The following is a 57671-nucleotide window of genomic DNA, read 5'->3' as shown; positions in this document are numbered from 1 at the left end:
GATACTGGATGAGCCTACTGCCTCAATGGACAACGAGTTAGAGGCTTACGTGATGCAAAACTTATTTGCAAAGCTGGCACCAACCACCACAATCGTCCTGGCGACTCACAAAGGGAGTTTGTTGAAGTTAGTTAATCGGGTCATCGTGATGGCGCAGGGCAAGGTAATCGCTGATGGCAGACCTGATGACGTGATGAAAAAAATGACAGAAACCATCAAAGCCCGCTCTCAGAGTGTTGCCAAACAAAAAACTGATCTAGAAAGTGGAGTGTCATAAAGATGTGGTGGAATAAAAAAAAACTTTCCTCAGCAATGAGTGATCAGGAGGGTGCTAGGCCAAGTTTAATCTTATGGACAACGATCTTTGCGGTATTCATCGCTATTTTTTGGGCAAGTCAGGCGGAGATTGATCAAATCACAAGAGCACAGGGCCAGGTGATTGCAAGTTCAAGAACCCAGGTGATTCAATCTGGTGATGGGGGCACTGTTGAAGATATGCTAGTCAAGGAGGGGGATCGGGTAGAGCGTGGTCAAGTGCTGGTAAGATTGGATAAGACCAAGATAGAGAGCCTTTATCTTGAAGCGAGGGCGAAGGTGGCGGCACTTCGGGCCGCGCAATCTAGATTGCGGGCTGAAATATTTGGGGGTGAGCCAATATTTAGTGAAGACGTTTTGGGTTACCCTCAGTTTAAACAGAGTCAACTGCTGTTGCTTACGAAAAAAAGAAACGCTATACGTGAACAGGTGCAGGCCATCAAGGGAATGCTTACTCTTGCTAAAAGCGAGCTGGCCATGACGGAGCCTCTGCTGAAGACTGGGGACGTCAGCATGTCTGATATCTTAAAGCTGCAAAGAACGATTGCTGAGCTCCAAGGCCAGTTGACCAACGTTAATAATAAGTATTTGCAAGATACGCAAGCTGAAATTACAAAAGTTGAGGAGGACTTGGCGGGTGCCGAGCAAACTCTAGCCCAGAGGAGAGATCAGTTAGCGCACATTGAACTTAAGTCCCCAGTTAATGGCATCGTCAAGAATGTAAGAATCACAACACTTGGCGGTGTTGTTAAGCCCAGTGAAGAGGTCATGGAGATTGTGCCTGAAGACGATGACCTCCTGATTGAGGCCAAGGTTAAACCAACCGACATTGCATTTATTCGACCAGGCCTTAATGCGAATGTAAAAATTGATGCTTATGACTACAGTATTTACGGCAGCCTTAATGGCAAGCTGACCTACATCAGCGCGGATACCCTCACCGAAGATTTAAAGCAGGGTGAACAAGCCTATTACCGCGTCCAAGTAAAGGCGTTAAATAAAAAGTTTAGTGCCAGACCTAAGGAACTGTTGGAGATTCAGCCAGGGATGACTGCAACCGTTGAGATTATTACAGGCCAGAGCACGGTGCTGAAATACATCATTAAACCTGTCATCAAAACGATGTCTGAGTCATTAAGTGAGAGATAATTGTTTCCTAAGGACTTTGCAGAGAACTATGCCTTGTTCGCGCCAAGCCTCATCGAACGCTTCATAGCCTATTACTTTTAAAATGAGAGTGGCATCTAGTTTTATGAAAAGCGCCCCAATAAAATCAAAACTATCTGCACGTACCCTATCTCTAATTTGATATTCTTCGCAGCTTAATCATATCCGTTTTAAGCGACTAAAAAGATTAAGCCACTGAATTGTCATGACAGCCTCATCCATGATTACGCTACCTGCCTTGGGCCTCTATCTTCAATAGTTTGCTTGGAGTAGGGACAATGATGCCACGCATAAAATCCATTTAAGCTAATAGCAAATCATTTACAAAACATAATGGCTTGCCGCTTTTCTTCGAGCACATAATAACAAGGCATACCTTACTCGAGCGGCCTGTTAATGTAAGCGGCGGCCATTCTTTTGCCCCAATCTTCTTCCGCGAGGCTAGATCTTCTTGCAAATTTAGATTCCTTGATCTTGCTGCATGCAACCCCGCCATAAATTTATAGATAAGCTGGCTTCAGGCCCCGATCCAATTGAGGACTCTAGGGGAATTATCATTAATCACCCTAGAGCTTCTGCAACCGTCTTAAACGCTGTAAGCGCTTTAAAATGCTTGACTGAAGTCTTTTGATTTGACTACCCTCAAATCTTACCTATGCCTTTATGAATCACGCGGGTAATCAATAAAAATATAAGGGCGTCCATTCATCGCATAGACATTTCATACCTAATTAAACTTTTAATAATAAATGTTTGACAATTAATTATTAATATAGATAATGTGCAATAAGACTAATAAAAGGTTTTTTAATTTTATTATTGTTTCATGAGCAAAAATATACAATTAAGTAATAAACTAAATAAAATTATTTTTTTAAAGGGTAGTTAAATGGCCACTAAGAAACCACAAGATGATGTAACCAAAGTTCCAGTTCAGCAAGGTGTTGACGCTGAGTCAACTTATGTTGCTGCGCAAACAGCAAATCCTGACAAGCAGTGGATGGATGATACAGCCAAGGCTTGGGATGCCCGTAAATCGGCCGAAAAAGAAAACGATGTCGTTAAAGTCGAAGGTCAGGCTGTTATTAATTTGGCCGATGCTACTGGTGCGGTTGGTGAAAAAACTGGGGCAGCATTAATTGTGGCCGATACCGCCAATTCTAAAGATGCTGCTGTCGTCGTCAAAAAGAAAGACGATGATTCGCATGATAAAGGCGGTTATATTTGGGGTGGCCTTGGTGTCTTAGGTTTAATTGGTATTGCAGCTGCTGGTGGCGGTGGCGGTGGCGATTCAGCCCCAGCCCCAGCCCCAGCCCCATTGCGGCTTGATGGGCTAGTAATTGATGATCCTGTGGCTAATGCGATCGTTTTCCGTGACACCTACGGTGACGGTTACCTTCACGTTATTGATGCGGGTGAAGGCCGCTACATTGTAGATCCTGATCAGTCAGTGGTTGTAACCAATGCGCTTGGTGAGTTTTCTAGCTTGGGTGGTTCAGGTCGGATCATCAGTGTCGGTATTAACCGCTTACCTATCTTGGTTCATGAGGACGCAGAAGATCTAACACCGCAAGAAATGGTTGCCAATGAAGGCGATCTTCTTTTTGCATCTGCTGCCAAAGAAGTTGCAAACGTGGCCATTAATAATGGTGATTATGCATTTATTGTTGGCGAGAATCAGATTTTTGATTCACTCGTTATCTCATCTGGTATTACACTTTCCGTCGGTGGCGCAAATGTCACCCTGGTCACGGGCGTGACAGCGCTTGTTGATGCTTACATTCATCGCTATGAAGATGATGAATTTGTTCCAACTAACGCTGAAGTTAAGGCGGCGATTATTGAGGTTGCTAATCTCTTTGGCTATCCATTGAACGCAGGTTCGTCACAGCAGGCTCTGATGAGTTTCTTGTTGGGCGGTTATGACGTTGCTGGTGTTAATAGTCCTGATAACCTTAACCAAGAAATTTACAGCATTGTCAACAGTTTATATGCCACTAATGAGGCCCTAAACGATGATCAATACGACGCAGCTGATTATTCAATGGTGTTTAATAATGCACTTAACGCAATCATCTTAGTTCAAGAAGAGCGCGTCAGAAACGATGAAGAAGACTTGGCATCCTTGGCAACGCCAGAGGTATTTGCTAATGTGACTGAAGAGTTTATTCAGTTATTCAATCAAATTTCTGACAACGACATATCAACTAATGAGGCGCAGCTATTTATTGATGTTGCAAGCAATCACGCAAACTTTGGCGGTGGTGCAGCAGATATCTATGAAACTTTTGATGAGAGTTATTCTACTGATGATGACAACCTAGTTAATATGGTCGTAGGTGGTGATCAGTTAAGAGAGCAAGATGTTGAGGTGGTTGGTAACATTACTGTCTTAGCCGCAGGAACGAATGACAGTGTCGACCTTATTCTATTTGGCGGCGAGGACTCACCAGTAGAGCTAATGGGTTCTAACATTTTAGTGAGCGCTTACGGAACAAGTTCTTCAGCAGATTTAGTCCTTGCCGCAGTCAATGCGCCTGGCACTGAGATGTCTAATGGCACCTACACCTATGATGCGCGTTCAGATGAGACTGTTGCCGTTGGTGACATCACAGTCCAGGCAACGGGTGAGGATTCGGAGTCAGGTTTATATATGAGTGCTGATTTAGATATCGCTGGTGATGTGTCTATCACATCGTCCGGTGAGGATTCTAGCGCTGTCGCCCAGATGATTTCAATTGCTGGCATGGCTCAATCAGCAATCTTTGAGGTTGATCTGGCAGCAATTATTGAGGATGCGCTTACAACAGATCGATCTGTCATTCAGTTGGTTGTCGACGGCAAGGTCCTAAGAGCAAATGTGACTGAAGGTGACACCGATGAAGTGGTCGCAAATATCATTGAACAGTGGAAGCTTGATAGTGATTATTCAACGTTAAGTGAAAATCAAATGGAGTACTGGGGCGATTACGCTCGCATTCGATTCGATAACACGGAGTCTCATGAAGTCAGCGTAAGTCGATATAATGGCCCAATTGAAACAGACTTTGATGTCGTTGGTACCGTTCAGGACAATTATGAACGCGAAGCTGCAATTAATTTTGAGGGTTCGCACATTGAAGTTCAGGCATTGGGTAATAATTTTTTCAATAACAATGGCAGTTATGATACGGACGCGGCGCTAGTAGTCTTCGGGGCTACTGGAAGCATTAATGGAATCGATGTGATTGCTGGGGGTAATGATTACTTTGGTAATTATAGTTTTGACCTTCCAAATGCTTTGGCGATCATTAATATCGATGGCTCAGTCTCGGGCGAAATTAATGTTACGACCCTCGAAGAGGGGGCTAGTAAGTCTGCCTATATGCTTCTGCAGGCAACAGCTGGCGAGTTGAGCCTTGACGACGTAACCATTAATGTTACGGCAGCTGGAAATAATTCATCGGCCGATTTAGAAATTGGCGGTGATCTAAATAATTTACCAATACCAGGTTTTTGGAGTACGGATTCTGTCAACACACTAGTCACAGGTTCAATTAACGGCATTACGGTATCGGCGTCAGGTGATAATTCAGATGCGAGTTTAGATATCAGTGGTGACATTACGATTCGCGGAACGATCTTAGTTGAAACCTCAGCAGAAGATGCTAACGCAGAACTTAGTATAGACAGCAATTTTGATTCAAGCGATACGCTTTCATCATCAGTCATCACATTTGATAACGTGGATATCATTGCCAGGGCCTACGGTGAAAGTTCTGATGTAGACATCTCAATAGACGGAAATGCCTATGGCAGTATTAATAGTATTCTGTTGGTTGCTCATGCAGATGGCGCATTAGATGGGTCACGTAATGCAGAAAGCGCCGATCTAAATGTTGATATAAACTTTAATGGTACAGTGGGCGATATCACGCTTCAGGCAATGGGTAATTCTGATGATGTTGACCTGGATATGGATGCCAGCTCAAATCGCTCTAATGGGGATGAAGTGCAGTTCTATGACCTAGGTCAGATGATGAGTTATGACTCTAGTTGGCAGGATCTGCAGACTGGCGACCTTATCAGCCTCACGATTGGTGATGTCGTCTTAACTGCGACAGTTGGTCAGGACGTTAATGACGACTATGGTACAGCGGTTGAAGTGCTTGCTGATGTCGTCTCACAATTACAGGATGCAGTTGATGCGCGTAATGTAGACCCAGATTTATCTGACCTTAATGTCGTCATTAAGCAAACAGGTAATACCAATTACTTTGATAATTATTATGGCGCTGACGGCATTTGGGTTCGATGGTTGGATGCAGGCGAACAAGAGGCCACAAGTCTGAATGTGGACGGGGATATTGTTAGTCCAACCGATAGGGAATATGGTAATGACATGCCAACATCGATTGAGTTTTTAGATTCAAATATCCTGATAGAGGCACATGGTGAATCTTCGGACGCCAGTCTTGATGTCAATGATGCAACTGGTAGGATTAATAGTTTAACCCTGATTGCTACTGACGAAAACGGTGGAAGTGCAGATGTTGATGCTGACATTGAATTGGGTGGCCGCTTAGGTGATGTGACTATTACAGCGGATGGTTATAATACCGAGGCTCAGGTAGAGATGAATTCTGCCCCTGAGGGATTAACTTATGACAATTCAATTATCACGCTCAATGCACTTGGTGACAGTGCGGATGTTGAGTATCATCAAGAGGATTATGGCCAAGGTACTATTGACTCATTAAACATCAATGTGATCGGTAATAACTACGCAGATGCTGATGTGATCATTGGTGGGGATATTACGTTCGACTCTGAAATCAATCTTTATGCGCGTAATACCGAAAGTTCGGACGGTGTTAACATTTACATGCACCTAGCGAATGAAGATCGAGATGATGGTATGAATAGTACCTTCCACATGAATGACGTCACAATCAATGTTGAGTCTGTCGGTTACAATGCTCGTGCGGAAATTACCACCCAAAACTACGCACACACTGATGGTGATTTTAGTTCGGACTCCTCAATTGATTCCACAATCACCGGCACGATTAATGCATTGAATGTTTCTGCAGGTGTTTACGATGATAGCAATGAATCAATTAATCCAACGATGGTGGCCAATGCTGAGTCATCTGTGGACCTGAACGTGCACGGTATTATCGAGTCAATTACGCTTGTGGCTGATAATGTATCAGAGGTTAGTGTCGACTTGTTTGGTGCAATTAATGCGAACGGTGTAATGGACATCACCATAACAAACTCAAACTCAAGCTCTATTTCGCTTGATTTGTACGATGTATATGGGGACATTGAGACGATCACATCGAATAGCGGATCTGAGGGTGCTGAGACTAATATCTATGTTTCAACGGAAGGTTCGATTCAAACTGTCAATCTAACAACCACTCAAGATGCAGAAACAGTCGCGTCTTTTGATATTAATGGTAGCCAACACTATATTAATAACATGACGATTACGACTGTGGGCACATCGTTCTTTGGTGATTACACCTCGGTAAGTGATGTCATCGTAGATCAAGAAGCGCACGGTGGTGTCGTCAATATCGTGAATGGTACATCTAACGGTGATTTACTAGCAGATACGCGTCTAAGTTATTATGGTAACTACCAAGCGGATAGCATCGTTATTGCTGCAAATAATAACGATGGTGCAGGTGATGAGTTTGCCCTACACATTAGTATGGATGACGTGGATGTTTACAGCACTCAACATCAGACAGCACTTGTCAATAACATGACTTCCATTACCGGTTTAGTTAATGGGTATGACAACCCAACCAATAACTTTATCCAGTTTGCCGATCTGGAAGATGATGATTATACTTATGAGCCTGGTGCTAATGGTAGACAGGGTCCAATCGACCTAAACATTAGTCACTACAGTAACGGCCTTGATGGTTGGGTGGGTGGAGATACTTATTTTGATGACTACGAGGGCTCGCAAAACATAGGTAATGGCTTCTACGGTTCCTTTAATGAGTTCTTCGATGCGGCGCAGTTTGGCATCGCCTCTGAGTATGCATTCGTAGAATTATCTCAGTATGGTGCGGCTGGCCATGATGGGTATGATTTTGGTTTCGATACAGATGTATACCTAAATGTTAGCTGGGTAGATAAGAACGGCAATAGTCAAACTATTTACTTAAATGCTGACCTTGGTGGTAGCTCACTAGGCGGATCGCTTGCAGGTGATGCTACTGCTGTGGTTAATGGTCTAAACGCTGATACCGATTGGGATGGTACGCCAACAGGTAGCCTTGATGGCTCTGATGGCCGCTGGGATAGCTGGGATAACAATTTAACTGTTTTCGCAAATGACAGTAATACCCTTGGTATCCGGATCGGTGAGGGTTACATTACTAATGTTAGTTTTCACTCAGATTGGGTGGAGGTAGATGATCTGGTGAATGATTACACGAACATTGGTTCTTCTGACGCATCTCAATCGAAAGGTTATACTTCACTCAACGACTACGCTAACTTTGAGGAAAGCAGTATCCAATTTGTTGAGGGTGGTGGTTACTTCTTCGGCATGGTCCTCAATGAAGACCAAAATAGCTACCGCGGCGTTCTCGCCATGGACGAAGATGGTGAGGGTGTGACTAAACTGATCGAACTTGTGGATGTGTATGCCAGCTATAATGATGTAGACTACTACCTAAACGAAGGTGACGCAGATCATGGCTATAATGACTTTAGTTCTGCTTACATCGGCATGGGTTATGGTAATGAAGGTGGAGGGTTTGCAGGATATGCTGGATCGACAGGTTTCGATTACGAGACTAATGCTGATAACTACGCCTTCGTGGTGTAATACCAACGCACCAATATTTATCGTTAATATCAATAGTTTTTGATTTGGTTTGAAAAAAAGCGTACGAAAGTACGCTTTTTTTTATCATATTTCCTAACATGAGAAAACTTATGCGAGATTCAAAAGAAATAACAACCCCTACCACATCGCCAGAAGTAGAAAGCTTTATTAAGGAAGCACTTGGGCTCATTAATAGTGGTAAAAAAGAGGATGCCTATCAATATTTACAACAAAAAATTACCGCTGCCAGTAAGAAAGATAAGATCTCCATTTTTTATGCCACTCACGCCCTATATAAAAAAATCAATCCCGACTATGCGCTAACTGCATTAGACTCCATCAGGGAAATCGACCCTAGATTAACCATGCCATTGTTACTTCAAGCAAATCACTTCGAGGAGCAAAGGCAAAAGGATAAAGCAATAGTCTCTCTCAAGGAAATGATGGGGCTTAATCCAACGAATCAGGAGCTTGTTGAGGCCGCAAGGATACTATCAAGATACGGTGAGCAGGCGCTTGCAATTGAAACCGCCAAAAAAGCCTATTTTGCATCTGAAGAAGATCTATCGATTTCAACCTATCCGCTAAGGATTGCACTACAAAATGCTGATTGGGATTTTGCAGAGAAAATTACTAATAAAATGTCGGCTGTTTATCAAGATAAAAAGTATACATCGGTCAATGAAACGCCAAGAACCCATCTTTTGTGGTGTGATGACGAAGCGATTAATTTTGAAGTCATCAAAAACTTTGCTCGGAACAAGTTTAAGAAGGTTACAAAGGAGCCATTAGCCATTGTCCCTGAGGGTGATTTTAAGCAGCGTAAAGTCAAAATTGGCTACGTCTCGAATGATTTTAGAGATCACCCCACCTCCTATTTAGCCATGGGGATGTTGAGGCACCATAACAAGTACCGATTTGACATCGTCATCTACGATACGAGTTATGATGATGGTCACGCAATGAGGAGACAAGTTTTTTCAAAGGCAAATATCGTTAAGGATATCTCTAAGCTCAGTGATGCTGCAGCTGCATCGGTTATTCACAAAGACAAGATTGATGTGTTGGTGGACTTGAACGGCCTAACTGAGGGGACACGCCTTGGAGTTTTTGGATTCAGGCCTGCCCCAGTTCAAATATCCTATCTAGGTTTTCCAGGAACGACCGGTACTCCTTTTATCGATTATATTATTGCCGATGACTATACATTGCCCGTCACCAGTGAAAAATTTAATACTGAATCAATTATACGTATTCCAAATACCTATCAAATTAATGATTACATCGCCCAGTATCTGTCACCTAAACCACCTTTTAGACAGCTAGGCATTCCTGAAGGTAAGCCCATTATCGGCATGTTCAATAATGTCAATAAAGTCGGTAGGGAGGTTTGGCACACCTGGATGCGCATTATGCAAGCAAGTCCAGAAGCGGTCCTTTGGATGCTGGATCCGGGTGATTTAGCCAAAACTAATTTAATGGATGCCGCGAAATTAGTAGGCGTAGATGCCAATCGTTTTTTTTGGGCAAAAAAAATTCGTGTGGATGATCATCTCGCAAGAATTGCACACTGCGCTATCGCTTTGGATCCGTGGCCTTACGGGGGGCACACAACTACCAGTGATGCCTTATTTGCCGGCGTCCCAGTCATTGCTCTTGAGGGTACAAACTTCCCGTCAAGAGTTAGTGGTGGATTACTTAAAGCGACAGGGTTAAAATCCTTAGTCGCTAAAGATAAGGATGAATACGTCAATATTGCTGCAAGACTGCTTAACGATACTAAACTACTGTTTAATATTAAAAGCCACCTTGATAAGCATAGAAAAAACCATCCAGTCTTTGATGCTGTCGGCAGAACAATTCAAATTGAGGGTGCCTACTTGCATGCTTGTGATGTAGCATCAAAAAAAATAAAACCAGTAAGTTTTAATATTACCAACCGAGTTGCTAAGAATAAGGGTTCATCGAATGACAAAATTACCTAAACTAATTATCGCTTTTTCTTTACTGCTTGGGGCATGCGCGACATCCGGCCCCATTAATATGCAAATTTTACAAAAAGATAACAGTAAAATTCATTACGCGCTTTGGACTGGAAGAACCTACAGCAAGGCTGGTTTTATTGAAATGGATCTAGGTGGAAAAATTTATCGGGGTGAGCCTGGCCGCGTCAATGAGGCAAATCTCTTTGGTCTGAAATCAAAGACTGGCACTTTCTCCCGTTCTTCAAGCACTTCGTCTCTTCTAACTTCATACTATCGGGCGCTGCTTGCAAATGATGAGGGAATTGGTATGCGTTGTGATTTCTCTCTTGATTTATCAAGTGGCTCTGGCTTGTGTGTCGATGAGAATGGTAAGCAATTTGAAATAACCTTACTCTTCTAATATAAAGAATCTCAAAAATTTTACTTGAATTCCGAGTAACGCTCGTTAAAAATTTAATTATTAACAAGCTTTACTCGGATTAGCTAGATCAAACCATCACGAAATGTTCCTAGTATTCAAGTTTTATAGTCGTCGTCCAAAAGAGTTTTAATGAAAAAAAATCTACTTTTTCTTCAATCTAGGATTAAGCCTAACCTAGGTTATAAGTTGGTTACCCCAGCGGATATCATTGAAGGGGAATTTAAGGCAATTGGTGTAAAAGATACCCAGGGATTTAACCTTATTCCTTATTGTATCGATTTTAAAAGTAATGTATTAATTCATTCTGTTGGCGTAGATCCTGTTGAAGCTTCAAAAGCGACATTTCAATACGATTATATTAGAAAGAATGCACAATATTTTTTGTATACGCCCTTAGAGTCTTTGGCCAAGAGCCCTCCTAATATCAATATTTCAGCAGTGTTGCTATTTTCTCCAGGTCGTTGCGGATCCACGTTGTTGTCAAAATTAATAGCGGAGATTGGGGTTCCTTCAATCTCTGAGCCAGATATATATTCACAAGCGGCGCTTTATTTTGCACCTAAAGATAAAAGTCATGCTAAAGCAGATCAAGTGAGACATCTGCTTAGATGGGCCAACTTTTTTCAACTGTCGCCATTTTTAAAAATGGGTGCACCCAACGTACTCATTAAGTTGCGTAGCCATGTCAATAATGGGCCAGGGATTGTTCTCTCTAGCTTTACTGGCCCTCATAAAACTATCTTTTTAAAGCGAGATTTTCATAGCTGGTGTATGTCACGAATGCGAGCATTCGGAAATACGATTGAATCTAACTTAGATATTTATACTCGATCACTTCATTGTTTACGTTTTTTGTTAAAAAACTCCGACTGTTTGGTTCTTGATTATGAAGATTTGAACAAAAAACCCGAGGCGGTACTTCATAAACTATCCGTATTTTTTGGGACCCCAATTAACATGGATCAAGTAAAGGAAGTTCTTGGTCGAGACTCTCAGGCGGATACAAATCTGGCGAGAGATAAAGTAAAGAAGGCGCTGTCAGCTGCTGAGATGGAGGCTATCGATAAGATCTGGCGTCAACACGCGCCACATGACCTCCTTAAGGAACTTGATCTAGCCTAATCAAACAAAGATCCCCTATTCATGATTATTCAACAATTACAATTTTTAGCAAACACTAACCCTCATAAATTAGCCCTTCAAGATGATTTATGGCATTTAACCTATCAGGAACTTTATAAAAAAGTGATAGGTGTTGCCGAGACATATGCGCAAAATATTGATCGTGAGACGGGAATAGTCATCATTAATGTAAAGTCTATGGCCTTGAAGTGGGTCCTAATACTAGCCTTTCGTTCAAAAGGTTATTCGACAGTAACGGTCTCGGATTTAAATTTACTTGTAGATTTAAAATTGTCTGACGTTGTGGCTTTATTTCATGAAGGGTTGACGGATGATTTAATCTTGTTGTTAGATAAAATCGTTCCTGATGCTTTGATAATTAAATTTTCAAGCAGCGATTTAAACAACTTTGAAGTTCCAGATGATTTGGTTCTCGACTCTAGATGGGGTGGTCATATCGAGTACACATCGGGTTCAACAGGAAACTATAAGACTGTTCTTAGGCCAGGTATTGAGACTAAACTCTTGATTGACAGGGCAATAAGTGAATTTCATATAACCCCAGAAAGTATCTTTTATTTTGGATCATTTCACCCTGGCACCGCTGTTGGAAACAAAGTTCCGCTTGCATGCTTTTATTTGGGCGTCACTTGTATATTTAGTCAGAGGCCGTCTTTTATTGATGGCTTAGGGCATTCAAATGCAGATCGCACCTTCATTACGCCGGTGTTGGTAAGAGATTTTTTGACGATTACTGACGCACAAAAAACCTTAAGGAAGGATTTAAAGATATTTTGTGGGGGGGGGTTTTTAGATTCAGCTTTGGCAATGAGTATTAAATCAAAACTTAGCTGCTCTATCTTTATTAATTATGCGGCAACTGAATGCGGAGTAGCCCTCCAAAATGAGATTCATACGGAAGAGGATACTGTTTGGATTAGTCCAATCCCAAGCAAAACAATTAAAATTTTTGATGAACAGTTAAATGAGGTTGAGATTAATCGAGAAGGATTTCTTTCAATACAATTGGAACAGTGCGATCCAAAAAGTTATATGAATGATGAATTGACGTCTCATGATAGCTTTCATCAGGGTTTTTTTCATACTGGCGATATCGCAATTAAGCGAGCTGATGGAAAAATTAGAGTGATTGGAAGAGAGAAAAATGTAATCAATTTGGGAGGTGATAAGAAAGCGGTAGAACCGATAGAGGCTATGTTAAATCGTTCATTGGGTGTCAATAATGTCTGTGTATTCTCTCTTCAAGATGAGTCTGGCCTGCCATCTATGACGATTGTGGTTGAAGCTAGCACTTCCCCTAGTGATGAATTGTTAACTGGGATAGCGAGGCAATTTGGGGATTTCTTTTCTAAGGTTAACTTTCATATTTTGCCCCTATTCCCAGTTCAGTTATCAGGTTTGATGAAGGTTGATCGTAAGGAAATTCTAAAAAAAATTAATCAAGAAAACCTACTCAGAACTTTTAACATCAAGTTTAAAGCCAAAAATGACTGATATGCCTTATTCAATTATAGGTGGCGGCCTAATGGGCGCAGCATTAGCCTATCATTTAGCAAGTGCTGGCAAAAAAGTCCTGCTTATTGACGATGAACGAGTTGGCCGAGCATCAGGCTGGAATCCCGGTGGAGTTAATCCTCTCCACGGCCCTGGTTTCCCTGGCGTCATGCAAGATTTTTATATGGATGCCTTTAACCAACATCTTATGCATCATGGAATAATCAAAGACTTGTCTGGTATCGATTTTCATCATAAGGTGGTAGAGCGAATTTTTCTTGCTAACAATAAAGTTGAGTTGATTGCGCTAGAAAAAAGTCTTGATTTTTATAATCAATTGCCAAATTTTTCTGCTTCGATAATGGACATGAACGAGTTATCAAACTTTGATGATCGAATTAGTCCCAACTTCGAGGGGGCACTCTTCACCAAAGGTAATATGCGCCTAGACTCTGAGAGGTTTAGACTTGCGCTTTTATCCTCATCAAGAAAGTTGGGGGCAGAAATTCTTACTGGTACCTTACAAGAGGTGTTTACTAGGAATAAAATTGTCACTGCTATTCTTGTTAATGGTCTTAAGGTCTCGGTTTCAGGACTATGCATGGCTAAAGGTGCATGGGAAAACCACCCAGTTGATGGTTGGCATCCAGGCTATGATTTATCGATTAGGCCTGTCATTGGCGATTTACTTTTAGTGCAATCATTAGGCGATCCCTTGAAGGCAGATATAAGTCATGGAATAAAAGCTGTCTACCAGCACGACGACCATCACTATTGGATTGGGGGAACAAGAAGAGAGTCTGGAATTTTAGGGCCTTGCACCTTAAGCACTAAACAGGAATTACTCAGGAGTGTGCGTGATTTTTTACCGGGATGGAAATCTTTTCGGGTCATTGGACATTCCTCTGCTGCAAGGCCTGTTTCTGAAAATGAGCTGCCTGTAATGGGAAGAGCCCCCTCATACGATAATGGCTGGGTAATTAACGGTGGCGGCAGCAAGGGCGTATTGTTATGTCTCACTATGGGTAGGATACTGACAGATTTGATGATGAATAAAGATGTTCCAACTAATCTCGAAAAGTTTTCCCCTCGGACGCTATTAAGGGCATGATGGAACTCTCAAAGTTTTTAATTCAATGTCTTGGATGTGGCTTCCAAATGAAAAATGGACATCACACCTCATGCCCCGCTTGTCGTGGAATGATTGATGTTTCTTATCCCATCAATCAAGTGCGTATTCGAAAGAGTTCAAACCCTTATGAACGCTATTCAGATTTATTGCCGATTTTTGATGAAAGCCTGCTTCCTAACGCCGAGATGACACCCTTAGTTAAGGCTTTTAACCTAGGCCAAAGATTTGGCTTAGATAATTTATACTTAAAAGATGAGACCGTTAATCAATCTAAGAGCACCAAAGATAGGATGGCTTATGTCTCTTTACCTTATCTTTTTGAGTCTGGGGTCACTCACTTTTGTACATCATCTACTGGCAATAGCTCGACTGCTTATGCACAAGCAATCAGTCGCTTTCCAACCTTGAAAATGTCCCTATTGACTGCTGAAGATTTTGCTCCAAGAGTAAACTATTCATTCACCAAGCAAATAACGCATTATGGCTTACGTGACGCAAATTTTGTCGAGGCCAGCGAGTATGTCAATGTCTTTGCAGAAAAGTCAGGGTTAACCAGTGAAGGTGGTTTTTTTAATCTTGGCCGCCGTGAGGGATTGAAAACAATTTTTTTTGAAATTATTGATCAATTACCCAAGAAAGTAGATTGGTATGTTCAGGCGGTATCAAGTGCTATGGGTGTTTATGGCGTTCATAAAGCTGCTAAGGAGGCCCTATCAATTGGTTTGATTAACACTATGCCTAAATTGTTATGCGCCCAGCAATTAAGTTGTAGTCCTATGGTGAAGGCTTGGGAAGAAGACGCTGAAAATATCCAACCTTCTCATATAGAGAAGAACCCTGTGGGGATAGCTGAAGCAATTTTGAGAGGTAACCCAACTCGAGCCTATCCTCACGTGAGAAAGATTGTAAAAGAGAGTGGTGGTTTGATGCTTTCAGTATCCAATCAAGAAATTATTTTTGCAAAAAGAATGGTCCTTGAGGATGAGGGGATTACCATATGTCATGCTGCTGCCACTGCGGTGGCTGCAATATATAAGCTTGCCCTAAAAGACCCTAGTATTAAGTCGCAAAACATAGTCATCAATCTGTCAGGTGGCGTGAGGGATATTCAAGAGCCATCTACAATAGATCGATGGTTACAAAGGTCTGGCGATACTTGGGAGTGACCCTGACATAAACTGTCATTAAAAAAATGGACTCACAAGTTGGATTTGAGAAGTAACAGGGGACATTTGCGCAATTAATTCCCTTTAATTTTTTGATAAATCTGATATTGCAGCAAAAATATTTCAGCTGAAATTTCTGCGAATCTTTCTGTCGCTATCCCTGGATAAAGAGGCTTTGAGGAAACTTCGGGCTCATAAAATAACAAACCATTCTCTCTTCCCAGGTAGTTTTTAGCTACCTGATAATTTCCTTCCCTGTGAAAGTCTAATATTTCTTTTCTTAATCTCGGTGATAAGATTGTATATAGAGTCTTGTCAAAATCAATTGAGGACGTCTTTATAAATTTGTAAAACCTTTGACGTTGTGAATGGTTGTCAAAGTTATTATTAAATAGACGAATGACTTCAGACATTTCTGTAGGGATGGATTTATTGATATCGTCTTGGATATTACCATCTATGTTCAGATGTAAAATTTTAAAGAAGTCATGAACAACATTTTGCATGTGTAATTGAGACTTTTCAAATGGCCTAATGATGATGTTAGCTTTTCCAAATACATTTGATAGCATTTCAATGTAGTCATTGTAATTATAATTGCCCAAAAAATCTTTCAATACCTCTTCAAAAGTAGCTGTAATCAGGCCCGCTTTTACTTGCTGATTATATCTAGACTCAAAAAAATGATCCTGCCTACGAAGATAGATAATTATTTTGATATTTTCAAAATAATTGGTAAAAATATCCTTGATCTCTACCAAGGAATCCTGGGTTTTAATACTGCTAAAGTGTTCAGATGAAATGATTGTGTTTGGACTTTTGGAATTTTCTAGATCTCTTTTAAGGTCGGAGATGCAGGATGCTTTATCCCAACTAACGTTTTTACTAATATACTTTGGACGCGCGTCAATAAGAGAGTGTGCAAATAAAGATTGAGATGATTCACCACTATAAAAATAGGATCCTTCGGTAGGATAATAAAAACCTATTTTTTGGAGTTCTTCTCTACATCCATACAAAAAGTTTTGTATGGATGTAGATCCAGTTTTGTGGGTGCCGAAATGGAGGTATAGTGTTTTCATTCTTATGCATCATTAACTAAATTTTTGTTATAGATTTTACTTGGTTTCATTTAAAAGCTATTTGAAAAATCATCAAAACAGTTTGAAAATTGCTCAATATTTATGGGTTCTTGTCAATTTAAAGAATAAGCCGGGCAAAGTTTTTTCTTTCCCACGAGGAGACAGATCACAAACGCTTACTTTAGAAAGAGTGAAATGCTGACCAAAAGTATTTCGAATATGGCTAATCCAATATTTAGATTTGTCATTAGGGGTCATTTTCAAGTCTCCTCTAAATGCTTTTATAAAAAGAAAATAAACTGCTGTTGGTGTTGAAGACCCCGCAATATTTTCTGCATAGTTCTTTTGAAGGTTTTGGGGAATACAATGAAAACAACCACGATCGATTAAACAGTCAAATTTTTGTTGGAGTGGTTGTGAAGTAACATCATGCACAAAAAAGTTAACTTTTGAATCTGATGGTAAATTATCCAGTGCTTTTATAATGGCTGATGGCGATATATCAAATCCATAAGAGTTGTAACCCATCTTTTCTACCCACAAGGCTATTTCACCAAGACCGCAGCCAATATCTACGGAATTTTTAACTTCATTCTGTAGTGGTTTTTCTAAATGTTGTGTTAGTTCATTCGGTATGTCTCTATTTGCCCAAGGTGCTTTTATTTCATCTTGGCTCCATAATTTATCCCAAAAAATCCTTATATATTCAAGATCATTCATCTTAGATTTTAGCTTTACACTAAAAAGTTCTATTACCTTTTGGTAACTATTAATGTTTCTGGAATTCTAAATAAAGTATTATTTCTCCATGTTGGCTTAGCACTTTTTAGTTTTACATTAATTAAATAAGGGGTTAATGCTGGGAATGCTAACGCACCCTCCAGTCTTGCTAATGCTTTTCCAATACAGTTATGAATCCCGTGGCCGAAAGTAAGATTTGGAGTTTTTTTCTTTGAAATAATAAACTCATCAGGACTTTCAAAATGACGAGGATCTCTATTGGCAGCGCCAAGAAATAACATGACTTTGGTATCGGAAGGTATTTTAAAGTAGTCTAGGTTGATCTCACTCTTCGTCACTCGATAAGTCGCTCTTTGTAAGGGACTTTCAAATCTTAAAATTTCTTCTGTAGCATCATCAGCCAATTCAGGGTTCAATGCTAGTTTATGAAGTTCTTTAGGGTGACTTAGCAACAAAAAAAGCCCGTTTGCTATCATGTTGACACTCGTGTCGTGACTTGCAATCATCATGAAAATGACATTTTCAAGTATTTTCTTTTCATCGATTTTTTGTTTTGAACATTCATCCACGATAAAGCTTACTAAATCATCAGATGTGTTATTTGATTTTTGTAGAATTAAACTTTTACAGAAGTCCGACATTGATTTTGCCGCTTGGTTTTTTTCTGCCTGAATTGCAAAGTCTGATTGGTTGGTAAACTCGTCCGCTAGCGACATGAGTTCCAACGTCCAGACTCTAAGATTTCGAAGGTCAGCCATGTTATCAATTCCCATTAAATGCCCCATGACGGCCAATGGTATACTTTCTGCAACATGCTTATTCAAATCAATTTCATCGTGTATTTCAAGAGATTGGATCAATGAGGGCAAATATTTGTTAAGGAATATCCGGACATTTTCTAACCTGCTCTTGCAAAAAAAACTTACAAAAATTTTCCTTAAGGTGGCGTGCTCTACTCCGTCAGTGTTGAGGATAAATGAGTCACCATAATTTCTTGGTTTTTCAGGCGTTAAATAATTTTTATCATTTGAAATTTCTTTGGCCAGGCTCAACACTTTCAACACATCATCATAGCGAGTAAGTAGTAGTGTTTTTTGGTCAGGATTTTTTTCATCAATTGCATAAATTGGTCCATCATGGCATAACAACTCATCATAAAATGGATAAGGGTCGGCAATTAATTTTTTATTCAATTCATCAAAACTATAAAGTAGCTCTTGAGTTAAACTAACCATACTCGACCCTTGGATTGAAAATGTCCACCAAGTGAATCGCTAATTTTGCAATCCACATCACACACCAAACTAGAGGCTTTTTTTTGAAGTTTTATTTGAACCATGTCGATCAGAATGTTGTCCATGGCACGAATAGGTTTCTTGAAATCAGAGTTGATACTTGACACCCAAATCTCACGACATTTGGTTGTTAGCCCCGCTTTTTTGTGCAAGTAAATTACCATCATTTGTGCCAGCATTTCCATTGCAGTTAAGAATGATAAATGAAACCCATTGGGGTCTGAGTCTGAGATTGAGGCCTTATTAATCATCAATTCTAAATGGGCGCCCTCATTGGAAATACACATATTTTTAATTGACCAGCGCTCAATTTTTATTCCCTCTGAAATATAATCGGAGGAGAGATTGTTAATTTCCTCAGCGGTTAAATGTGTGATTGACATAGTTATCTAGTAGCTCTTCTATAAAAGTGTTTAGCTTTTCTGTTGTAATTTCTTCGATTTTACATTTTGATTGATTTAGAACAGTAGCAATTTGAAAAGCTTCTTCTTTTAGGCTTAAAATACGATTAGAAAACAATGTTAAATTTTCAAACCATCTAATATTTTTTCTAATTTTTGACTCATCTTCAAATTTATCGACAATCACTATAGCATCAAATTTGTCAACAGGAAAAGATAGGTTGAATTGATCGTTTGAATTCATATGCATAAAGATAGCATCTACCGTAGGGTCGCTGACTAGGCGGTTGCTTGACTGAAGAAGACTCTCAGTTGTTGTAATTTTTTTGCTGTTAAACCTTACCTCATTTGAAGTTGCTGTTCCAATGTTTAGCTTCTTTGAAGTTGCAAGGCTAACTAGTGATTGGTATCGCGGGGTATCAATAAAATTACCTATGAATAGTATGGTGGGTATACGGCCATTTTCCGGCATTGTTTTTTTTAAGATATATTGATGATGACCAGCAGAAATTTGTGGCATTGCATTGACTTCACAAATCGCAGCCTTTTGTTCTTTCCAAGATATTGAAATGTCTGGAATAATCAGATCAATGCCCGCTATATCAAGACGAAGACATTTTGCCGCATCGATGGCTAGGTTTAAGTTATCCTGATGAGCAATATTTAGGACGGGAAACATCGTGCCACCGCCACTAATATTATTTGCAGCTCGTAATTTGACTTCCTTTCCTTTTGATGGAATATCTTCGAGTTTGTAGTCATTAATGCGCAAATAATCTTTAATATCCTGATTAAGCGAAATAAGAGGCCATTCAATTTCTGATGTTTTATTCTCAAAGGAACGTAAATCATTAAAAATAGCAATTAATTCTTGAATACTCTTTTTGCCATCACCAATTACTGCTGGCCCTTTCCGTTCAATCGCCCAATAAACCACGTCCTCACATACTTGTAGTCTATAGTCCTTCCCGCCAATATGTTCTTCAATCATGATTTGAGAGGATATTTTACTAACTTTTTTGAAGGCATCTTCAATCTCGCTTACTGTTTTCAAATCACAATAGACGCCTATGCCCTGATCAAGATTGGTTGGTTTGATTACGACAGGATATGAAAATAAATTGGCGATTCTTGTAGCATCTTTGAGTGATTTAATCATGCTGCTTCTTGGCACTGGGAAGCCCAAGTTTCTTAAAAAAAGATTACAGGCTATTTTATTTTTAACTAAATTAGCGGAGACGGTGGGCGTTTTATCTGTGAAAGAACTATCAAACCATTTTGATTTTCTTCCCCATCCAAACTGGTAAGTGTTATTGGCAAGCTTTCTGCAGGGAATGTTTAAGTCTCTCGCGGACTGGATAAATCTAATTGTGTTGACACCCTGTGGCGCAATTGATTTGATTCCTTTTAGTAAGTTTCGAAATACAGATAAATCAACCAAGCTTTGATAGTCAACTTGTATACATCGATTAAAAACATTCACTAGTTCTTGAATGAGTAGAAAGATGTAAGAACGATTTTGATCAGGCTCTTCACAAAATAACTGGAAAAGAATTTTATCGTCATTTTCTTTTTGCTGAGTAAATCTTGAGTTAACTTTTGGCATTCCGCATGCTTCTGCAGATAACTCTAAGATAAGGCAAATCATTTTGAATACTTTCATATCGTCGGGATTGAAAGTTTTGTAAACACCTTGAATCTTTGATAGTGATTTTACTTTTTTCTCTTTTTCGAATAACTCAAAAAAGTTGGTAATAAAAAATTCTATTTTTTCAGGATTTATTGAACTAGGCGAATAACATAATAGGATCTTTGTGGTGGGCAGAAAACTTTGGGGAAGATAGTCCCTTATAAATTGATGACTTATAATTTTAAGCATTTAAAGTATTCTCTAATTGATAATGCTTCTATTAAAATATATTTTTTGAATTTAATTTGATTGACGACTTGCTTTGTTTCCACGAGGCATAATAAAACAATCAAAAATCATTAAAAAAGGTTAATCACGAAGCCCAAGATTCCAATAGGAATTTTCTGTCGCCAAGCAAGTCAATGAACATAACCTCTTTGCTTTTAGTCGAGGCATAAATCCGATCGCCATTTCTAATGTTAAATAGGATTGCTAGAGAGTATTATAAGTGTTTTGGAATAGATTTGATTTGTTTGCCAATTTCTTAGTTGATTTTATCAAACTTGGATGAATAAGAGGATCTTGCAGTTATTTATTGGTCATTGACTTAAGCATCTTTATTCTTAATTGAACGGTTTGAATTTAATCTTTGGATTTTCACGTACAGGTAAATTAAATCCAGTATATTTTATAATGCGACTAAGTAGCCTAAATAGATGATTAAAATACCTAAAATTATCCACCAAACTTATTACAACAAAGAATCACTGCCTGCAGAACTTATCAACAGTATTGATAAGTTGAAAATTGCAAATCCTGATTGGGAGTATAAATTTTACGACGACGCAGCAATCCTTGACTTCATCAAGGCAAATTATGGTGATGCCATGCTTAAGCGTGTACAAAAAATTAATCCTAAGTACAACGTTGTGATGGCTGATCTTTTTAGATATTTAGTCATGTACAAGGAAGGTGGCCTTTATTTAGATATTAAATCAACGGCTTCAAGACCTTTAAATCAGATAATAAAACCCGATGATACTTTTTTAATTTCACAATGGAGAAATCAATTAGGTTTTAAGTTTGAAGGGTGGGGTATATATGAGGAGCTTATCAAGATTCCAGGGGGTGAATTTCACAATTGGTATATTGCGGCAATTCCAAACCACCCCTTTTTATTGAAGGTTATTAATAGTGTGCTGTTTAATATTGATCACTATACAAAAGAAATATTCGGAGTTGGAAAAATAGGGGTTCTCCGTGTATCAGGACCAATTGCTTACACCCTTGCCGTTGCCCCCATGTTAAAAAATAACAGTTTTCGAATTTTTGATCCCGAAGCCGATGGGTTGGACTACACAATATATGAGAGTAAGGGTGAACACACTAAGCTTTTTAAATATACATATACCAATTTAAATGAACCAATTATTCTATGATCAAAAATTAATGCAAGCGAATCATTCGAGTATCCTTGTAATTCAGCTGAACATAATTTAGATGTAATAAATAAATTGACAATGCAATATTATCAATATAAGTTGAGTTTCATTAATTAATTATTTTAACTGGCTCCTTTCATAGGTTGTTGATTAGTAATAATCTAAAAGTTAAATTTAAGGATGGCATATGGTCCAAAACTCAAAAACAAATCTAATCCTGTTACTTCTAGGACTCACATTTCTCCTTTCAGCTTGTGTGCCTGTTTTGGTTGTTGCGGTTGGTGCTGCTGCTGGCAAAAGTGTTATCAGCGACAAGCCTACAGAATCACCAAAAGCCGAAGACCTTTCAGTATCTAAACCCATAAGTCATGAGCCATTACTGAGTCATGAGCCATTAGCTCCAAAACAAGACTCCAACCAAAACACGTCTGCATCGCAAAATAGCACCTCCCACAAGGAATCTAAAGACCCTGATCAATTACCAGAGAAAGTAGCAAAGGGAGCGCTCATTAAAACTCCTGTTCCTGAAAGCAATGCCAATGTCCAAAAAGTACATTCTTTACTCAAAAGTGCATGGAAAGTAAAGTCTCACGAAATTGCAAAAAATAATATGGTGGAAGGCATTTTATATTTTGATACGGACGATAGATATTATGGGTTTGACGGATGTAAATACTTTAAAGGCAAATTTGTTTTAGACGTTGCGAATCAAATTTTTATCAAAACCCTGTTAGTTTCATCTACAGGTTCAAATGAATGTGGAAATAAAATGGAGGTAGATTTGTTTTTGGCAAACTCGTTTATATTGCGTGATAATGAGTTGTTAATAACCAATAACGACAAAGTCGTATTAACACTCACTCATTTAGATAATTTTAATACTAATGAATTTTTAAGGAATGCAAGATTAAATACTCAAAGAAAATCGCCAAATTCTAAAACTAAAACTAAAACTAAAACTAAAACTAAAACTAATAGACATCCCCATTGACTAGCGAAGGTGAGTTATTTGGATGGGGTCAAGTTAACCTGCCCAGTAAACATAGATGCTCAGTGGCTAAGACCAAAATATATGTAGTTTTTGACACCAATTAATGATTAAGGAGGTAAGCTTTTTTGCAAAAATACCAATTCACGATTAAGACGAATAACAAAATCGTTGTAGAAAACATAAACATATTATCGACTGATCAAAAATCAGCAGAGCTTCGACTGGCTCAAATGTATTTAAGGTATGAGATACTAGATTGTCAATTAATGGAAAGTTCACAGAAAGAAAATATATCTTTTGACAAAATTATAGACTTAATTTCTCAGTAACTTCCAGCCATTTATTTTGGATTAATTCCTCTAGTAATTCACCATAATTTTTGGCTCCAGTAGATTTTGAGTCAAAGGTAAAAATATCCTGATGATTTTTAACGCTGTTTGTCAGTGCCACATTTTCGTAAATAATTGTGTCAAGAAGCTCGTCCCCAAATTTTTGTTGAGCCTCTTGATATGTTTCTGACGAGATTTTTCTTCTTTTGTCGAATCTGGTGGTCAAGTAGCATCTACTGACTCGTCTTTTGAGAACTCTCTCAAGCGCCCCAAGAACAAACTCTATCCTTTTGGCCCCCGCTAAAGAGAAATGGTCTGAAGCAATAGGAATAATTACTAAATCCGCGGCGAAAATAGCGCTTAAGCAAAGAACACCAGTATTAGCTGGGCAGTCAAGCACAATAAAATCCTGCGGAGCATGCGCATTAAAGGTTTTTAATCCATTTCCCAATTTAAATAATATCTCAGGCCCATTGCCATACTTCGTCTCAACTTTTATCAACTCTTGATGTGAAGGAATAAATTTGCCAATATTCTGCCAATCAATCAACAGCTTCTGAAGAGGAGTCTTGTCGGAATAAAATCCGAAGATGGTCTTAGAAACATCTTCTGGATAGGATTCAAAAACCTTTGTTAAGTGTCCCTGTGAGTCCAAATCAATCAGAGTAGCTGAGAGGTTTTTTCGAGTAATTGATGCACTTAAGTTAAGTGCAGTTGTTGTTTTTCCTACACCCCCTTTTTGATTAAGCACTGCTATTGTCTGCACACAAGCTCCAAGTAATAACTATTTAAGCAAGCTAATCTTCAATAAAAGTTTACAATATTTGTAAACAACAAACGTTATTTGACCATATTGCAGATTAATTCACTAATACGCTGAATTTTAGCATCAAAACCATCAATGAGTGTGCTATTCCATGACCTCGCCCTCGATGATCTTAGCTTTGTCTTGTCGGTATTTTCTGAGGGCATCCATGGCTCGGTAAACGTCCGTATCTAGTTGAGTTTGGTACTTACTAATGAGTGCCATGTCATCGCCTTGGGGGATGCGACTTGCAATCTTCATGTCGGCCTTAAATTGGTAAGCCTGATGGTAATAGCCATTAGTCGCAATGAAACTTCCTGCGGCCTGATTAATTTCTTTAAGTGCGCGCGAAATATTGGTTTTATCATTTGCAAACTCATCCCAGCTCAGACCGTATTCTGTCGGCTTGTCAGTTATGAGCTCATAAATGTGTGGTGCGTTCTCTTGGATGTTAAGCAGGGTAACTGGTTGATACTTCAAGATGTAGTTTTTATATTCATCGATCACCGCCAAGTAGAACTGATAGTTTTGCTCAGATTGATCAGAGACGTGTTCGGACTTGCTCCTAGCCATCAGAGGGTGCTGATAGATTGTACTAATGCGCTCGGCGATGACGTGATCTGACATCGAAATCCTAAGTTTTGCAGCTTCCGCATCGCGGAGCCTAATCTGGCGGATGGTGCCGATGATAATTCGCTCAACGATACTGACCTCCATCGCGTCCTTAGGCGCAAATGCTTGGTTGATATTGTCTGCCAGTTGGCTGAGCTTGTCTTGGTCCTCTCCAGGCAATATCGGAATTGCGGCATAGATGCCGTGGGTTAATGCGTTTTGACTTACTCTCGCTTTACCTGCGGGGGTCTTGGGGCCGGTCGATTTTTTGGCATTTCTTTGGTTGGCTTTGGTTTGTGCGATGCTAGCCATCGGGGTTCCTTGTCTATAAAAGATTGGTCTTGTCAATTAAATAGGGTTTCTCGATAAAATTTCAAGGCCTGACAAGGGCTTAACATCAAAATAATGTTATGTTTAGGATCCTGTTTTAGCTCAAACCACCGCAATCTCCAAAACAAACCCAATTATGGTCTAAGCCACAGGCCCCATGGCTTAGCGCAATATTTTCTAAGAGGGTGACTTTTAAAAGTTTATCTTATGACTTAATCCAGCCCATATCTTTGGCTCGCCTTGCCGTGTCTAGTCATCTGTGACAAAATACACGCCTAATTTCAAAAAGCCGATTGACGGCTTTTTTCATTCTTAATTGGTCCAAAAATATGCCTATTATTCGATTGCCTGATGGCTCAGAGCGTAGCTTTGAAAACTCTGTAACGGTTGCTGATGTTGCTGCAAGCATTGGCGCTGGTTTAGCGCGTGCCGCCCTGGCTGGGAAGGTAAATGGCAATTTGGTCGACACTTCATTTTTGATTGAAGAGAATGCAGAGTTAGCCATCATCACAGAGCGTGATGCTGAAGGTGTTTATGTTATCCGCCATTCAGCTGCCCACTTATTGGCTTACGCGGTAAAAGAGTTGTTTCCTGATGCGCAAGTGACCATTGGTCCTGTGATTGATAATGGTTTCTATTATGACTTTTCTTATAAGCGCTCATTCACGCCAGAAGACTTAATCACCATCGAAAAGAAAATGGCTGAGTTGGCTAAAAAAGATGAGCCAGTCACTCGTAAAGTATTGCCACGTGATGAAGCAGTGGCGTATTTCAAATCGATTAACGAGCATTACAAAGCAGAAATTATCGAGTCCATTCCTGCTGACCAAGATGTGTCGCTTTATACAGAAGGTAGCTTTACTGACCTATGCCGTGGCCCGCATGTGCCATCAACTGGAAAACTAAAAGCATTTAAGTTAATGAAGCTTGCTGGTGCTTATTGGCGTGGTGATTCAAACAATGAAATGTTGCAACGCGTGTACGGTACCGCATGGGCGAAAAAAGAAGATTTGGATGCTTACTTATTCCAATTGGAAGAAGCAGAAAAGCGCGACCATCGTAAATTAGGTAAGCAGCTTGATTACTTCCATATGCAAGAAGATGGTCCTGGGATGGTGTTCTGGCATCCGCGTGGCTGGTCGCTTTGGCAAGAAATTGAGCAATACATGCGTGCAAAGTTTGTGGAGTACGATTATCAAGAAGTACGAACACCAACGATTATGGATAGAACGCTTTGGGAAAAATCTGGCCATTGGGAAAACTACCGCGACAATATGTTCACGACGCATTCTGAAAACCGCGATTATGCGGTCAAGCCAATGAATTGCCCTGGCCATGTACAAATCTTTAATAGCGGCTTGCATAGCTACCGTGATTTGCCTTTGCGTTTGGCTGAGTTTGGTTCATGTCATCGCAACGAGCCGTCAGGTTCATTACATGGCTTGATGCGCGTGCGAGGCTTTACCCAAGATGATGCGCATATTTTCTGTATGGAAAGCCAAATTGAAGAAGAGGTCGCGACCTTTATTCAAATGCTTTACAAAGTGTATGGCGATTTCGGTTTTAGTGATGTGTTGGTTAAATTATCAACTCGCCCTGAAAAGCGTGTGGGTTCTGGTCAAACTTGGGATCAAGCAGAACAAGCCTTGGCTGCTGCCTTAACCCAAAACAACTTGGCATTTGATTTACAACCAGGTGAGGGCGCTTTCTACGGCCCGAAAATTGAATTTACCTTAAAAGATAGTCTTGGCCGCCTATGGCAGGTCGGTACTATCCAATTGGACTTCAATTTGCCAGTACGTCTAGGTGCTGAATATGTGGCGGAAGATAACTCACGTAAACATCCTGTGATGTTGCACCGCGCTATTGTGGGCTCAATGGAGCGTTTCATCGGTATCTTGATTGAAAACTATGCCGGTGCGATGCCAGTTTGGCTTGCGCCAGTGCAAGCAATGGTACTCAATATTTCTGATGCGCAAGCCGAATATGTCACGCAAGTTGTTGCAGAGTTGAAGAAAAATGGCTTTAGAGTTGCGTCGGACTTGAGAAATGAGAAGATTACCTATAAAATACGCGAACATAGCTTGCAGAAATTGCCTTACTTGCTAGTGGCAGGTGAGCGAGAAATGCAAAGCGGACAAGTGGCCGTGCGTACCAGAAAAGGCGAAGACCTAGGTTCTATGCCAGTGCAAGCGTTTATAGAACGCTTGCAAGGTGAGGTTAAAGCTAAAGGTAGCGCGGCTTAATTTTTTACACTTGTTTTTATAAAGACGCTCAATAGAGCGCGAAAATTTTGGAGAATTTGCGATAGCTCAAGACAAAGAAGTAAGAATCAACGGTGACATTACTGCACAAGAGATTCGATTGGTAGGCGTGGATAATGAACCACTCGGCATTGTTAGTCTTAGTGAAGCGTTAGCTAAAGCTGAAGAGATTGACATCGACTTGGTCGAAATCGCGCCACAAGCATCCCCGCCAGTGTGTCGTTTGATGGATTACGGTAAGTTTAAATATGCCGAAAGCAAACGTCAGCACGAAGCTCGTCTTAAGCAAAAGCAGGTTCAGGTTAAAGAAATTAAGTTCCGCCCAGGTACTGATGATGGTGATTACAACATCAAGGTGCGGAACATTATTAAGTTCATTCAAGACGGCGATAAAGCAAAGATTACTTTGCGTTTTAGAGGGCGTGAAATCACGCATCAAGAACTCGGTTTGGCTTTGTTGAAGCGTGTTGAAGCTGACTTAAAAGAATATGCAGTGGTTGAGCAGTTCCCTAAGATGGAAGGCCGCCAAATGGTCATGGTGTTATCACCGACCAAAAAGGCTAAATAGTTTTAGCTGATTTAATGTTGTTAAAGAATACAAACCCACTGAAGTGGGTTTTAAAGAAGTAGTACCAAGTTGTAGCGTCGTGGCCAAAGGCATGCCCGAACGCTCTTTTTAATGTTCCTTTAGGAGAAAAAAATGCCAAAAATGAAGACCAAGAGCGGCGCTAAAAAGCGCTTTAAGTTCTTAGGTAATGGCAAGGTAAAGCGTACCCATTCGCACCTTCGTCATATCCTGACTAAGAAGACCACCAAGCAAAAGCGTAAACTACGCGGCACGGCGATCGTTTCCCCAACTGATGTCAAGCGCGTCCGCGCAATGATGCCAACACAATAAGGAGATAGATTATGCCTAGAGTCAAACGTGGTGTCACAGCTCGCGCTCGTCACAAAAAAGTTTTAAACGCTGCCAAGGGTTACCGCGGTCGTCGTAAAAACGTATACCGTGTTGCCAAGCAAGCGGTAATGAAGGCTGGTCAATACGCTTATCGTGACCGTCGTCAAAAGAAACGTCAATTCCGTACATTGTGGATCGCGCGTATTAACGCTGGTTCACGTGAATGTGGTTTGACTTATAGCCGTTTCATGAATGGTTTGAAGAAAGCCGCGATTGAAGTGGATCGTAAAGTATTAGCTGACTTAGCAGTGTTTGATAAACCAGCCTTTGCACAATTCGTAGAATTAGCAAAAGCTGGCCTCGCAGCTTAGTTAGTGTAGGGATGAAAAGGAGGCTTCTGGCCTCCTTTTTTTATTTAATCGTTGCCATTTAGTGTGGCAAAAGATGTCTTAAAAATAGATGTCTTCAAAGATCACTTAATCAACATTGGTCTCACCTTATGCAAAATACGAATACTTCATTATCGTCCTTGATTCCAGAAGCCGAGCGTGACTTTGCCGCCTGTGCCAATATCAACGATTTAGAACAAGCCAAGGCTAAATATTTAGGTAAGTCTGGCGCATTGACCGAAGCCATGAAGGGCTTAGGCAAGTTAAGCAACGAGGAGCGTCCAGCGGCTGGCGCAGCGATTAACGTGGTGAAGCAAGCGGTTGAGGCTGCACTAAAAGTTCGTCGCGATGCGATCTTACTGGCTGAACAAGAAAAACAACTGGCCGGTGAATCATTAGATGTGACTTTGCCAGCACGCGGGCAGGGCAAGGGCGGTTTGCATCCAGTGTCTTTAACCCTTGCGCGTGTGGAATCTCTCTTTCATTCGATTGGTTTTGATGTGGCCGAAGGCCCTGAAATCGAATCGGACTTTTATAACTTTACCGCGCTTAATATCCCTGATAATCATCCTGCACGTGCCATGCACGACACATTCTATGTGGATGCGGCGGATGGTAGTTTAGATTATGTGCTTCGTACCCACACTTCCCCTGTGCAAGTGCATTACATGCAAGATGCAATGAAAAATAAGACAGACATGCCACTTAAGATTATTGCGCCAGGCCGCGTTTATCGTGTGGATTCAGATGCAACCCATTCGCCGATGTTCCATCAAGTGGAAGGCTTGTGGGTGGATCAAAATATTAGCTTTGCGAATTTAAAAGGCGTGGTGCAAGACTTCTTGCAACGCTTCTTTGAGCGGGATGATTTACAAGTGCGATTCCGCCCATCATTTTTCCCGTTCACTGAGCCGTCTGCTGAGATGGATATGAGCTGGAATGGGGGTTGGCTGGAGATTGGTGGTTGCGGCATGGTGCATCCAGAAGTGTTTAAACACGTGGGCATTGATGCTGAAAAATACCGTGGATTTGCATTTGGGCTTGGTATTGAGCGTTTGACCATGCTCCGCTACGGCGTGAATGATCTACGCCATTTCTTTAATAACGATTTGCGCTTCTTGCAGCAGTTTGGGCGATAAATATGCAATTTTCTGAACAATGGTTACGTGAGTACACCAACCCTACGATTGATACCGAGGCCTTAAGCCATTTATTAACCATGGCGGGCTTGGAAGTTGAAGGCTTGGATGGCATTGGTGCTGAATTCACTCAAGTGGTGATTGCTGAAATTATCAGCGCAGAAAAACATCCTGATGCAGATCGTTTACAACTGCTTAAAGTGAATATTGGCGCGGCTGAACCGCTGCAAATTGTCTGTGGTGCAAGCAATGCCCGCGTTGGGATTAAAGCGCCATGTGCGCTAGTTGGTGCTGTGTTGCCAGGCTTCGAAATCAAACAAGCTAAAGTGCGCGGCGTTGAGTCATTTGGGATGATGTGCTCAGAGAAAGAGCTGGGCTTGGCCGCTGAAAGTGCAGGCATTTTAGAGTTGCCATTAGATGCCACCGTTGGCCAAGATATTCGCGAATTCTTGGGCTTAAACGACAAGTTATTTACGCTCAAGTTAACGCCTAACCGAAGCGACTGCTTAAGCTTGGTGGGGATTGCGCGTGAAGTGGCCGCTCTCACTGGCGCTGAGTTGGCATTACCTAATGCAGAAGCTGTAAAAGCAACGATCGATGACGCTAAGTCAGTCAGTGTTGCTGATAAAGAGGCTTGCGCGATTTATTCAGGTCGTATGGTTAAGGGCGTTAATGCCCAAGCAAACACACCTGCTTGGATGGTGCGCCGCTTAGAGCGTAGCGGCTTACATAGTATTAATGCGATTGTTGATATTACGAATTACGTTTTGCTTGAGCTTGGTCAGCCTATGCACGCCTTTGATGCAGCCAAATTGACTGGCGATATCAATGTGCGCTGGGCAAATCAAGGTGAAGAGATTGCTTTGCTTAACCAGCAAACAGTGAAGCTTGATCAAGATATGTTGGTGATTGCCGATAACAGTGGTGCGATTGCATTTGCGGGCGTGATGGGCGGTGCATCAACGGCGGTTTCAGATAGTACAAAAGATATCTTTTTGGAAAGCGCATTCTTCACGCCCGATACCATTGCTGGCAAAGGTCGTCGTTTCGGCATCAGCACCGATTCCTCTTATCGTTTTGAGCGTGGTGTAGATTACGGCAGAACCTTACAAGCCTTAGAACGAGCAACAGCGCTTGTGCTTGAAATTTGCGGCGGTCAAGCGGGCCCTGTCACTGAAGTGAGCGGTACTTTGCCAGCCCGTGTGCCAACGAAACTTCGCATGGCAAAATTAAATTCAATCCTAGGCATTACCTTAGAGGAAAGCCTAGTGGCTAAGTTGTTTGATCAACTTGGTTTCGCCTACGACCTAAAAGCCGGAGTGTTTGAAGTTTCTCCGCCTAGTTATCGCTTTGATATCGAGCGTGAAGAAGATTTGATCGAAGAAATCGCACGCTTGCATGGTTACGACAATATTCCAGCCATTGCCCCAGTGGCTGATTTGCGCATGTTGCCAGATTCTGAGGGCCGCGCTGCGCGTCATGTTTTCCAGGATGCCTTGGTCGCGAATGATTACCAAGAGGTCGTGACTTATAGCTTTGTGGATGAAAGCTGGGAGCGCGATTTATTGGCGAATGCTCATCCAATTAAATTAAAGAACCCAATTGCCAGCAATTTGAGCGTGATGCGTTCATCTATTTGGGGTGGCTTGCTTGATGTGTTGGTTTATAACCTCAATCGTCAGCAAACGCGTGTGCGCTTGTTTGAGATTGGCGCAACTTACCATCATGCTGACAATAATACTTACGCAGAAACAACACGCATCGCCGGCCTAGCCTATGGTGACATGCTTCCCGAACAATGGGGTGAAGCATCACGTAGTGTGGATTTCTACGATGTAAAAGCCGATGTTGATGCGCTTACGTTCGGTCGTGCAGCATATACCGCAGCAACACATCCTGCTTTGCATCCAGGTCAATCTGCGCAAGTGATGGTCAATGGCAAAGTGATAGGCTGGATCGGTAAATTACATCCTAAATGGCAACAACATTATCAGTTGCCACGCGGTGCTGTTTTGTTTGAGCTTGATTTTGCCTTAATGCAACAACGAGAAGTGCCACGGTATAGCGAAGTGTCCAAATTCCCACCAATTCGCCGTGACATGGCAGTGCTGGTTGAAGAAGCGGTTTCTGCTGAGGAATTGTTAAATGCAATGCACAGTGCGAAGCTTGATTTTGTGACTGATATCGGTCTTTTTGATGTTTATCGTGGCAAGGGGATTCCCGATCACCAAAAGAGCTTGGCGTTCTTTGTAATGATGCAAGATGGCCAAAAGTCACTCACGGATGCCGAAGCAGATTTAGTGATGGCCGGCCTGCTTGACGCCCTCAAAAAACAGTTTGGTGCGGAATTAAGACAGTAACGAAAGTGATTGTTAAAAAACATAAGTATTGTTAAATAATGTTAAATCATTGTATGATGAGCAACGTTATCAATAGTAAATTTATCGGTAATTCAAGAGTGTAGTTAAGGATTGGGCATGACATTAACAAAAGCAGATATGGCAGAAATGCTGTTCGACCAAGTTGGGTTGAATAAACGCGAAGCTAAAGATATGGTCGAAGCATTTTTCGAAGAGATTCGCGTGGCGCTTGAGTCTGGCGATACCGTTAAGCTATCTGGCTTCGGTAACTTCGAATTACGTAAAAAATCTGAGCGTCCAGGCCGCAATCCAAAAACAGGCGAAGAAATACCAATTACAGCGCGTCGTGTTGTGACCTTTCACGCCAGCCAAAAATTAAAAAGCAAGGTAGAGGAAACGTATGGCGGAGCAAGCGCTTAATATCGAGCTTCCACCGATCCCTGCAAAACGCTATTTCACCATCGGTGAAGTCAGTGAATTGTGTGGGGTAAAGCCGCATGTCTTGCGTTATTGGGAGCAAGAATTTACCCAATTAAGCCCAGTCAAACGTCGTGGCAACCGTCGTTACTACCAGCACCATGAAGTTCTCCTTATCCGCCGTATTCGCGCGCTTTTATATGATGATGGCTTTACCATCAGCGGCGCACGGAATTTGCTTGATGCAAAAGGGAGATTAAAGTCAGACAAAAACAAAGCACCAGAGGGCGAGAATGGCGAAGCATTAAGTAATGCCCCGCTGACTCAGGACGCAGGTGTTGATGTGCAAGCATTACGAAATGAGCTTGCCGACATTTCAGCGATACTTAAGGTCGACTAAGTCGCCGTAGGCGAGCTTATTTTGCACGATGACCCGAGGCCTCAGTTTGACTGGGGCTTCGTCATATCCAGCCTTTACGCTATAATCCAGCCTTGTTGTGAAAGCAATAAAAGTTCGGGGCGTAGCGCAGCCTGGTAGCGTACTTGTCTGGGGGACAAGGGGTCGCAGGTTCAAATCCTGCCGTTCCGACCAAAAAGTTAATAATTTTTAAAAATACTAAACCAGCCGAGTGCTGGTTTTTTGTTATCAGCGCAAGCTATTTTGCGCGAACCCGCCAAACGCGATTGCCAACATCATCCGCAATCAGCAGGTTGCCATCTTGATCAATCGCCAATCCAACAGGTCTGCCGTAAGCATCGTCGTTGACCACAAAGTCGGTTACCACATCGAGGGGGATGCCATCCGGTTGATTATTTTTAAATGGGACGAACACTACCTTATACCCACTTCGTGGTTTTCTATTCCACGAGCCATGTTCACTGATGAACGCGCCATGGCCAAAGTGTTGATTGAGTGCGGATTCATCGGAAAAAACGAGCCCAAGCGCGGCAACGTGCGCACCTAAAGCATAATCTGGGCTCCGAGCTGATAATCTTTTAGGCATCACCTCTTTTACCCTTGGGTCTTGATGATGACCATAATAAACATAAGGCCAGCCAAAAAAGTCACCTTCATGCACGGAGGTGAGATAGTCCGGCACTAAATCATTACCGAGTTCATCACGCTCGTTGACTACTGTCCAAAGTTGCCCCGTGCTTGGATGCCAAGCAAGGCCATTCGGATTTCTCAGGCCGGAAGCGAAGATTCTCTTTTGCTTGGTTTTAAGATCGACTTCCCAAATAGCGGCACGCTCTATTTCATTGGCTAATCCATTTTCACCAATATTGCTGTTGGAGCCAACCGTGACATAAAGCTTAGTGCCATCGAGTGAGGCGATAATATTTTTAGTCCAGTGATGATTAAGCGCTCCTTCTGGCAGATCAATCACTTTCTCTGGAGGAAACTGTGCTGTATCAATGCTTGTTTGGCCAGCTTCGTAATGAAAACGAAGGATGGCATTGGTATTGGCCACGTATAAATCGTTTCCTATCAGTGCCATCCCAAAAGGGGAGTGGAGGCCATTCAGAAAGTCAGTCGATAATTCTGCGACCCCGTCACGGTCTTGATCTCTGAGTAGCGTTATTTTATCTGGGCTGTAAGTGCCAGCCCCGGCGCGCTTCATCACGAATTCTGCGACCAAGGCTTTTAAACTTTTGCTCTTTTGAGCGGCTTGTTTGTTGCTTTGTGCGACTAATACATCGCCATTGGGTAGCACATGAAGCCAACGAGGATGTACCAAGGCTTTTGAATAAAGATTGATTGATAAGCCATCTTTGACGCGTGGTATCACGCCTTCTGGCCATTCAGAGGCCTTTGCAATATTGACCGTAGGAATCATGGATAAGTCAGGCTCAGGAAGTTTTGGATGCGAGCCAATACTCTGGAACGGCTCAGCAGTATTGGGCAGAAATTGGCATGCCGACAGCGCGCTAAGTAAAAGACATAACACTATTTTTTTCGTCATATGGTTGATCATTTTTGAATGAGGAGAGCGTCTCTTTTCAAAAAAGCCTGTTGAATTATTCGTTTTCTATTGTATTCTCAAAAGATGAGTTTAACCCTAGAAATCGCACATAGCATACAAAGCATCGACCCATCAAGTTGGGATGCCCTCACAGAGGGTATGCCACTGCTCAGCCATGCTTTTTTGAGTGCACTGGAAACATCAAACTCAGTTGGACCTGGCACAGGCTGGCAACCCTGTCCATTGCTTGTCCATGACGACGGCCGCCTCGTTGGTGCAATGCCTTTGTATGTGAAGTCACACTCTTACGGTGAGTATGTGTTCGATTGGTCTTGGGCCGAAGCTTATCAGCGCAATGGCTTAAACTACTATCCAAAATTAATCGCCGCTATTCCTTTTAGTCCTGTCACGAGTGCACGTGTTTTAGTGGCTTATGTTGCAAACGCCGCTTCAATTCAAACGCTTATGTTGCAAGCCTTACTAGAAGTGATGCACAAACATCAGCTGTCATCGGTGCATATCTTGTTTCCAGATCAAGATTCAGCGGCATTGCTCAAGCAAGCAGGCTGGATGCAACGTCACGGTGTCCAATTTCGATGGGAAAATGAAGGCTTTGGAAGTTTTGATGTGTTTCTTGGTCACTTGCAACAAGAAAAACGAAAGAAAATAAGGCAAGAGCGTAAAAAAGTGAATGCCGCAGGTGTCATTTGTCGGCGGATTAAAGGGCCTGATATTAAAGAGGAAGAGTGGGACTTTTTTTATCAATGCTACCGCAATACTTACCTTGAGCACCGTTCGACACCCTATTTATCAGCAGCATTTTTTAAAAGCATTGCAATGCGCATGCCTGAACATATTTTATTGGTGATGGCCACTCTTAATGGCGTGCCAATTGCGAGTGCGCTAAATTTTTACGATCAAGACACCTTATATGGGCGCTATTGGGGATGCATGCAATATGTCCCTAATTTGCACTTCGAGCTTTGTTATTATCAAGCGCAGGAATTTTGCATTGAGGAGAACATCCGTTACTTTGAGGGAGGCGCGCAAGGTGAGCATAAATTAGCGCGGGGATTTAAGCCCAAAGCGACTTGCTCTTTTCATCAGATTGCCGATCCAGACTTCGCACAATCGATTGCGGATTTTTTAAGTAGGGAGTCCCTTGGCGTAGCTGCTTATACCAATGAACTTGAACAGCGAGCACCGTTTAAGTTAAGTGCCGCATCAAACAGCCCCGTTATTTTTACTGACAATACTGAATAAATGCTGCTTGTTTATTCGCCAAGCCTTTTTTCTCAGCCAACTCCCAGTTTCGAACACATTGATTTTCTTTTCCACACCATTGATAACCTGCCGATGGTATGCACCCATGTGCGTCTTTTTTAGCGCCAACCACGGTGTTTGGTTGCGCGTGACATGCAGATAAAAGGATAGATAGGCCGGCCACTAACGTCAGGCTTAATTTGCGCATTTATTGATCCCAGCTTCCATAGCCTTTAAATTGTTCAAACACTGCCTGCATTTCTTGCGCACTTAAAAGATGTGGCTCGCCGATTTGCAAAGCCCGCCAATATTGCTCGCACAATGTTTCTACTTCTACCGCGACATCTATGGCTTGCTGTAAGGTTTTGCCGACAGCAATCATGCCGTGATTCGCCAATAAGCAAGCACGACGGTCTTTTAGAGAGGCGATGGCATGGTCTGATAAGGCTTGTGTGCCAAACAGAGCATAGTTCGCGCAGCGAATAGTGTCACCACCAGCGACAGCAATCATATAGTGAAACGGTGGGATGTCTTTTCGCAAACAGGCGATTGTGGTCGCAAACATCGAATGGGTATGGATGACGGCTCCTACTTCCGGCCTTGCTTGATAGATGTCGTGGTGAAAGCGCCATTCTGAAGAAGGTTTCCCCGCACTTATTGCTTTTCCTTGCATGTCCATTTCAACCATATTGTGAGCGTGCATCTCATCAATCGGCATGCCTGAAGGTGTAATTAAATAACCATGGCCATGGCGCACGCTCGCGTTACCCGATGTGCCTTGCATCAGGCCTTGGGCTTGCAGGGCTAATACACTTGCTAGAAGTGATGCATTTGACATGATGTTCTCTATTCAAATCGTTGTTTGAGCCTACTTGGCGTGGTCACGCCACGCTCGGTGATAATGCCAGTGACGAAACGGGCGGGCGTGACATCAAAAGCAGGGTTAAGTGCATGGCTATGCGCTGGTGTGACACGGACGGATTGCACTGTGCCATCGCTTGCTAAGCCGCTCATATAACTCACTTCGTCAGCATCCCGCATTTCAATTTCAATGTCACTAAGTCCATCTTGTATCGTCCAGTCGATGGTAGGCGAAGGCACCGCCGCATAAAAAGGCACCTGGTTATCAAAAGCGGCCAAGGCTTTAAGATAAGTCCCGATCTTGTTACAGACATCGCCAGTGCTGGTGACGCGGTCAGCGCCAACAATGACCATATCAACCTGACCATGTTGCATCAAATGGCCGCCAGCATTATCACTAATCACGGTATGCGGAACACCATGTTGACCAAGCTCCCAAGCCGTTAGGCTTGCGCCTTGATTGCGCGGCCGAGTTTCATCTACCCAGACGTGCACATTTAACCCAGCATCATGGGCGGCATAAACAGGCGCTAGTGCGGTGCCCCAGTCCACCGTGGCCAGCCAGCCAGCGTTGCAGTGAGTGAGAATGTTCAAGGTGTTTTTATTGCTTTTTGCGAGCGCCGATTGTATGAGGGCTAAGCCATGCTGACCAATCGCGTGATTCATTTGCACATCTTCCTCACAAATCAGCGCCGCTTCTTGCCAAGCGGCGCTGTGACGGGCTTCTGAGGGAAGCGCAGCTAAGTGTTGATGCATGCGGTTCACTGCCCAGCGTAAATTTACCGCGGTAGGCCGACTAAGCAGCAATGCCTGAGCAGACTTTTCTAGGTGAATATCGCTAGCATCAGACTGCACCGCAAGTGCCATGCCATAAGCTGCTGCCGCACCAATAAGAGGCGCACCACGCACTTGCATGGTTTTAATTGCCGTGACCATTTCTTCAAGACAATGCACTGCTTTAATTTCAAAGCGATGTGGAAGCATGGTTTGGTCAATGATTTCAACCGCCAACATGGCATCATTTTTGTGCGCTTCTGCACCATGAGTTGGCCAAATGGTACGGTAATATTTTTCATCTATTTTCAAGTGAAATTCCCTTAAATATTGATTATTTATTTAAATATTTTTCTTGCATTTTTTTTGCGCTTAAAAATAGCTAAAACCTATCCACAAAAACTGTGGATAAAACTGTGGATACCTGTGAGTTGAAAGTCTAACTCATGATTTTATAAAGGTTTTTTTAAAACGCTTAAATTTTAATCTTCTATTTTATCTATATAAAACAATAAGTTGCTAGACCCGTATTGATTCTTATGGGGATTTAAGCATTCTTAATGTATTACTTGAGGTCGTGTGAATAACTTTGCTAAATTTGGCAAAATTTCCAATGCGTTGTTCGTAGTAATTTCAGTCACTTGCGCATGATTTATTTGCCTTAACGAGGCGATCAATTGTGAAATATTTAACAATTGATGCGGGGTATTTCGCCTGTCATTTTTGAGCCATTCTGGTGGGATATCTGGCGCGTCTGTTTCTAACACAATTGCACTTAAGGGGAGCGTTGAAACCAGCTCACGAATTTTTAACGCGCGAGGGTAAGTCAGTGTCCCGCCAAAGCCTAATTTAAATCCTAGCGCGATAAAAGCATCCGCCTGTTGACGACTGCCATTAAAAGCATGCGCAATGCCTCCACGAACTTTGTATCGGCGTAAGAGCTTTAAGATATCGTCGATTGCGCGACGCACATGCAAAATCACCGGCAAGTCATAGTGCTTAGCGATTTTTAATTGTTCTATCAAGTAATGTTCTTGCAAGGCTTGGTCGTAATCCGCAATAAAAAAATCCAGACCAATTTCACCCACCGCAACTGGGGGATTTCCGCTTTCTATTTGCTTGGCAATCGTTTCCCTTAGATAGACCAGATCGTCCAGATGAGCGCTTGCCACGTACATAGGATGGATGCCCAATGCGTGTGTACAGCATGAATGCGAGTGAGCAAGCTGTGTGACGGTTTCAAAATTGCTGCGATGAACTGCTGGCACCACCATCATCTTAATGCCCTTATTGAGCGCCTCTTGAATGACGCTTTCACGGTCTGCATCGAATTCGGCAGCATCAAGATGGCAATGCGTATCAATGAGTGCCATAAATAGTCTTTAAGGCTTGCTGATTGGTTTGGCTCTAATGCGAATATCTTGGCCGAATTGACGGACATCGAGGATGCTTAATTGCACTTTCTCTTCCATATTCTTCAACACTGGAATAGCAAACATGCCGCGTGCATCAGCGCCTAGCAAAGTGGGTGCGTAGTAAAACACAAACTCATCGATTAAATTAAGCGACAGCAGGGCACCGTTAAGCGTTTGCCCGGCCTCAACGGTCACCTCATTGATGCCGTACTCTGCAAGATGGCTTAAAAGTTGTTTTAAACATACTTTGCCGTCACTCGCTTGAAGCTTAATTAAGGTTGCGCCAGCGTTGGTTAAGGCTTCAGCTTTGTTTTCCGCGTCACGCAAATAGGCAACTAAGGTATTACCGCCCGCTAAGATTTTAGCGCTGGGTGAAAGGCGCAATTGGCTATCGACCACAACGCGCAGCGGTTGGCGTGCATGGGAAGTATGGCGCACATTCATTTGTGGGTCGTCAGCCAAGACAGTTTCTATGCCTGTAAGGATTGCGCAGGATCGTGCTCGCCAATGTTGTACGTCTTGCCTTGCCGCTTCGCCAGTAATCCATTTGCTTTCGCCGTTCGCGAGCCCTGTCTTGCCGTCTAGGCTGGCGGCGATTTTAGTGCGGACAAAAGGTCGGTGGTTGGTCATGCGTGAAATAAAGCCGACATTCAGCTCTCTTGCTTGCGCTTCCATTAAACCATGTTTAACTTCAAGGCCTGCCGCTTTTAGTCTGGCTAACCCACTACCAGCCACTTGGGGGTTTGGGTCTTGCATAGCAGCAATCACGCGTTTAACGCCGGCTTTAATCAGCGCATCAGCGCATGGCGGTGTGCGACCAAAATGGCTACACGGTTCCAGCGTCACATAGACATCTGCACCTTGGATCAGCTTGGGAAAGTTTGCCTGTGCATCACCTAATGCCATGATTTCGGCATGCGGTTCACCGGCTTTTAAGTGCGCGCCTTGGCCAATGATTTGACCATGGTTCACAATGACACAGCCGACTCGAGGATTGGGGGTGCTGGTATATAAGCCTTGCTCCGCGAGTCGCAGCGCAAGACTCATATATTCATGGTCGGCTTGGGTAAACATCATGAATGACTTGGCTCAACATTGAGGACTCAAAATCTTAGATCAAGGTACTTCATGGTTTTGGATTTTTTTGAGGGTCAAGGTCACGAATGACGGTATTGAAATCATCCACGTCTTGAAAACTTCGATAAACCGATGCAAAGCGGATATAGGCTACTTTATCCATCGCTTTAAGCTCTTGCATCACGCTTTGGCCCAAGGCGCGTGCCATCACTTCACGTTCGCCTTGCCCAAGTATTTTTTGCACGATGTGTTCAATGGCTCGATCGACATATTCAGTCGGCACTGGGCGCTTATGCAGTGCGCGGGTGAAAGAGCTGCGTAGCTTTTCACGGTTAAACTCTTCTCGCGTACCATTTTGCTTCACCACTTGCGGTAAGTGCAATTCAGCGGTTTCATACGTAGTAAAGCGTTTGTCACAAGCAGAACAGCGACGACGACGACGAATTGAATCGCCCTCGTCGTTTACGCGTGAATCAATCACTTGCGTATCATCAGCGCTGCAAAAAGGGCATTTCATCTAAGTATTAGGCACCATACACAGGGAAGCGTGAAGTTAAGGCATGCACTTTCGCTTTAGTTGCCGCAATCACAGCTTCATCGGTTGGATTATCTAATACGTCAGCAATCAAATTAGCCACCTGACGGGCTTCTTCTTCTTTAAAGCCGCGTGTAGTAATGGCTGGTGAGCCAATGCGAATGCCAGACGTCACAAATGGGCTTTCTGGATCGTTAGGAATAGAGTTCTTATTCACAGTAATGTGCGCTAAACCCAAAGCCGCATCCGCCGCTTTACCTGTTAAGCCTTTAGGGAGTAAGTCCACCAAAAACACGTGAGATTCTGTGCGGCCTGAAATAATGCGCAAGCCGCGTTTTGCTAGCTCTTCTGCCATCACGCTGGCATTTTTCAACACTTGCGTTTGATAAGTTTTGAACTCTGGTTGTAATGCCTCTAAGAATGCCACCGCTTTACCTGCGATGACGTGCATCAATGGGCCGCCTTGCAAGCCAGGGAATACGTATGAATTGATTGATTTTTCAAATTCCGCTTTTGCCAAAATAATGCCGCCACGTGGGCCGCGCAATGTTTTGTGCGTGGTTGAAGTGACGAAGTCAGCATGTGGCACTGGGTTTGGATAAACGCCGCCAGCGATCAAGCCTGAGTAATGCGCCATGTCCACCATGAAATAGGCGCCCACTTTTTTCGCGATGGCTGCCATGCGTTCCCAGTCAAAACGAAGGGAATATGCAGAAGCGCCACCAATCAACAGTTTTGGCTTGCATTCAATCGCAATACGCTCCATTTCGTCGTAGTCGATTTCTTCTTTATCGTTTAAGCCGTAAGGCACGATGTTGAACAGCTTGCCTGATAAGTTAGCAGGTGAACCGTGCGTTAAATGGCCGCCATGGCCCAGGTTCATCCCCATGATGGTGTCACCTGGTTTTAAGATCGAGAAATAAACCGCTTGGTTGGCTTGTGAGCCTGAGTGCGGCTGTACGTTGGCATATTCAGCGCCGTACAATTTTTTAATCCGCTCAATCGCAAGTTTTTCAACTTCATCCACGTACTCACAGCCACCGTAAAAACGTTTGCCTGGATAGCCTTCAGCATATTTATTGGTGAGTTGTGAGCCTTGCACTTCCATCACAGCAGGGCTGGTGTAATTTTCAGAAGCAATCAATTCGATATGTTCATCTTGGCGAACGCGCTCAAGTTCTACATATTTTGCTAATTCAGGATCTACAACACTCAACGTTTTTGCTCGGCTAAACATAAGTCACTTTCTCGTAGGCTTAAAAAAATAATTTCATCATTTTATCATAATGGGCGTGAATTCACCCCTCCTATTGACCGCATCTAGGCGGTATAATTCAAGCCAATGTTGAATAATTTTTGAGGGTAGCAAAATGAAATGGACTGATGTACAAGCAATTGCAGAGGCTTTATATGATGCACATCCTGATATTGATCCTAAGGTGATCCGCTTTACTGATTTACATGCTTGGGTCATGGCTTTGGATGGGTTTAGCGATGAGCCTAATAATAGCAACGAAAAAATATTAGAGGCTATTCAGCAAATTTGGATCGACGAAGTTTAGTGATGCACGTCCCAAAAGAGATTTTTAAGGCTTACGACATTCGCGGCATTGTGGGTAAAACCCTCACGCCAGAGATTGTAGAAGCCATTGGGCAGGCGCTTGGTTCTGAAGCTTTGGCAAGAAAACAAAGCACTATCTGCATAGGCTTTGACGGTCGTTTATCAGGACCTGAACTCGCAGGCGCTTTATCACGCGGCATTCGTAAGACAGGCATCCATGTGATTCAGCTTGGCATGGTCGCTACACCGATGGTGTACTTTGCGGCGTATGCGCTTGGCACCGCTTGCGGTGTGATGGTCACGGGCAGTCATAACCCACCTGATTACAATGGCTTGAAAATGGTATTGGCGGGTGAAACGCTCTCAGGCGAAACCATACAAAGCCTGCGTGCACGCATTGAAACCGCCGATTTAGTGACTGAGGCGGGCGGCCTTGGTAAGGAAAGTCATCACGATATTGCATCTGCGTACATCGCCAAAATCGCTTCAGATGTGAAGTTGGCGCATCCTATGAAAATCGCTGTAGATTGTGGCAACGGCGTGGCAGGCGCATATGCCAAAAAGCTTTATGAGGCGCTTGGCTGCTCAGTGCAAGAGCTATTTTGTGAGGTGGATGGGCATTTCCCTAATCACCATCCCGATCCATCTGTCCCAGAAAATCTATCTGACTTAATTGAAGCCTTAGCCAAAGGCGATGCCGAGATAGGTTTGGCTTTTGATGGCGATGGCGACCGTTTAGGGGTGGTGACTAAAGACGGTAAGATTATTTACCCAGACCGCCAGTTGATGCTCTTTGCAGAAGAAGTGCTGCAACGTAACCAAGGCGCGACGATTATTTACGATGTGAAATCAACGCGTAACCTTGCGCCCTGGATTAAAGCCCGCAACGGCAAGCCGCTGATGTGGAAAACAGGCCATTCGCTAGTGAAAGCAAAAATCAAAGAAACCAGTGCTGATTTAGCAGGCGAGATGAGTGGACACGTGTTTTTTAATGATTTAGTGGATAGTAATAATCCCGACAAAGGCCGCCGCTGGTATGGCTTTGATGATGGCCTCTATTCAGGTGCACGTTTGCTGGAGATTTTGAGCAAAGTCGCTAATCCAAGCGCAACTTTGAACAACTTGCCTGATAGTGTGAGCACGCCAGAGCAACATATTCAAATGCAAGAGGGCGAGCCCCATGCGCTGATTGCTGCTTTGCAAAAATCTGCCAAGTTTGAAGGCGCAAGCGAAGTCATCACCATTGATGGTTTACGTGTGGAATATTCAGATGGTTTTGGCTTAATGCGACCATCCAATACCACGCCAGTGATTGTGCTGCGTTTTGAGGCGGATTCTGAAGACGCGTTAAAGCGCATTCAGCAAGCCTTTAGAACAGTGATTTTAGGCGCGGCACCGCAGGTTAAGTTGCCTTTTTGATTCTTAGGATACAGCGACCGTACTCTGCTATGCCCTACCGAGCTGAGGGGTAAGTGTTTTCGACTTACTCGGGTTGCATTTTGTCACCCCGCACATGATGAGGGTTGTATTTTGTCACCCCGCACTTGATGCGGGTTGCATTTTGTCATGCCGCACTTGATGCGGCATCCATATTGAAGAAAATAGACCCCGCATCAAGTGCGGCATGACAACATCGATCTATTAAAGCGCAGTCGCTTGCACTTCGAAGCATGGGCAGGCAATCAATTGGGCGGACGCATCAAGCCCGACCGCCGTCAACACTTCTCTTTTAATGCTTTTTAGCATTCACCTTGTGATAAGCCAATAACAACTGTTTGTGCATCTCGCTACCTTCCATATTGGCACCTAGATTATTCAGGCCAAAGTAACGAGATTCACGGCTAAGCAATTGCTGAGCTTGTTGCAAGGTTTCTGTGCCATACATGAGGGCTAAATTAGCGTTAAATGGCTTGGTGTGGTCTAGTGCTGTCATTTCTTGTAGTTGCACTAAGTCGGCAATACAGCGATAAACGCGGGCGCGTTTTTCTGGCAATTCGCCAAATTGGCTAATCCAATCACAGCCTTCTAAGATCACATCAACATCACCCACCGCTAGGCCTAATAATGCTTTTAGTTCACCAACACGTAAGTCTGCCCAAACGCTACCAGCATCTGCCGCAAGGCCAATAAGTGTGGTCACAGGGAGTTCATCCGCCAGCTCTAGGTCTAGTAATGTCTCTAATAGCGTTTCGCTTTCTGCTTGGCTAAGGTCTTGTGTACGAAGCAAAGCAGGGCGCACCAAGTTGCCCACGGAGTTGTTTTCCCACTCAAGCTCTTCCACGGGGTAGATTTCTGACATGCCTGGCACAAAAATACGGCATGCATAAACATCTAAGTGGGTGAAGTCTGAAATATAAATCTCGTGACCGCTCGCGTGGATGGTATCGCAGCACCATTGATAGTCTTCATCCGTTGTGGTGCCAAAGTTCCAATCCACAAACTCATAATCTGGCGTGTCGCGTAGGAAGTTCCAGCTAATCACGCCGCTTGAATCTACAAAATGAATTTCTAGGTTTTGTGAGTCGGCGATTTCTTCCATATCAAAACCTGGCGCAACAAAATTCTTGAGGCCATCTATTGCACGACCTTGCAGAAGCTCGGTTAATGCACGCTCTAGCGCCACTTCAAAGCGTGGGTGCGCACCAAAGCTCGCGAAACAGCCTTGGTCTTCTGGGTGCAATAAGGTGACGTTCATCACAGGATATTGGCCACCCAGTGAGGCGTCTTTCACCAAAATGCCATAGCCTGCATCGCGCAAGCCTTTAATGCCAGCGGCGATGCGAGGATAGCGGTTGATGACTGCTTCAGGAACATCTGGCAAGCAAATGCCTTCACGAATGATTTTATATTTAATATCGCGTTCAAAAATTTCCGCCAATGCTTGCGTGCGGGCTTCTTTGAGCGTGTTGCCGGCGGACATGCCGTTGCTCACGTATAAGTTACCAATCAAATTCACAGGGAAGTAAGCTACTTCATTATCCCGCAAGCGTGTGTAAGGAATCGCGCAAATACCGCGTTTGGCGTTACCAGAGTTCAAGTCAATGAGCTTAGTCGCTGAAACAGTGCCTTCTGGGTTGTAGAATTTGTGCAGCTCTTTGTTAAGCAAGCCAGCAGGCCATTTGTCGCCAGCCAGCGGAAACCATTTTTCATTTGGGTAATGCACATAATCTTGATTGCTTATGGCTTCACCCAAGTAAAAGTGCGTCCAAAAGTAATTGGTGCTGAGGCGCTCAAAGTATTCACCAAGCGCACTCGCTCTTGCTGCAAGCTGCGATGCGCCTTTGCCATTGCTAAATAAACGTGTGCAATCACGATCCGTCACATGCACCGACCAAATGCCTTCAATTTCATTGAGCCAAGAGCGCTCTTCTACGTGAAAGCCGATATCCAAAAGCTTGGCTTGTAGCGTTTTAATCGAATATTCAAGCGAAGCATCTTTGCTTGGAATAAAGGTTTCGGTGCTGGTGTTTGGAGTGTTTTGCATCGCGTGGCTTTCAAGCAAAGTAAATAAAAAAATGGCCGTTAGCATAGCACGGCCTTATGAAGGTTAAGTGAGATTGTTAGGTAATGACAGTTGGCGTGTCGCGCCCCGTTCTTTGTTTCAGTTCGGAGATCTGCAAGGCGATTTTTATCATCTCACTCAATGCGATTTGCGCGTCTAAATCGTGTTTGCTGGTGTCAGGTTCAAACGCTTCTAAATAAATGCGAAGCGTTGCGCCAGATGTGCCTGTGCCAGAGAGCCTAAATACAATGCGTGAGCCATCGGTGAATAAAACGCGCAGACCTTGTTTGGTGCTAATGCTGCCATCAATCGGATCGGTGTAACTAAAATCATCACATTCTTGTATGGTGTATTGTCCAAACGATTTGCCAACCAGCGCGCTAAAGTTGCTTCGTAAATGCTCAATCACGCCATTCGCGGCATCTAGCGGTAAATCTTCGTAATCATGGCGTGAGTAAACATTGCGACCAAATTGTAGCCAATGCCGTTTTACAATTTGCTCAACCGATTGCCGTTTAATCGCCAAAATATTGAGCCAAAACAACACCGCCCAAAGGCCGTCTTTTTCACGTACATGGCTTGAACCTGTGCCAAAGCTTTCCTCACCGCACAATGTCACTTGGCCAGCGTCCATTAAATTGCCAAAAAATTTCCAGCCAGTCGGGGTTTCAAAGCAGGGGATATCTAAGGACTTCGCGACCATGTCCACTGCGCCGCTGGTGGGCATGGAGCGTGCTACGCCAGCAATGCCTTTGGCATAACCTTTCACCATTCTTGCGTTAGCGGCAATCAGCGCAAGGCTGTCTGAAGGCGTCACAAAAAAGCCTTTACCCAAAATCATATTGCGGTCGCCATCACCATCGGAGGCCGCGCCAAAGTCCGGTGCGTTTTCGCCATAAATAATCTCCACTAACTCATGTGCATAAGTGAGGTTAGGGTCAGGATGTCCACCTCCAAAATCAGGCAATGGCACGCAGTTCATCAGGCTATCAGCTGGCGCGCCAAGGCGTTGAATAAAAATCTCTTGGGCATAAGGGCCAGTCACCGCGTGCATGGCGTCAAACTTCATACGAAAGCCAGAAGCGAGTAAATCTTTAATCGCATTAAAATCAAAGAGTGATTCCATCAGCTCCGCATAATCGGCCACGGCATCAATCACTTGCACCTTCATGCCGGCCAGGTCAGTTTCGCCAATGACATCAAGGGGCACATCTGGCGCAGCGATCATTTTGTAACGTTGAATGGATTTGGATTTCTCAAAAATCGCTTCGGTAATTTTTTCTGGGGCAGGGCCGCCGTTTGGCGTGTTGTACTTGATGCCGAAGTCGCCATCCACACCGCCTGGGTTGTGGCTTGCCGAGAGGATAATGCCGCCAAAGGTTTTGTATTTGCGGATGATGCAAGAAGCAGCTGGCGTAGAAAGAATGCCGGCTTGGCCAACTAATACACGCCCAAAGCCATTCGCTGCTGCCATCTTGAGGATAATTTGTATGGCCTCACGATTGTAATAACGACCATCGCCACCCAAGATTAGCGTTGCGCCTTTTGGCACATCGATAGAGTCAAAAATGCTTTGAACAAAGTTTTCTAAATAATGCGGCTGTTGAAACACCGTCACTTTTTTACGTAGGCCAGAGGTGCCAGGTTTTTGGTCAGCAAACGCTTGGCTGGGAATCACTTGAACATTCATACGGGATGACCTTAATAATCGTTTCTCAGGTTGACACTCACCTGCTTTAACTTGATAATTGCGCCGGCCTTAAAGACCTCAAGGGGAGATTAGCTCAGTTGGTAGAGCAGCGGACTCTTAATCCGTTTGTCGCGAGTTCGACCCTCGCATCTCCCACCAAAAATACATTTTATAATCAAGGAGTTGTTTAATAAACAGCTCCTTTTTTATTGTCTAAAATCTCAATACATACCAAATACAAACATCATGCGTGAATTTTAAGCTTTTTATTCAGGGTTTGTGTCAAAAGAATTGACGCCTGAAATGGCAGGTTTTTTGACTTTTTTCTTTCAATTTCTTGATGTGCTATCAAATAGAAGTTTGTCTACTTTTGCTATCGCGATGTAAATCTTAGTGTTTTTTTAAGGCAGATTGAAAAATCAGTGATTAAATTTGTCAATTATTGAATTAATAGAAAGCAAGCTGCTCGAATTCACCATGAAATTAAAAAAACTTTACCTCATATTCTTTTGTTTAATTTTATCGGCTTTAGGTGGTCAATGGGCGATTGCAGAGTCGCAAAGTAATGCGACCTCACACTATGAATTTTATACACCTAGCACCGATGCAACTGGCAAAGTCTTCATGGGGCGCGAAATTGCCCATGTGATGGGTTTTCATGGTGCGGCATGGTTAGAGCGGCAAAATCGTGTGAACGAAGAGCGTACGGATATTTTAGTCAAGTCACTGAATTTATCAGCGGGTATGCACATTGCAGATATTGGGGCAGGGACGGGTTTTTTATCACGCGAGATGGCAAAATTAGTGGGTGATCAAGGCCAAGTGTTTGCGGTGGATATTCAGCCTGAAATGCTAGGAAAACTTAAAAACTTACAAAAAACCTATCGTAATATCACGCCGATTTTAGCCAGTAATCAAAAAACAAATCTAGCGCCAAATAGTACAGATCTAGCCATTATGGTCGATGTATATCATGAGCTAGCGTACCCATTTGAAGTGATTCAAGACACCATGCAGGCGCTTAAGAAAAATGGACGATTCGTGCTAGTGGAGTACCGTGCAGAGGATGATAATGTGCCGATTAAATCAAGCCATAAAATGACTGAAGCGCAAATTATCAAAGAAATGAATGTGCATGGTTTGCAACACGAAAAGACCATCAAAAGCCTGCCCTGGCAACATATTGTGATATTCACAAAGCCATAGCATTGAAAATTTTCAATATTTTGTCTACATGTACACAAATTAAAGACTTTTAATGGCTTATCCGGATTCGGAGCAGCCATTAAAAGCATGGCTTAATGAAGCCCAGCAAGCGGAATGGAAAGATCCTGCTGAATGCCTTATTAAACCAACTAGATTGAATGTGGCTGTTAAGTAATAAGCGTCATTGATTGGATGCGCTTGAAATACGCTAAAAAGCCCCCATATTATTTTTGTAATAAATGTTTCTTACATGAGGAGAAAATGATGCATGAAGTCATGAGTGGAACCATTCCTATGCACGCGATTGCGATGTGCATTTTGATGAATGTTGCTTTGGTGCTTTCTATTGCCGCTTTAATCAAATACCTCATTAAAGGTAAATGTGCTTGTGGCTGCAATGGTCGCTGTGTCTGCTGTAATGGAAAAAAAGAAAGCTCTGCAACAGAAAGCAATACTTGTTGTAAATAACTAGCGCTTAGATTGACCAGCGCTTAGATTGAAGAAAGGGCTACGTGGAAACGTCGCCCTTTTTTTGTCTAACATTTCAATGTATACCCAATGAGGGGGTGTGGAGATTCACAAGATTTTCAACAGCGCGAATCTGTGTCATTATTCGGTCATATATTTTTATTATCATCGAAATATGGAAAACAAAATAGCCGTTAAAGCATTCTTAGCCTTAGGGCAGGAGAGCCGCCTGAATGTATTTCGTTTAATCGTTCAAAAAGGGGATATTGGACTCACGCCCAAAGACATCGTCGAGGTGCTTGGCATCCCCAATGCAACCTTGAGTTTTCATCTCAAAGAGCTACTCCAAGCCGATTTGATTGTAGTCGAGCGTGTCAGCCGCAATCTCTTTTATCGCCCCAATCCACACATCATCAATGAGCTAAGCGCCTTCTTAATGGACAACTGCTGTGGTGGTAAAAGCTGTGTGCCAGTGGTTATCAAGCCCCTAGGAAAATCAAACCCATAGAAACATCATGAAGCCATACAACATTCTCTTTCTTTGTACGCACAATTCCTCTCGTTCGATTTTGGGCGAAGCGCTAGCCTCCACGCATAAGAGTGGACGCTTTGTTGGCTACTCAGCGGGTTCAACACCAGGCAATGCGATTAATCCAATTGCGCAAGCGCTGGCGCTTGAAATGGGCTATGCAAAAGAAAAAATGTTTTCCAAAAGCTGGGATCTGTTCGCCAAATCAGATGCGCCTCAAATGGACTTTATTATTACTGTTTGCGACAGCGCAGCCAGTGAAGCCTGTCCAGTTTGGATCGGGCATCCAGCGACAGCCCGTTGGGGATTTCCTGACCCATCCAAAGTAGAAGGAAGTGATGACGAGAAAAGGAAAGCCTTCGTGAATGTCATGAATGGGCTTCAACAAAAGTTAGATGCATTTGCCGCACTCCCTTTAGAAAACCTAGACCAACCAAGCATTGAAAACGAATTAAGAAAGTTAGCCAGCTGATGAGCCAAATCACCCAAAAACTATCATTTTTAGACCGCTATCTCACCGTATGGATATTCGCCGCGATGGCCCTAGGCATTGGCTTAGGTTATTTCATTACTGGTGTAGAGCATTTCATCAATCAGTTTCAAAGTGGCACGACCAACATCCCCATTGCGATTGGTTTGATCCTGATGATGTATCCACCTTTCGCCAAAGTGAAATATGAAGAGCTGCCTGATGTGTTCAAAGATAAACGGGTGTTTGGCCTAGCGATATTACTCAATTGGATAATCGCGCCAACAGTCATGTTTTTACTGGCGATTACCTTTGTGCCCAATCAACCTGAATATATGGCCGGCCTGATTTTAATTGGCATTGCCCCATGTATTGCCATGGTGATTGTGTGGAACGACATCGCGAAGGGTTCGACAGAGTATGCCGCTGGTTTAGTGGCCTTTAATGCGCTGTTTCAAGTGTTGTTTTTTAGTGGCTATGCTTATTTATTTTTAACGGTATTGCCGCCTTATTTTGGGTTAGCGGGTTCAGTCGTTGATATCACCATCACTGAAATTGCTAAAACCGTCTTTATTTATTTAGGGATTCCTTGTTTGGCAGGGCTCATGACCAGGTTTGTGATGCTTAAATTGGTTACCAAAGATTGGTACCAAGCGCACTTTATTCCCAAAATTAGCAAACTAACGCTGATCGCATTGTTATTCACGATCGTGGTGATGTTTAGCCTCAAAGGGCAATTGATTCTTCAATTACCCATGGATGTCGTCACAATCGCTATCCCTTTGCTTATTTATTTTGTGGTCATGTTTTTAATCACTTTTGTGACGACAGGCAAACTTGGCATTGATTACCAACGCTGCTGCACGTTGTCATTTACCGCGGCAAGCAATAACTTTGAGCTTGCCATCGCAGTCGCAATTGCGGTGTTTGGTATTCACTCCGGTGCCGCCTTTGCCGCAGTAATTGGCCCGCTGGTGGAGGTGCCAATCATGGTGGGTTTGGTGTCGGTGGCTTTATGGATTAAAAGCCGATATTTTAAATAAGTTGAATAGGTCTGATGCGCAGCCGATTAAATTTTAGACTTCAATTGTGAACGCACAAAATCAATATTCATGCGGAGTTCGTATATATACTGCGAGAAGCTGATGGGGAGCTTCATCCCATCCACTCTGTCTTCGATATCATCTAGTTTTTTGTAAAAAAACGACCAGTCTTTAATATCCACTTCCTGCTTGATTTGCATCTCCAAAAAGCGCAATTCGCCATAATATTTAAATAGCCTAAACTTCAAAAACCCGTTGTAAGCAGTGGGGACGAGTTTAAGCAGTGGAATCAGAATCGCTAAAATCGGAATCAATACAATCGCTGTTCTGCTCACCAATGTTGCCGCCCAAAAAGGCAAGTATTTGTCTAAAAAAGGCGTACCCGATTTGTAAAAGTTAAGCGCTTGCGGGCTAGGAGCAACTTCAGAGGTTTTGATGGAAGGAAACTCATTGTTGGCACTGAGCAGGCCCTCGCCATGGTGAACTTGCGTAATCACCTTCATCATGAGGTAGGCAAGTGCTGGATGCAGATTTTCATTGGCCAGCAAGGTCACGGTGGGTGACACTAAATTGATATTGCTTGGCGGGATGTTACGTTGAATATCAATCGTTCCTTCTGGCAACTTGAGGCGGTGAAGGTAAGAAAAATGTTTGGTGTATGCCTCGGCATCATCCAAATCCACCAATCGAATGCCTTTTTGAGACAAGGCTTTTTTGACCAGAGAGGAATCGATGCTATCGACTAACATAGCAACATCTACCGATCGATTGATTAAGCCCTCAACAGCCGCTTCACCACCCATATTCAGTATCTTAGTATTGCGTTTGTTTAAGCCGCTTTCCGCCAGCAATTTAATCGCCAGTTGGTTAGCGCCTTCGCCTTGCTTACCAATTGCGATGCGCTTGCCTTTAAAGCGAGCGAGATGCTCAATCGATGCTTCGCAGCGACACAGCACCCATACTGGCTCGTAATATAAGCTGCCTAAGGATTGCAGGCTGCCTGCGCCTTCACTTCTGGTGATGCCATCTTGCACAAAAGCTAAATCAACGCCTGAGTTGAGATCTTTTAACAGCGCGACATTTTCGATATCACCGCTTGTTTCTTTAATCTCAAGGGTAATGCCATCATTTTTTAATAAGGCCTGGTAAATGGAGGCATACGCTTTGTAGTAAGTGGATTGCTTGCTTAAAGAAATGACGATTTTTTTGGGCGGCGCCGCATCAATCAATTGATAAGCAATGCCTATCGCGATTGAGATTAACAACACAATAGGAATGATCGCTTTAAGCAGCTCTTTGGTGAGTACCTGGTTAATTTTACTCGAGTGATAATCAAATCGTTTTTTCAACATAGGCTTTCACAAAATAAGCTTTCACAATATCGTCTTTTAGTGGCTTGTCTGGATGGGGGTCTGTTTGATACGACGCCATGACAATTTGTTTTTTTAACTGTGTTTTTTAACTCTGTTTTTTTAACACAGTGGCTAGGGATTTGGTGATTTTTTAATTAAATTAAATTAAATTAAATTAAATTAAATATTCAGTGATATGAAATGTTTTTTTTGTTATAAATTCACTATGAACTACCAACTACACAAAAATATTATATTTGCCATTTTGGCCACAATGGGCACTGCTCTATTTCAGTGGCTATGTTGGGATTTTATACAACCATTTGTGTGGTTTTTATTTTACCCCGCAGTATTTTTCATCGCGAGATTTATGGGGTTTTGGGGTGGAATCGCCAGCACTTTTACTAGCGTTCTCATTGTTTGGTATTTTTTTCTTCCCGCGCAATTGAGTTGGCATCTTGAAAATCCATATCATTTCTTATCAATGCTCGTGTTCACGGTGATGGGCTATTTTTTCAGTGAGATTCACGCAAGAACCCAAAAAGATGATCTTCAACTTCGGTCAAGCTTAAACGCGGTTAATCAATCTAACATCGAAATCAACCGGCTCTACCAAGAAAACCTCAGCCTCGACGAAGTCAAATTTAGTGAGATCGCCAATGTCATACCGCAAATTGTTTGGGTCACCAACCCCGACGGCGGTAACATTTTTTTCAATCACGAGTGGATGGCATACACGGGCTTAACGCTTGAAGAAAGCTTAGGCGCTGGATGGAGTAAACCCTTTCATCCTGAAGATCAGCCCATCGCTTTGCATGCTTGGCAAAATGCAGTCACCAACAACGCCACCTATTCTCTTGAGTGTCGTCTGCGTCGTGCAGATGGCGAGTATCGCTGGTGGTTGATACGGGGTGTTCCATCGTTTAATTTGCAGGGCAAGATCATTAAATGGTTTGGTACCTGCACAGACATTCATGACCTCAAAATTAACCTAGAAAAAATAAGATTAGCGGAAGAAAAGCTGCGTTCCGCTATTGATAGTATGGACGATGGCATTCTGATTTTGGATAGAAATCGGGCGTTTGTTGAGGTGAACAATCGTTTCCACCGCTTTTTTAAATATGACAATCAAGACCAGTTCCCCAACGCGCTTGAGACCCTGGAAAGCATTGTTTCATTATCTAAAGATGGGATCACATTTGAGCTTGGAGAATGGCCAGTTCGAGAGGCATTTCAAGGGAAAAAAGCAAGTAATCTTGAGTACAGTTTGAGTCGAACAGATACAGGTGAAACTTGGTACGGCAGCTTTAACTCCGCCCCATTTTAGATGAGGATGGAAAAGTTGATGGTGCAGTGATGGTTGTGCGCGATATTAGCCAACGAAAAAAGACTGAGTTAGAAATTCAGTCGTATTTGTTACGTCTTGAGAACGTAATGCAAGATACGCTGCAAGTGTTAGCAAAAGCGGTCGATATGAAAGACCCTTACACCGCAGGCCATCAAAATCGGGTAGGCTTACTTGCCAAAGAAATTGCCCTCACCATGGGCATGAGTGCTAATGAAGCTGAAAATTTAAGGTTGATTGGATTGATTCATGACATCGGTAAAATTGGCATCCCAGCAGAATTGTTGACCAAGCCAACTAGAATAACGGCGCTTGAGTACGAACTCATCAAAACCCATGTGCAAATTGGCTATGACATTCTTAAAAATGTGAACTTTATGATTCCGGTCGCTGATGCGGTGCTACAGCACCATGAGCGACTTGATGGCAGTGGTTACCCTAATCATTTGAAAGGCTCGCAGATTTTACTGGAAGCCAGAATTATTGCCGTTGCGGATGTGGTGGAGGCAATGTCCAGCCATCGACCTTATCGAGAGGCGTTGGGGCTAGAAGCCGCATTGGCTGATATTGAGTCAGGCAAAGGCACGAAGTATGACCCTGTGGTGGCGGATGCGTGTCTCAAGCTATTTAGAGAAAATGGCTATCGTATTCCAAACGTATAAAGTATTTTCATGATGCTTGATTCAATCGAATCAAGCGTTTTTCTTGAAGTGAACAACTTTCACAGCGCAATTTCCTGCTCGTAATCCCATTGCCACAACCCCAGCCGCTGAACCGATCATGAGAATTAAACCGCCTTTGCCTGCACAGTAGGCCATAAACGCCCATAAAAAAACTGTCTGCGGGGTAGCGTGTTAAGTCATACATGCCAATGGATGGCCCCACCAGCGGCACGTTATCTACCATTGCGCTGATCAAATCTCACATTTATTTTAGAAGCTTAATCTTGTTGTGAAAATCTCAAAATGTAGTCAAAGTTGGTAGTAAATTTTATAAGTTTACTATTCAGAAATAGTGGTTGAGGTATTTATGGCAGTCGATTTTAAGGGCTTGTATCAGAGATTTATTGCATTGGAGATTGCTGCTGAACGTAAATCTCACTTCCCAATAATGGAACCCGTTGAGAAAAGAGTCTTGCATTTATTGAGTGCTTATTGGTTTGATAAAAAAACGATGACCGTTGTTGAGGCAATCAACATCACAGATGAAATTTCAACATCCACCGCATTTAGATATTTGAAGAAATTGCGTGAAAAGGGATATGTGGCGCTGATCGTAGATAAAATCGACAATAGGGTTAAATATGTTTCTCCCACCAAGCAGGTTGATCAATACTTTGCTCACCTAGGTAAGATGATGCATAAAGCATCTAATGAAATGAATTAAGGATGCGCCAAGATTTTGGGCAACTAAAATACAGTCAAGGTGCATTTAAGACTCTTTCTTAATCAACTCACCAATTTCTCTCGCTTCATTCGATAGTTTGACGGCCTCGGCAGCTGAATCTGCTGCCATTCTTGATGCGGCAGCAGCTTCCGTTGAAGCTTTCAATAATGAGTCTTCTGCGTGCTGAGAGACCGCTAATGCCGCAGCGGCTGCAGCAGCTGCTGCAGCAGCGGCAGCTTCTATCGCGGCCACTGCGGCAGAAACTGAGGCTCTCACAGATAATTCAACGACCATCAAAAAGGCAGGATTTCGGGATGCGTCTTTTGCAGCATTCATCGCGTTTGATGCGGCAATTCTCGATTGTTCAGCGGATCTTGCAGAACGTTTTGCGGCTTCAGAGGATTGAAGTGTCAATTCTTTAAGGGAGTTGAGCGCCTCAGCATAATGCTTACTCACCCCCTTATAGGTATTACGCAAGTCTTCTAAGTCGGCTTGTAAAAGTTCGAGCTTTTTGTAAACCTCATCAAGGCTCTGAGACATGATTCCTCCACAAGAATGATTTGTTAGATGTAGTACGCATTCGCTACTTAATCATTATTGATCAAATAAGGCGAGCTTTTAATAAATCTTTATTGATTGGAGTCTAGACCTTCAATCGTGAAAATATCGTTAGCAGCTTCTGTGTAAAGATTAATGATTTCAATAAATTTTTGTGTGGGCCGCACATATTTAATCCGCTTATCTGATGCGGCTGAGTAATGCTCTATCCAGCCTTCATCTAAAAAGCGTTGGTAGTGAATTCTGACAGCAGTATAAGAATGGGGGATGGACGCGAAAAGTTGTTTTACCGTGATATGACCATTTGAGTACTGATGAATCGACAACAGTAAAATGAGATCGTAAGCAATCAGCGAGTTTTCAATAGGAAGATGTTGGCGACACCATGCCCTCAGTTTGAAAATGGCTTCAATCATGAGCGCATGGTTTTTAGAAATCATAAAAATGATGCTAATGCGAAAACTGTTAAATAGATAGCAAAATAAACCTCTAAATTAAATAGTTTTTTTGGTATGTTTATTGAGTTAGCTATTTTTAATGCGTCAAATTGTACTGAATGATATAGGTCGCAATACCTGCAAAGTAGCCCACGAGTGCCAGCCCGCTGATCTTTTTGACATACCAAAAGAAGGGGATTTTTTCTAGCCCCATGGCCGCAACCCCAGCCGCTGATCCGATGATGAGAATTGAACCGCCTGTGCCGGCACAGTAGGCCATAAACTCCCATAAAAAGCTGTCCGCGGGGTAGCGTGTTAAGTCATACATGCCAATGGAGGCCGCCACTAGCGGCACGTTATCCACAATCGCGCTGATCAAACCAAAGAGCGTCACAATCAAATCTTGGCGGCCAATAGCATGATCTAAAAACTGGGCAAACGATTGCAGAATATGGCTGTGCTCAAGCGTGGCCACCGCTAACAAGATGCCAATAAAGAACACAATCGAGGTCATATCAATTTGTTTTAAGGCGTTGACCAGCGTGAACTGTTCTTTTTCTGCGTCTTCTTTTTTATAGTGGATGAGGTCGCCAATCAACCAGAGAATACCAAGGCCAAACAAGATGCCCATAAAAGGGGGTAAATGGGTGACCGTTTTAAATACGGGGACTAACACCAAAATACCAAGCCCAGCAAAAAACATCACATTGCGTTCAAAACTCGAGGTGAGCATAGATGACGCGCTGTAAGTTTTGGTTGGGCTGGCGATTGTTTTGCCGCGCATGGAATAACTAATGACCAGTAATGGCGCGAGTAAGTTAACCAATGAGGCTAAGAACAAGCCTTTCATAATGGCGATGGTGGTGATTTGCCCCCCTATCCAAAGCATGGTGGTGGTGACGTCACCTATGGGTGACCAAGCGCCGCCCGCGTTGGCTGAAATGACAACAATCGCTGCAAATAACAATCGATCTGACTTCTCTTGTAATAGCTTTCTAGTGAGTGAAATCATCACAATGGTGGTGGTTAAGTTATCCAAAATGGCGCTTAAAAAGAACGCCAATAAGCCAATAATCCATAACAAAGACACTAGCTTGGTGGTTTTAATGCGTGAGGTAATGACGTCAAAGCCGTTATGCGCATCAATCACCTCCACAATGGTCATCGCGCCAATTAAAAAGAACACAATCTCAGCAGTAGATGCAATCGATTCGCTTAACTGATGACTGACCAAATGCTGGTCATTCGTTGCTAGGGCGTACACCGTCCATAACAAGCCAGCGCCCAAGAGTGCTGAGGCCGATTTATTGATTTTAATCGGATGCTCCAGCGTGATCGCCAGATAGGTAATCACAAAAATGAGGATTAATGCGCTAGACATGACGGACAACCAATCATTGATTGAATAATAAGCACAGATTTTAACATACGATTTGCACGCGTGACTTATTTA

At 42.7% G+C, this 57671-nt stretch carries 52 protein-coding genes and 2 tRNA genes (1 of these 54 only partly in view); 33 read left to right on the top strand and 21 right to left on the bottom strand.

From position 1 onward, the window contains the following. The 9 genes from BN1209_RS05830 to BN1209_RS05790 all read left to right on the top strand — a co-directional run. Positions 1-277: the final stretch of a type I secretion system permease/ATPase gene (locus BN1209_RS05830; RefSeq protein ID WP_144402548.1), read on the top strand. It extends 1961 nt beyond the left edge of the window; 277 of the gene's 2238 nt are visible here — the last part of the coding sequence; the start codon falls outside the window, past its left edge; its stop codon occupies positions 275-277. Between the two features lie 2 nt (positions 278-279). After that, complete coding sequence (locus BN1209_RS05825) at positions 280-1464, top strand: HlyD family type I secretion periplasmic adaptor subunit (protein ID WP_197539006.1); 1185 nt, start codon at positions 280-282, stop codon at positions 1462-1464. Positions 1465-2371: 907 nt separating this feature from the next. After that, positions 2372-8317, top strand: coding sequence for a beta strand repeat-containing protein (locus BN1209_RS05820; protein ID WP_045751354.1), 5946 nt, complete (start codon positions 2372-2374; stop codon positions 8315-8317). Positions 8318-8427: 110 nt separating this feature from the next. Further along, the gene (locus BN1209_RS08890; RefSeq protein WP_171816506.1) at positions 8428-10302 is read left to right on the top strand and encodes an O-linked N-acetylglucosamine transferase, SPINDLY family protein; all 1875 of its coding nucleotides are present in this window, start codon (positions 8428-8430) and stop codon (positions 10300-10302) included. Then, positions 10286-10702, top strand: coding sequence for a hypothetical protein (locus BN1209_RS05810; RefSeq protein ID WP_045751353.1), 417 nt, complete (start codon positions 10286-10288; stop codon positions 10700-10702). Before BN1209_RS08890 ends, BN1209_RS05810 begins: the two co-directional genes overlap by 17 nt. A gap of 150 nt (positions 10703-10852) precedes the next feature. After that, on the top strand, positions 10853-11845 hold the full coding sequence (locus tag BN1209_RS05805) for a sulfotransferase domain-containing protein (RefSeq protein WP_045751352.1): 993 nt from the start codon (positions 10853-10855) through the stop codon (positions 11843-11845). A gap of 21 nt (positions 11846-11866) precedes the next feature. Beyond that, positions 11867-13360 carry an AMP-binding protein gene (locus tag BN1209_RS05800; protein WP_045751351.1) on the top strand — a complete coding sequence of 498 codons (1494 nt, stop codon included), beginning with the start codon at positions 11867-11869 and terminating at the stop codon, positions 13358-13360. Beyond that, on the top strand, positions 13353-14471 hold the full coding sequence (locus BN1209_RS05795; RefSeq protein ID WP_045751350.1) for an NAD(P)/FAD-dependent oxidoreductase: 1119 nt from the start codon (positions 13353-13355) through the stop codon (positions 14469-14471). Before BN1209_RS05800 ends, BN1209_RS05795 begins: the two co-directional genes overlap by 8 nt. A 47-nt stretch (positions 14472-14518) precedes the next feature. Further along, positions 14519-15658 (top strand): threonine synthase, encoded by a 1140-nt coding sequence (locus BN1209_RS05790; RefSeq protein ID WP_171816505.1) that lies wholly within the window; start codon positions 14519-14521, stop codon positions 15656-15658. Positions 15659-15732: 74 nt separating this feature from the next. Here the strand turns inward: BN1209_RS05790 and BN1209_RS05785 are convergent, their stop codons facing one another. From BN1209_RS05785 to BN1209_RS05765, 5 genes are all read right to left on the bottom strand, one after another. Then, positions 15733-16740, bottom strand: coding sequence for a hypothetical protein (locus tag BN1209_RS05785; protein ID WP_045751348.1), 1008 nt, complete (start codon positions 16738-16740; stop codon positions 15733-15735). Positions 16741-16833: 93 nt separating this feature from the next. Further along, positions 16834-17460 (bottom strand): class I SAM-dependent methyltransferase, encoded by a 627-nt coding sequence (locus tag BN1209_RS05780; protein WP_045751347.1) that lies wholly within the window; start codon positions 17458-17460, stop codon positions 16834-16836. A gap of 32 nt (positions 17461-17492) precedes the next feature. Then, entirely contained in the window at positions 17493-18716 is a 1224-nt protein-coding gene (locus tag BN1209_RS05775) for a cytochrome P450 (protein WP_045751346.1), read from the bottom strand. Next, on the bottom strand, positions 18704-19159 hold the full coding sequence (locus BN1209_RS05770) for a hypothetical protein (protein ID WP_045751345.1): 456 nt from the start codon (positions 19157-19159) through the stop codon (positions 18704-18706). The genes BN1209_RS05775 and BN1209_RS05770 overlap by 13 nt, the downstream gene beginning before the upstream one ends. Then, positions 19134-21056, bottom strand: coding sequence for a hypothetical protein (locus BN1209_RS05765; RefSeq protein ID WP_045751344.1), 1923 nt, complete (start codon positions 21054-21056; stop codon positions 19134-19136). The genes BN1209_RS05770 and BN1209_RS05765 overlap by 26 nt, the downstream gene beginning before the upstream one ends. A 467-nt stretch (positions 21057-21523) precedes the next feature. Between BN1209_RS05765 and BN1209_RS05760 the strand changes: the two genes are divergently transcribed. Together BN1209_RS05760 and BN1209_RS05755 are read left to right on the top strand one after the other, a co-directional pair. Next, entirely contained in the window at positions 21524-22246 is a 723-nt protein-coding gene (locus tag BN1209_RS05760) for a glycosyltransferase family 32 protein (RefSeq protein ID WP_052661104.1), read from the top strand. A gap of 190 nt (positions 22247-22436) precedes the next feature. Then, positions 22437-23240, top strand: coding sequence for an META domain-containing protein (locus BN1209_RS05755; RefSeq protein WP_045751343.1), 804 nt, complete (start codon positions 22437-22439; stop codon positions 23238-23240). 306 nt (positions 23241-23546) lie between these two features. Here BN1209_RS05755 and BN1209_RS05745 read toward each other — a convergent pair whose 3' ends face one another. Together BN1209_RS05745 and BN1209_RS05740 are read right to left on the bottom strand one after the other, a co-directional pair. Further along, on the bottom strand, positions 23547-24335 hold the full coding sequence (locus BN1209_RS05745; RefSeq protein ID WP_045751341.1) for a ParA family protein: 789 nt from the start codon (positions 24333-24335) through the stop codon (positions 23547-23549). A gap of 144 nt (positions 24336-24479) precedes the next feature. Continuing rightward, on the bottom strand, positions 24480-25298 hold the full coding sequence (locus tag BN1209_RS05740; protein WP_045751340.1) for a hypothetical protein: 819 nt from the start codon (positions 25296-25298) through the stop codon (positions 24480-24482). Positions 25299-25645: 347 nt separating this feature from the next. On the opposite strand from BN1209_RS05740, the gene thrS reads away from it, so the two are divergent. The 9 genes from thrS to BN1209_RS05695 all read left to right on the top strand — a co-directional run bounded on the left by thrS (position 25646) and on the right by BN1209_RS05695 (position 33375). Beyond that, the gene (gene thrS, locus BN1209_RS05735; RefSeq protein ID WP_045751998.1) at positions 25646-27562 is read left to right on the top strand and encodes a threonine--tRNA ligase; all 1917 of its coding nucleotides are present in this window, start codon (positions 25646-25648) and stop codon (positions 27560-27562) included. A 127-nt stretch (positions 27563-27689) separates the two neighbouring features. Next, entirely contained in the window at positions 27690-28148 is a 459-nt protein-coding gene (gene infC / locus BN1209_RS05730; protein ID WP_478210065.1) for a translation initiation factor IF-3, read from the top strand. A gap of 132 nt (positions 28149-28280) precedes the next feature. After that, positions 28281-28478: a 50S ribosomal protein L35 gene (gene rpmI / locus BN1209_RS05725; RefSeq protein ID WP_045751338.1), complete on the top strand. Its 198-nt coding sequence runs from the start codon at positions 28281-28283 to the stop codon at positions 28476-28478. Positions 28479-28489: 11 nt separating this feature from the next. Then, positions 28490-28849: a 50S ribosomal protein L20 gene (gene rplT / locus BN1209_RS05720; RefSeq protein WP_045751337.1), complete on the top strand. Its 360-nt coding sequence runs from the start codon at positions 28490-28492 to the stop codon at positions 28847-28849. Between the two features lie 128 nt (positions 28850-28977). Further along, positions 28978-30006: a phenylalanine--tRNA ligase subunit alpha gene (pheS, locus tag BN1209_RS05715; protein ID WP_045751336.1), complete on the top strand. Its 1029-nt coding sequence runs from the start codon at positions 28978-28980 to the stop codon at positions 30004-30006. A 2-nt stretch (positions 30007-30008) separates the two neighbouring features. After that, complete coding sequence (gene pheT, locus BN1209_RS05710) at positions 30009-32366, top strand: phenylalanine--tRNA ligase subunit beta (protein ID WP_045751335.1); 2358 nt, start codon at positions 30009-30011, stop codon at positions 32364-32366. Between the two features lie 117 nt (positions 32367-32483). Then, positions 32484-32786 carry an integration host factor subunit alpha gene (locus BN1209_RS05705; protein ID WP_045751334.1) on the top strand — a complete coding sequence of 101 codons (303 nt, stop codon included), beginning with the start codon at positions 32484-32486 and terminating at the stop codon, positions 32784-32786. Beyond that, positions 32767-33183, top strand: coding sequence for a MerR family transcriptional regulator (locus BN1209_RS05700; protein ID WP_045751333.1), 417 nt, complete (start codon positions 32767-32769; stop codon positions 33181-33183). The genes BN1209_RS05705 and BN1209_RS05700 overlap by 20 nt, the downstream gene beginning before the upstream one ends. 115 nt (positions 33184-33298) lie before the next feature. Continuing rightward, a tRNA-Pro gene (locus tag BN1209_RS05695) sits at positions 33299-33375 on the top strand. Positions 33376-33439: 64 nt separating this feature from the next. Here the strand turns inward: BN1209_RS05695 and BN1209_RS05690 are convergent. Next, positions 33440-34747, bottom strand: coding sequence for a PQQ-dependent sugar dehydrogenase (locus BN1209_RS05690; protein WP_045751997.1), 1308 nt, complete (start codon positions 34745-34747; stop codon positions 33440-33442). An 84-nt stretch (positions 34748-34831) separates the two neighbouring features. Here BN1209_RS05690 and BN1209_RS05685 point away from each other — a divergent pair, with 84 nt between their 5' ends. After that, positions 34832-36010, top strand: a complete 1179-nt coding sequence (locus BN1209_RS05685) for a GNAT family N-acetyltransferase (RefSeq protein WP_045751996.1) — start codon at positions 34832-34834, stop codon at positions 36008-36010. Here BN1209_RS05685 and BN1209_RS05680 read toward each other — a convergent pair. The 7 genes from BN1209_RS05680 to glyA form a co-directional block, all read right to left on the bottom strand. Next, positions 35991-36218 (bottom strand): hypothetical protein, encoded by a 228-nt coding sequence (locus BN1209_RS05680; protein ID WP_045751332.1) that lies wholly within the window; start codon positions 36216-36218, stop codon positions 35991-35993. The two genes, BN1209_RS05685 and BN1209_RS05680, sit on opposite strands and share 20 nt — an antisense overlap. Beyond that, the gene (locus BN1209_RS05675; RefSeq protein WP_045751331.1) at positions 36219-36848 is read right to left on the bottom strand and encodes a class II aldolase/adducin family protein; all 630 of its coding nucleotides are present in this window, start codon (positions 36846-36848) and stop codon (positions 36219-36221) included. Between the two features lie 8 nt (positions 36849-36856). Further along, positions 36857-37957, bottom strand: a complete 1101-nt coding sequence (gene mtnA, locus BN1209_RS05670; RefSeq protein WP_045751330.1) for an S-methyl-5-thioribose-1-phosphate isomerase — start codon at positions 37955-37957, stop codon at positions 36857-36859. Between the two features lie 245 nt (positions 37958-38202). Beyond that, on the bottom strand, positions 38203-39018 hold the full coding sequence (locus BN1209_RS05665; RefSeq protein ID WP_045751329.1) for a TatD family hydrolase: 816 nt from the start codon (positions 39016-39018) through the stop codon (positions 38203-38205). A gap of 9 nt (positions 39019-39027) precedes the next feature. Beyond that, positions 39028-40134 carry a bifunctional diaminohydroxyphosphoribosylaminopyrimidine deaminase/5-amino-6-(5-phosphoribosylamino)uracil reductase RibD gene (gene ribD / locus BN1209_RS05660; RefSeq protein ID WP_045751995.1) on the bottom strand — a complete coding sequence of 369 codons (1107 nt, stop codon included), beginning with the start codon at positions 40132-40134 and terminating at the stop codon, positions 39028-39030. Positions 40135-40186: 52 nt separating this feature from the next. Beyond that, a complete protein-coding gene (gene nrdR, locus BN1209_RS05655; protein WP_045751328.1) occupies positions 40187-40654 on the bottom strand; it encodes a transcriptional regulator NrdR in 468 nt (155 codons plus the stop codon). A gap of 7 nt (positions 40655-40661) precedes the next feature. Beyond that, a complete protein-coding gene (gene glyA / locus BN1209_RS05650; protein ID WP_045751327.1) occupies positions 40662-41909 on the bottom strand; it encodes a serine hydroxymethyltransferase in 1248 nt (415 codons plus the stop codon). Positions 41910-42042: 133 nt separating this feature from the next. Here glyA and iscX point away from each other — a divergent pair, with 133 nt between their 5' ends. Both iscX and BN1209_RS05640 read left to right on the top strand, forming a co-directional pair. Further along, complete coding sequence (gene iscX / locus BN1209_RS05645) at positions 42043-42234, top strand: Fe-S cluster assembly protein IscX (RefSeq protein WP_045751326.1); 192 nt, start codon at positions 42043-42045, stop codon at positions 42232-42234. A gap of 2 nt (positions 42235-42236) precedes the next feature. Continuing rightward, the gene (locus tag BN1209_RS05640; protein ID WP_045751325.1) at positions 42237-43652 is read left to right on the top strand and encodes a phosphomannomutase/phosphoglucomutase; all 1416 of its coding nucleotides are present in this window, start codon (positions 42237-42239) and stop codon (positions 43650-43652) included. 310 nt (positions 43653-43962) lie between these two features. Here the strand turns inward: BN1209_RS05640 and ycaO are convergent, their stop codons facing one another. Next, complete coding sequence (gene ycaO, locus BN1209_RS05635) at positions 43963-45762, bottom strand: 30S ribosomal protein S12 methylthiotransferase accessory factor YcaO (protein ID WP_338140339.1); 1800 nt, start codon at positions 45760-45762, stop codon at positions 43963-43965. 31 nt (positions 45763-45793) lie between these two features. Continuing rightward, positions 45794-47425 (bottom strand): alpha-D-glucose phosphate-specific phosphoglucomutase, encoded by a 1632-nt coding sequence (locus tag BN1209_RS05630; protein WP_045751324.1) that lies wholly within the window; start codon positions 47423-47425, stop codon positions 45794-45796. A gap of 83 nt (positions 47426-47508) precedes the next feature. On the opposite strand from BN1209_RS05630, the gene BN1209_RS05625 reads away from it, so the two are divergent. The 7 genes from BN1209_RS05625 (at position 47509) to arsB (ending at position 51140) form a co-directional block, all read left to right on the top strand. Next, positions 47509-47584, top strand: a tRNA-Lys gene (locus BN1209_RS05625). Between the two features lie 318 nt (positions 47585-47902). Continuing rightward, positions 47903-48631, top strand: coding sequence for a class I SAM-dependent methyltransferase (locus BN1209_RS05620; protein ID WP_045751993.1), 729 nt, complete (start codon positions 47903-47905; stop codon positions 48629-48631). A 52-nt stretch (positions 48632-48683) separates the two neighbouring features. Beyond that, complete coding sequence (locus BN1209_RS09245; RefSeq protein WP_269446850.1) at positions 48684-48806, top strand: type II toxin-antitoxin system HigB family toxin; 123 nt, start codon at positions 48684-48686, stop codon at positions 48804-48806. Between the two features lie 86 nt (positions 48807-48892). Further along, positions 48893-49099: a hypothetical protein gene (locus tag BN1209_RS05615; protein ID WP_171816504.1), complete on the top strand. Its 207-nt coding sequence runs from the start codon at positions 48893-48895 to the stop codon at positions 49097-49099. Positions 49100-49274: 175 nt separating this feature from the next. After that, a complete protein-coding gene (locus BN1209_RS05610) occupies positions 49275-49607 on the top strand; it encodes an ArsR/SmtB family transcription factor (protein ID WP_045751322.1) in 333 nt (110 codons plus the stop codon). Between the two features lie 7 nt (positions 49608-49614). Further along, on the top strand, positions 49615-50100 hold the full coding sequence (locus BN1209_RS05605; protein WP_052661103.1) for an arsenate reductase ArsC: 486 nt from the start codon (positions 49615-49617) through the stop codon (positions 50098-50100). Then, positions 50100-51140, top strand: a complete 1041-nt coding sequence (gene arsB / locus BN1209_RS05600; protein WP_045751320.1) for an ACR3 family arsenite efflux transporter — start codon at positions 50100-50102, stop codon at positions 51138-51140. The genes BN1209_RS05605 and arsB overlap by 1 nt, the downstream gene beginning before the upstream one ends. Before the next feature lie 26 nt (positions 51141-51166). Here arsB and BN1209_RS05595 read toward each other — a convergent pair whose 3' ends face one another. Continuing rightward, a complete protein-coding gene (locus tag BN1209_RS05595; RefSeq protein ID WP_045751319.1) occupies positions 51167-52492 on the bottom strand; it encodes a TAXI family TRAP transporter solute-binding subunit in 1326 nt (441 codons plus the stop codon). Between the two features lie 196 nt (positions 52493-52688). Between BN1209_RS05595 and BN1209_RS05590 the strand changes: the two genes are divergently transcribed. The 3 genes from BN1209_RS05590 to BN1209_RS05580 all read left to right on the top strand — a co-directional run bounded on the left by BN1209_RS05590 (position 52689) and on the right by BN1209_RS05580 (position 55223). Then, positions 52689-53819: a PAS domain S-box protein gene (locus BN1209_RS05590; protein ID WP_082048404.1), complete on the top strand. Its 1131-nt coding sequence runs from the start codon at positions 52689-52691 to the stop codon at positions 53817-53819. Between the two features lie 29 nt (positions 53820-53848). Continuing rightward, positions 53849-54499 carry an HD-GYP domain-containing protein gene (locus BN1209_RS05585; RefSeq protein WP_052661102.1) on the top strand — a complete coding sequence of 217 codons (651 nt, stop codon included), beginning with the start codon at positions 53849-53851 and terminating at the stop codon, positions 54497-54499. A 367-nt stretch (positions 54500-54866) separates the two neighbouring features. Next, a complete protein-coding gene (locus BN1209_RS05580) occupies positions 54867-55223 on the top strand; it encodes a helix-turn-helix domain-containing protein (RefSeq protein ID WP_045751316.1) in 357 nt (118 codons plus the stop codon). Positions 55224-55268: 45 nt separating this feature from the next. Here the strand turns inward: BN1209_RS05580 and BN1209_RS08885 are convergent, their stop codons facing one another. From BN1209_RS08885 to nhaD, 3 genes are all read right to left on the bottom strand, one after another. Further along, positions 55269-55763 carry a hypothetical protein gene (locus tag BN1209_RS08885; RefSeq protein ID WP_052661101.1) on the bottom strand — a complete coding sequence of 165 codons (495 nt, stop codon included), beginning with the start codon at positions 55761-55763 and terminating at the stop codon, positions 55269-55271. Between the two features lie 89 nt (positions 55764-55852). Further along, the gene (locus BN1209_RS05570; protein WP_045751315.1) at positions 55853-56221 is read right to left on the bottom strand and encodes a helix-turn-helix domain-containing protein; all 369 of its coding nucleotides are present in this window, start codon (positions 56219-56221) and stop codon (positions 55853-55855) included. A gap of 94 nt (positions 56222-56315) precedes the next feature. After that, positions 56316-57599 (bottom strand): sodium:proton antiporter NhaD, encoded by a 1284-nt coding sequence (gene nhaD, locus BN1209_RS05565; protein ID WP_045751314.1) that lies wholly within the window; start codon positions 57597-57599, stop codon positions 56316-56318. Positions 57600-57671: the final 72 nt, after the last annotated feature.

Source organism: Candidatus Methylopumilus turicensis (assembly GCF_000953015.1).
GTDB classification, from domain to species: domain Bacteria; phylum Pseudomonadota; class Gammaproteobacteria; order Burkholderiales; family Methylophilaceae; genus Methylopumilus_A; species Methylopumilus_A turicensis.
The sequence above is the reverse complement of the archived record's forward strand: the minus strand, read 5'-3'. Positions and strand labels throughout refer to the sequence as shown.

Coding starts and splice junctions, on each gene's coding strand:
- BN1209_RS05770 (WP_045751345.1), bottom strand. CDS start 19,159: ATGTCAATCACACATTTAACCGCTGAGGAAATTAACAATCTCTCCTCC.
- ycaO (WP_338140339.1), bottom strand. CDS start 45,762: ATGCTAACGGCCATTTTTTTATTTACTTTGCTTGAAAGCCACGCGATG.
- BN1209_RS05685 (WP_045751996.1), top strand. CDS start 34,832: ATGAGTTTAACCCTAGAAATCGCACATAGCATACAAAGCATCGACCCA.
- BN1209_RS05620 (WP_045751993.1), top strand. CDS start 47,903: ATGAAATTAAAAAAACTTTACCTCATATTCTTTTGTTTAATTTTATCG.
- BN1209_RS08885 (WP_052661101.1), bottom strand. CDS start 55,763: ATGTCTCAGAGCCTTGATGAGGTTTACAAAAAGCTCGAACTTTTACAA.
- BN1209_RS05615 (WP_171816504.1), top strand. CDS start 48,893: ATGATGCATGAAGTCATGAGTGGAACCATTCCTATGCACGCGATTGCG.
- pheT (WP_045751335.1), top strand. CDS start 30,009: ATGCAATTTTCTGAACAATGGTTACGTGAGTACACCAACCCTACGATT.
- rpmI (WP_045751338.1), top strand. CDS start 28,281: ATGCCAAAAATGAAGACCAAGAGCGGCGCTAAAAAGCGCTTTAAGTTC.
- BN1209_RS05775 (WP_045751346.1), bottom strand. CDS start 18,716: ATGGTTAGTTTAACTCAAGAGCTACTTTATAGTTTTGATGAATTGAAT.
- BN1209_RS05630 (WP_045751324.1), bottom strand. CDS start 47,425: ATGAATGTTCAAGTGATTCCCAGCCAAGCGTTTGCTGACCAAAAACCT.
- BN1209_RS05570 (WP_045751315.1), bottom strand. CDS start 56,221: ATGATTTCTAAAAACCATGCGCTCATGATTGAAGCCATTTTCAAACTG.
- BN1209_RS05590 (WP_082048404.1), top strand. CDS start 52,689: ATGAAATGTTTTTTTTGTTATAAATTCACTATGAACTACCAACTACAC.
- BN1209_RS05810 (WP_045751353.1), top strand. CDS start 10,286: ATGACAAAATTACCTAAACTAATTATCGCTTTTTCTTTACTGCTTGGG.
- nrdR (WP_045751328.1), bottom strand. CDS start 40,654: ATGAAATGCCCTTTTTGCAGCGCTGATGATACGCAAGTGATTGATTCA.
- BN1209_RS05765 (WP_045751344.1), bottom strand. CDS start 21,056: ATGCTTAAAATTATAAGTCATCAATTTATAAGGGACTATCTTCCCCAA.
- BN1209_RS05790 (WP_171816505.1), top strand. CDS start 14,519: ATGAAAAATGGACATCACACCTCATGCCCCGCTTGTCGTGGAATGATT.
- BN1209_RS05605 (WP_052661103.1), top strand. CDS start 49,615: ATGAAGCCATACAACATTCTCTTTCTTTGTACGCACAATTCCTCTCGT.
- BN1209_RS05785 (WP_045751348.1), bottom strand. CDS start 16,740: ATGAAAACACTATACCTCCATTTCGGCACCCACAAAACTGGATCTACA.
- BN1209_RS05825 (WP_197539006.1), top strand. CDS start 280: ATGTGGTGGAATAAAAAAAAACTTTCCTCAGCAATGAGTGATCAGGAG.
- iscX (WP_045751326.1), top strand. CDS start 42,043: ATGAAATGGACTGATGTACAAGCAATTGCAGAGGCTTTATATGATGCA.
- pheS (WP_045751336.1), top strand. CDS start 28,978: ATGCAAAATACGAATACTTCATTATCGTCCTTGATTCCAGAAGCCGAG.
- BN1209_RS05690 (WP_045751997.1), bottom strand. CDS start 34,747: ATGACGAAAAAAATAGTGTTATGTCTTTTACTTAGCGCGCTGTCGGCA.
- BN1209_RS05610 (WP_045751322.1), top strand. CDS start 49,275: ATGGAAAACAAAATAGCCGTTAAAGCATTCTTAGCCTTAGGGCAGGAG.
- BN1209_RS05640 (WP_045751325.1), top strand. CDS start 42,237: ATGCACGTCCCAAAAGAGATTTTTAAGGCTTACGACATTCGCGGCATT.
- nhaD (WP_045751314.1), bottom strand. CDS start 57,599: ATGTCTAGCGCATTAATCCTCATTTTTGTGATTACCTATCTGGCGATC.
- BN1209_RS05800 (WP_045751351.1), top strand. CDS start 11,867: ATGATTATTCAACAATTACAATTTTTAGCAAACACTAACCCTCATAAA.
- BN1209_RS05595 (WP_045751319.1), bottom strand. CDS start 52,492: ATGTTGAAAAAACGATTTGATTATCACTCGAGTAAAATTAACCAGGTA.
- BN1209_RS05700 (WP_045751333.1), top strand. CDS start 32,767: ATGGCGGAGCAAGCGCTTAATATCGAGCTTCCACCGATCCCTGCAAAA.
- BN1209_RS08890 (WP_171816506.1), top strand. CDS start 8,428: ATGCGAGATTCAAAAGAAATAACAACCCCTACCACATCGCCAGAAGTA.
- ribD (WP_045751995.1), bottom strand. CDS start 40,134: ATGTTTACCCAAGCCGACCATGAATATATGAGTCTTGCGCTGCGACTC.
- BN1209_RS05780 (WP_045751347.1), bottom strand. CDS start 17,460: ATGAATGATCTTGAATATATAAGGATTTTTTGGGATAAATTATGGAGC.
- BN1209_RS05665 (WP_045751329.1), bottom strand. CDS start 39,018: ATGGCACTCATTGATACGCATTGCCATCTTGATGCTGCCGAATTCGAT.
- BN1209_RS05580 (WP_045751316.1), top strand. CDS start 54,867: ATGGCAGTCGATTTTAAGGGCTTGTATCAGAGATTTATTGCATTGGAG.
- BN1209_RS05805 (WP_045751352.1), top strand. CDS start 10,853: ATGAAAAAAAATCTACTTTTTCTTCAATCTAGGATTAAGCCTAACCTA.
- BN1209_RS09245 (WP_269446850.1), top strand. CDS start 48,684: ATGGCTTATCCGGATTCGGAGCAGCCATTAAAAGCATGGCTTAATGAA.
- BN1209_RS05795 (WP_045751350.1), top strand. CDS start 13,353: ATGACTGATATGCCTTATTCAATTATAGGTGGCGGCCTAATGGGCGCA.
- glyA (WP_045751327.1), bottom strand. CDS start 41,909: ATGTTTAGCCGAGCAAAAACGTTGAGTGTTGTAGATCCTGAATTAGCA.
- rplT (WP_045751337.1), top strand. CDS start 28,490: ATGCCTAGAGTCAAACGTGGTGTCACAGCTCGCGCTCGTCACAAAAAA.
- arsB (WP_045751320.1), top strand. CDS start 50,100: ATGAGCCAAATCACCCAAAAACTATCATTTTTAGACCGCTATCTCACC.
- BN1209_RS05680 (WP_045751332.1), bottom strand. CDS start 36,218: ATGCGCAAATTAAGCCTGACGTTAGTGGCCGGCCTATCTATCCTTTTA.
- BN1209_RS05705 (WP_045751334.1), top strand. CDS start 32,484: ATGACATTAACAAAAGCAGATATGGCAGAAATGCTGTTCGACCAAGTT.
- thrS (WP_045751998.1), top strand. CDS start 25,646: ATGCCTATTATTCGATTGCCTGATGGCTCAGAGCGTAGCTTTGAAAAC.
- BN1209_RS05760 (WP_052661104.1), top strand. CDS start 21,524: ATGATTAAAATACCTAAAATTATCCACCAAACTTATTACAACAAAGAA.
- BN1209_RS05740 (WP_045751340.1), bottom strand. CDS start 25,298: ATGGCTAGCATCGCACAAACCAAAGCCAACCAAAGAAATGCCAAAAAA.
- BN1209_RS05820 (WP_045751354.1), top strand. CDS start 2,372: ATGGCCACTAAGAAACCACAAGATGATGTAACCAAAGTTCCAGTTCAG.
- BN1209_RS05675 (WP_045751331.1), bottom strand. CDS start 36,848: ATGTCAAATGCATCACTTCTAGCAAGTGTATTAGCCCTGCAAGCCCAA.
- BN1209_RS05755 (WP_045751343.1), top strand. CDS start 22,437: ATGGTCCAAAACTCAAAAACAAATCTAATCCTGTTACTTCTAGGACTC.
- BN1209_RS05585 (WP_052661102.1), top strand. CDS start 53,849: ATGGTTGTGCGCGATATTAGCCAACGAAAAAAGACTGAGTTAGAAATT.